The organism is Spirosoma gilvum (assembly GCF_054776815.1).
This window is the reverse complement of the sequence record NZ_BAAHBH010000012.1, coordinates 1-57,671: the sequence shown is the minus strand read 5'-3', so window position 1 is coordinate 57,671 and position 57,671 is coordinate 1. Positions and strand designations below refer to the sequence as shown.

The 57,671-nt window shown below is 46.3% G+C and carries 54 protein-coding genes, 1 tRNA gene and 2 rRNA genes (1 of these 57 running past the window's edge); 28 read left to right on the top strand and 29 right to left on the bottom strand.

Annotated elements, in window-relative coordinates; all coding sequences use genetic code 11:
• On the top strand, positions 1-382 hold the 3' portion of the coding sequence (locus tag ACYVFD_RS27475; protein WP_461093731.1) for a TonB-dependent receptor. 2,171 nt of this gene lie to the left of the window's left edge; 382 of the gene's 2,553 nt are visible here — the last part of the coding sequence; the start codon falls outside the window, past its left edge; it ends in the stop codon at positions 380-382.
• A 71-nt stretch (positions 383-453) separates the two neighbouring features.
• Here the strand turns inward: ACYVFD_RS27475 and ACYVFD_RS27470 are convergent, their stop codons facing one another.
• Entirely contained in the window at positions 454-1,389 is a 936-nt protein-coding gene (locus ACYVFD_RS27470) for a hypothetical protein (RefSeq protein WP_461093730.1), read from the bottom strand.
• A gap of 359 nt (positions 1,390-1,748) precedes the next feature.
• Here ACYVFD_RS27470 and ACYVFD_RS27465 point away from each other — a divergent pair, with 359 nt between their 5' ends.
• Both ACYVFD_RS27465 and ACYVFD_RS27460 read left to right on the top strand, forming a co-directional pair.
• Entirely contained in the window at positions 1,749-2,567 is an 819-nt protein-coding gene (locus tag ACYVFD_RS27465; RefSeq protein ID WP_461093729.1) for an Fpg/Nei family DNA glycosylase, read from the top strand.
• Positions 2,568-2,623: 56 nt separating this feature from the next.
• On the top strand, positions 2,624-3,478 hold the full coding sequence (locus ACYVFD_RS27460) for a pirin family protein (protein ID WP_461093728.1): 855 nt from the start codon (positions 2,624-2,626) through the stop codon (positions 3,476-3,478).
• Positions 3,479-3,600: 122 nt separating this feature from the next.
• Here the strand turns inward: ACYVFD_RS27460 and ACYVFD_RS27455 are convergent, their stop codons facing one another.
• On the bottom strand, positions 3,601-4,866 hold the full coding sequence (locus ACYVFD_RS27455; protein ID WP_461093727.1) for a DNA polymerase Y family protein: 1,266 nt from the start codon (positions 4,864-4,866) through the stop codon (positions 3,601-3,603).
• 156 nt (positions 4,867-5,022) lie between these two features.
• Between ACYVFD_RS27455 and ACYVFD_RS27450 the strand changes: the two genes are divergently transcribed.
• Complete coding sequence (locus ACYVFD_RS27450) at positions 5,023-5,700, top strand: LexA family transcriptional regulator (RefSeq protein WP_461093726.1); 678 nt, start codon at positions 5,023-5,025, stop codon at positions 5,698-5,700.
• A 95-nt stretch (positions 5,701-5,795) separates the two neighbouring features.
• On the opposite strand, the gene ACYVFD_RS27445 is transcribed toward ACYVFD_RS27450, so the two are convergent.
• Entirely contained in the window at positions 5,796-7,577 is a 1,782-nt protein-coding gene (locus ACYVFD_RS27445; protein ID WP_461093725.1) for an ABC transporter ATP-binding protein, read from the bottom strand.
• 299 nt (positions 7,578-7,876) lie between these two features.
• Here ACYVFD_RS27445 and fusA point away from each other — a divergent pair, with 299 nt between their 5' ends.
• From fusA to ACYVFD_RS27395, 10 genes are all read left to right on the top strand, one after another.
• Positions 7,877-9,994, top strand: a complete 2,118-nt coding sequence (gene fusA, locus ACYVFD_RS27440; RefSeq protein WP_461093724.1) for an elongation factor G — start codon at positions 7,877-7,879, stop codon at positions 9,992-9,994.
• Positions 9,995-10,134: 140 nt separating this feature from the next.
• Positions 10,135-10,386 carry a hypothetical protein gene (locus ACYVFD_RS27435; RefSeq protein WP_461093723.1) on the top strand — a complete coding sequence of 84 codons (252 nt, stop codon included), beginning with the start codon at positions 10,135-10,137 and terminating at the stop codon, positions 10,384-10,386.
• Entirely contained in the window at positions 10,383-10,706 is a 324-nt protein-coding gene (locus ACYVFD_RS27430) for a type II toxin-antitoxin system RelE family toxin (protein WP_461093722.1), read from the top strand. The genes ACYVFD_RS27435 and ACYVFD_RS27430 overlap by 4 nt, the downstream gene beginning before the upstream one ends.
• A 135-nt stretch (positions 10,707-10,841) precedes the next feature.
• Positions 10,842-11,147, top strand: a complete 306-nt coding sequence (rpsJ, locus tag ACYVFD_RS27425; protein ID WP_020596417.1) for a 30S ribosomal protein S10 — start codon at positions 10,842-10,844, stop codon at positions 11,145-11,147.
• A gap of 242 nt (positions 11,148-11,389) precedes the next feature.
• Complete coding sequence (gene mutL, locus ACYVFD_RS27420) at positions 11,390-13,435, top strand: DNA mismatch repair endonuclease MutL (protein ID WP_461093721.1); 2,046 nt, start codon at positions 11,390-11,392, stop codon at positions 13,433-13,435.
• Positions 13,436-13,470: 35 nt separating this feature from the next.
• A complete protein-coding gene (locus ACYVFD_RS27415) occupies positions 13,471-14,250 on the top strand; it encodes a rhomboid family intramembrane serine protease (RefSeq protein WP_461093720.1) in 780 nt (259 codons plus the stop codon).
• Between the two features lie 2 nt (positions 14,251-14,252).
• Entirely contained in the window at positions 14,253-15,173 is a 921-nt protein-coding gene (locus ACYVFD_RS27410) for a rhomboid family intramembrane serine protease (RefSeq protein WP_461093719.1), read from the top strand.
• Between the two features lie 224 nt (positions 15,174-15,397).
• Positions 15,398-17,332 carry a 1-deoxy-D-xylulose-5-phosphate synthase gene (gene dxs, locus ACYVFD_RS27405; RefSeq protein ID WP_461093718.1) on the top strand — a complete coding sequence of 645 codons (1,935 nt, stop codon included), beginning with the start codon at positions 15,398-15,400 and terminating at the stop codon, positions 17,330-17,332.
• Positions 17,333-17,451: 119 nt separating this feature from the next.
• The gene (locus tag ACYVFD_RS27400; protein WP_461093717.1) at positions 17,452-18,693 is read left to right on the top strand and encodes an aspartate kinase; all 1,242 of its coding nucleotides are present in this window, start codon (positions 17,452-17,454) and stop codon (positions 18,691-18,693) included.
• Positions 18,694-18,776: 83 nt separating this feature from the next.
• The gene (locus tag ACYVFD_RS27395; RefSeq protein ID WP_461093716.1) at positions 18,777-19,598 is read left to right on the top strand and encodes an aminotransferase class IV; all 822 of its coding nucleotides are present in this window, start codon (positions 18,777-18,779) and stop codon (positions 19,596-19,598) included.
• Here the strand turns inward: ACYVFD_RS27395 and bioD are convergent.
• The 3 genes from bioD to ACYVFD_RS27380 all read right to left on the bottom strand — a co-directional run bounded on the left by bioD (position 19,563) and on the right by ACYVFD_RS27380 (position 22,669).
• Positions 19,563-20,201 (bottom strand): dethiobiotin synthase, encoded by a 639-nt coding sequence (gene bioD / locus ACYVFD_RS27390; protein ID WP_461093715.1) that lies wholly within the window; start codon positions 20,199-20,201, stop codon positions 19,563-19,565. The two genes, ACYVFD_RS27395 and bioD, sit on opposite strands and share 36 nt — an antisense overlap.
• Before the next feature lie 78 nt (positions 20,202-20,279).
• Positions 20,280-21,452: an aminotransferase class I/II-fold pyridoxal phosphate-dependent enzyme gene (locus tag ACYVFD_RS27385; RefSeq protein ID WP_461093714.1), complete on the bottom strand. Its 1,173-nt coding sequence runs from the start codon at positions 21,450-21,452 to the stop codon at positions 20,280-20,282.
• A 185-nt stretch (positions 21,453-21,637) separates the two neighbouring features.
• Positions 21,638-22,669, bottom strand: coding sequence for a quinone oxidoreductase family protein (locus ACYVFD_RS27380; protein WP_461093713.1), 1,032 nt, complete (start codon positions 22,667-22,669; stop codon positions 21,638-21,640).
• Positions 22,670-22,809: 140 nt separating this feature from the next.
• On the opposite strand from ACYVFD_RS27380, the gene ACYVFD_RS27375 reads away from it, so the two are divergent.
• From ACYVFD_RS27375 to ACYVFD_RS27365, 3 genes are read left to right on the top strand one after another with little or no spacing between them, the layout of a single operon-like run.
• A complete protein-coding gene (locus ACYVFD_RS27375; protein ID WP_461093712.1) occupies positions 22,810-23,349 on the top strand; it encodes a GNAT family N-acetyltransferase in 540 nt (179 codons plus the stop codon).
• Entirely contained in the window at positions 23,346-23,765 is a 420-nt protein-coding gene (gene ybeY, locus ACYVFD_RS27370; protein ID WP_461093711.1) for an rRNA maturation RNase YbeY, read from the top strand. The genes ACYVFD_RS27375 and ybeY overlap by 4 nt, the downstream gene beginning before the upstream one ends.
• 4 nt (positions 23,766-23,769) lie before the next feature.
• A complete protein-coding gene (locus ACYVFD_RS27365; RefSeq protein ID WP_461093710.1) occupies positions 23,770-24,702 on the top strand; it encodes a polysaccharide deacetylase family protein in 933 nt (310 codons plus the stop codon).
• Position 24,703: 1 nt separating this feature from the next.
• On the opposite strand, the gene ACYVFD_RS27360 is transcribed toward ACYVFD_RS27365, so the two are convergent.
• Positions 24,704-25,480 (bottom strand): SDR family NAD(P)-dependent oxidoreductase, encoded by a 777-nt coding sequence (locus ACYVFD_RS27360; RefSeq protein WP_461093709.1) that lies wholly within the window; start codon positions 25,478-25,480, stop codon positions 24,704-24,706.
• Positions 25,481-25,772: 292 nt separating this feature from the next.
• Between ACYVFD_RS27360 and ACYVFD_RS27355 the strand changes: the two genes are divergently transcribed.
• A complete protein-coding gene (locus tag ACYVFD_RS27355; protein WP_461093708.1) occupies positions 25,773-26,507 on the top strand; it encodes a ferritin-like domain-containing protein in 735 nt (244 codons plus the stop codon).
• Between the two features lie 14 nt (positions 26,508-26,521).
• A complete protein-coding gene (locus tag ACYVFD_RS27350; protein WP_461093707.1) occupies positions 26,522-27,331 on the top strand; it encodes a ferritin-like domain-containing protein in 810 nt (269 codons plus the stop codon).
• Positions 27,332-27,463: 132 nt separating this feature from the next.
• Here ACYVFD_RS27350 and ACYVFD_RS27345 read toward each other — a convergent pair whose 3' ends face one another.
• Complete coding sequence (locus tag ACYVFD_RS27345) at positions 27,464-28,381, bottom strand: PfkB family carbohydrate kinase (protein WP_461093706.1); 918 nt, start codon at positions 28,379-28,381, stop codon at positions 27,464-27,466.
• A gap of 98 nt (positions 28,382-28,479) precedes the next feature.
• Positions 28,480-29,676 carry a hypothetical protein gene (locus tag ACYVFD_RS27340; RefSeq protein WP_461093913.1) on the bottom strand — a complete coding sequence of 399 codons (1,197 nt, stop codon included), beginning with the start codon at positions 29,674-29,676 and terminating at the stop codon, positions 28,480-28,482.
• A gap of 256 nt (positions 29,677-29,932) precedes the next feature.
• Between ACYVFD_RS27340 and cysS the strand changes: the two genes are divergently transcribed.
• The 3 genes from cysS to ACYVFD_RS27325 all read left to right on the top strand — a co-directional run bounded on the left by cysS (position 29,933) and on the right by ACYVFD_RS27325 (position 32,991).
• Entirely contained in the window at positions 29,933-31,426 is a 1,494-nt protein-coding gene (cysS, locus tag ACYVFD_RS27335; RefSeq protein ID WP_461093705.1) for a cysteine--tRNA ligase, read from the top strand.
• A 103-nt stretch (positions 31,427-31,529) separates the two neighbouring features.
• On the top strand, positions 31,530-32,558 hold the full coding sequence (locus ACYVFD_RS27330) for a M28 family peptidase (RefSeq protein ID WP_461093704.1): 1,029 nt from the start codon (positions 31,530-31,532) through the stop codon (positions 32,556-32,558).
• Positions 32,559-32,601: 43 nt separating this feature from the next.
• Complete coding sequence (locus ACYVFD_RS27325) at positions 32,602-32,991, top strand: hypothetical protein (RefSeq protein WP_461093703.1); 390 nt, start codon at positions 32,602-32,604, stop codon at positions 32,989-32,991.
• A 57-nt stretch (positions 32,992-33,048) separates the two neighbouring features.
• On the opposite strand, the gene nadD is transcribed toward ACYVFD_RS27325, so the two are convergent.
• The 6 genes from nadD to ACYVFD_RS27295 all read right to left on the bottom strand — a co-directional run bounded on the left by nadD (position 33,049) and on the right by ACYVFD_RS27295 (position 38,571).
• Positions 33,049-33,621, bottom strand: coding sequence for a nicotinate (nicotinamide) nucleotide adenylyltransferase (nadD, locus tag ACYVFD_RS27320; protein ID WP_461093702.1), 573 nt, complete (start codon positions 33,619-33,621; stop codon positions 33,049-33,051).
• Between the two features lie 108 nt (positions 33,622-33,729).
• Positions 33,730-34,329 carry a guanylate kinase gene (gene gmk / locus ACYVFD_RS27315; RefSeq protein ID WP_461093701.1) on the bottom strand — a complete coding sequence of 200 codons (600 nt, stop codon included), beginning with the start codon at positions 34,327-34,329 and terminating at the stop codon, positions 33,730-33,732.
• A 457-nt stretch (positions 34,330-34,786) separates the two neighbouring features.
• Positions 34,787-35,467 carry a sigma-70 family RNA polymerase sigma factor gene (locus ACYVFD_RS27310; RefSeq protein ID WP_461093700.1) on the bottom strand — a complete coding sequence of 227 codons (681 nt, stop codon included), beginning with the start codon at positions 35,465-35,467 and terminating at the stop codon, positions 34,787-34,789.
• Between the two features lie 247 nt (positions 35,468-35,714).
• The gene (locus tag ACYVFD_RS27305; protein WP_461093699.1) at positions 35,715-36,212 is read right to left on the bottom strand and encodes a hypothetical protein; all 498 of its coding nucleotides are present in this window, start codon (positions 36,210-36,212) and stop codon (positions 35,715-35,717) included.
• Positions 36,213-36,297: 85 nt separating this feature from the next.
• Complete coding sequence (locus tag ACYVFD_RS27300) at positions 36,298-37,104, bottom strand: (Fe-S)-binding protein (RefSeq protein ID WP_461093698.1); 807 nt, start codon at positions 37,102-37,104, stop codon at positions 36,298-36,300.
• 96 nt (positions 37,105-37,200) lie between these two features.
• Positions 37,201-38,571 carry a 4Fe-4S dicluster domain-containing protein gene (locus tag ACYVFD_RS27295; protein ID WP_461093696.1) on the bottom strand — a complete coding sequence of 457 codons (1,371 nt, stop codon included), beginning with the start codon at positions 38,569-38,571 and terminating at the stop codon, positions 37,201-37,203.
• A gap of 126 nt (positions 38,572-38,697) precedes the next feature.
• On the opposite strand from ACYVFD_RS27295, the gene ACYVFD_RS27290 reads away from it, so the two are divergent.
• Positions 38,698-38,770, top strand: a tRNA-Phe gene (locus tag ACYVFD_RS27290).
• Positions 38,771-39,004: 234 nt separating this feature from the next.
• Here the strand turns inward: ACYVFD_RS27290 and ACYVFD_RS27285 are convergent.
• The 4 genes from ACYVFD_RS27285 to gldB all read right to left on the bottom strand — a co-directional run bounded on the left by ACYVFD_RS27285 (position 39,005) and on the right by gldB (position 44,266).
• Positions 39,005-40,813: a MutS family DNA mismatch repair protein gene (locus ACYVFD_RS27285; protein WP_461093695.1), complete on the bottom strand. Its 1,809-nt coding sequence runs from the start codon at positions 40,811-40,813 to the stop codon at positions 39,005-39,007.
• 87 nt (positions 40,814-40,900) lie between these two features.
• Positions 40,901-41,317, bottom strand: a complete 417-nt coding sequence (locus ACYVFD_RS27280; protein ID WP_461093694.1) for a Fur family transcriptional regulator — start codon at positions 41,315-41,317, stop codon at positions 40,901-40,903.
• An 85-nt stretch (positions 41,318-41,402) separates the two neighbouring features.
• The gene (locus tag ACYVFD_RS27275; protein WP_461093693.1) at positions 41,403-43,208 is read right to left on the bottom strand and encodes an ABC transporter ATP-binding protein; all 1,806 of its coding nucleotides are present in this window, start codon (positions 43,206-43,208) and stop codon (positions 41,403-41,405) included.
• An 83-nt stretch (positions 43,209-43,291) separates the two neighbouring features.
• Positions 43,292-44,266, bottom strand: coding sequence for a gliding motility lipoprotein GldB (gldB, locus tag ACYVFD_RS27270; protein WP_461093692.1), 975 nt, complete (start codon positions 44,264-44,266; stop codon positions 43,292-43,294).
• Positions 44,267-44,305: 39 nt separating this feature from the next.
• On the opposite strand from gldB, the gene ACYVFD_RS27265 reads away from it, so the two are divergent.
• Positions 44,306-45,196, top strand: coding sequence for a porin family protein (locus ACYVFD_RS27265; protein WP_461093691.1), 891 nt, complete (start codon positions 44,306-44,308; stop codon positions 45,194-45,196).
• Positions 45,197-45,278: 82 nt separating this feature from the next.
• Here the strand turns inward: ACYVFD_RS27265 and hisF are convergent, their stop codons facing one another.
• From hisF to ACYVFD_RS27230, 7 genes are all read right to left on the bottom strand, one after another.
• Positions 45,279-46,049, bottom strand: coding sequence for an imidazole glycerol phosphate synthase subunit HisF (gene hisF, locus ACYVFD_RS27260; protein WP_461093690.1), 771 nt, complete (start codon positions 46,047-46,049; stop codon positions 45,279-45,281).
• Positions 46,049-46,471, bottom strand: a complete 423-nt coding sequence (locus ACYVFD_RS27255; protein WP_461093689.1) for a GNAT family N-acetyltransferase — start codon at positions 46,469-46,471, stop codon at positions 46,049-46,051. The genes hisF and ACYVFD_RS27255 overlap by 1 nt, the downstream gene beginning before the upstream one ends.
• Before the next feature lie 6 nt (positions 46,472-46,477).
• Positions 46,478-47,197, bottom strand: a complete 720-nt coding sequence (gene hisA / locus ACYVFD_RS27250) for a 1-(5-phosphoribosyl)-5-[(5-phosphoribosylamino)methylideneamino]imidazole-4-carboxamide isomerase (RefSeq protein ID WP_461093687.1) — start codon at positions 47,195-47,197, stop codon at positions 46,478-46,480.
• Positions 47,198-47,276: 79 nt separating this feature from the next.
• Positions 47,277-47,879: an imidazole glycerol phosphate synthase subunit HisH gene (gene hisH, locus ACYVFD_RS27245; protein ID WP_461093686.1), complete on the bottom strand. Its 603-nt coding sequence runs from the start codon at positions 47,877-47,879 to the stop codon at positions 47,277-47,279.
• Between the two features lie 299 nt (positions 47,880-48,178).
• Complete coding sequence (locus ACYVFD_RS27240) at positions 48,179-48,433, bottom strand: DUF5615 family PIN-like protein (protein WP_461093912.1); 255 nt, start codon at positions 48,431-48,433, stop codon at positions 48,179-48,181.
• Positions 48,434-48,525: 92 nt separating this feature from the next.
• Complete coding sequence (locus ACYVFD_RS27235; RefSeq protein WP_461093685.1) at positions 48,526-48,759, bottom strand: DUF433 domain-containing protein; 234 nt, start codon at positions 48,757-48,759, stop codon at positions 48,526-48,528.
• Between the two features lie 15 nt (positions 48,760-48,774).
• Positions 48,775-49,701 carry a DUF72 domain-containing protein gene (locus ACYVFD_RS27230; protein ID WP_461093684.1) on the bottom strand — a complete coding sequence of 309 codons (927 nt, stop codon included), beginning with the start codon at positions 49,699-49,701 and terminating at the stop codon, positions 48,775-48,777.
• 163 nt (positions 49,702-49,864) lie between these two features.
• On the opposite strand from ACYVFD_RS27230, the gene ACYVFD_RS27225 reads away from it, so the two are divergent.
• Both ACYVFD_RS27225 and ACYVFD_RS27220 read left to right on the top strand, forming a co-directional pair.
• Positions 49,865-52,534: a valine--tRNA ligase gene (locus ACYVFD_RS27225; protein ID WP_461093683.1), complete on the top strand. Its 2,670-nt coding sequence runs from the start codon at positions 49,865-49,867 to the stop codon at positions 52,532-52,534.
• Between the two features lie 150 nt (positions 52,535-52,684).
• Entirely contained in the window at positions 52,685-53,206 is a 522-nt protein-coding gene (locus tag ACYVFD_RS27220; protein WP_461093682.1) for a D-glycero-alpha-D-manno-heptose-1,7-bisphosphate 7-phosphatase, read from the top strand.
• Between the two features lie 279 nt (positions 53,207-53,485).
• Here the strand turns inward: ACYVFD_RS27220 and ACYVFD_RS27215 are convergent, their stop codons facing one another.
• Positions 53,486-54,970, bottom strand: coding sequence for a type III PLP-dependent enzyme domain-containing protein (locus tag ACYVFD_RS27215; protein WP_461093681.1), 1,485 nt, complete (start codon positions 54,968-54,970; stop codon positions 53,486-53,488).
• 290 nt (positions 54,971-55,260) lie between these two features.
• Between ACYVFD_RS27215 and ACYVFD_RS27210 the strand changes: the two genes are divergently transcribed.
• Positions 55,261-56,622, top strand: a complete 1,362-nt coding sequence (locus tag ACYVFD_RS27210; protein ID WP_461093680.1) for a UDP-N-acetylmuramate--L-alanine ligase — start codon at positions 55,261-55,263, stop codon at positions 56,620-56,622.
• Between the two features lie 43 nt (positions 56,623-56,665).
• Positions 56,666-57,217: an LOG family protein gene (locus ACYVFD_RS27205; RefSeq protein WP_461093679.1), complete on the top strand. Its 552-nt coding sequence runs from the start codon at positions 56,666-56,668 to the stop codon at positions 57,215-57,217.
• 81 nt (positions 57,218-57,298) lie between these two features.
• Here the strand turns inward: ACYVFD_RS27205 and rrf are convergent.
• Positions 57,299-57,410, bottom strand: a 5S ribosomal RNA gene (gene rrf, locus ACYVFD_RS27200).
• A 123-nt stretch (positions 57,411-57,533) separates the two neighbouring features.
• Positions 57,534-57,671, bottom strand: a 23S ribosomal RNA gene (locus ACYVFD_RS27195); the annotation flags it as partial.

Below are 57,671 nucleotides of genomic sequence, written 5' to 3'. Positions count from 1 at the left end.
GAACTGGTCGATCGGTGGAAATGCTTCGTATGCTAAGCTTGATCGCGCCGAAAAGGGCGATGGATTAGAAAGCTCATTTAATACTCCCCAATGGATTACCAACCTGAACGTTTCAAATAGCAATTTGTGGAATGGCATCGGCTTTTCAATCAACTACAAATACCAAAGTTCGTTTTTGTGGCAATCGGAACTAGCCACAGGTACGGTTCCAACCATCAATACCGTTGACGCACAGATTAGTTATCAACTGAACAAGGTAGGCGTGTTAATCAAAGTAGGTGGTACCAACTTACTGAACCATCCGTATTACACCTTTATCGGCGGCCCAGCCGTTGGTGGATTCTATTACACAAACCTGGTTTGGGAAATTGCCAGGAAGTAAGGTATTGGCTACTTCATAAAAAATCGCGCTACCGTTGGGCAGCGCGATTTTTTAGATACTATACGAGCGAATTAGCGAACCGCAAATTCACCAGAACCGATACGGAATCCTTCTGAATACAACTCTACGGTGTACTTACCAGGTTTGTAAGGAATGCCACGGCTATACAACAGCTCAACATTTTGGTTGTTGTTCGTGTAATTCACGGTTTGTTTGGTTGTATAGATGGTTTCATTGCCGTCAACACTAAATGTGCCTGAGCCATTAGCCATATCCGATACAACAGCCCCATCGGGGTCAAGCACCCGAACATATACATCCTTCGCTTCTTCTCTGGTCAGCGGGTTATCCAGCAAGGTATACACTACTTTGATTTTGTCCAGCTTCTTCGCTTTATAGGAATCGTCTTCCTTCACTTTACCCTTTGCGTTAACAGCAAATACTTTTACATTCTGTGCTTTTAGCGCAGCAGCCCGAGTTACTTTGCTGGTCAGCTCCGTATTCTGGGCAACGAACGTATTCACTGAATCCCGAAGTTGCTGACGGTTTGTTTTCAGGCCTGTATTCTCTTCATCCAGCGTTTTTACATTGGTTGCCAGCGTTACGTTTTCACGTTGCAGGTTGGCAATAAGCGTATCCTTTTCCGTCAGGTAAGCCTCATACTGTTTGATTTTGGCTTCATATTTGGCAATTGAAACACGATTACCCCGTTTCAGCGAGGCTTTATCCTGTTCTAATTGCGCTTTCATCTTTTCAAGGTCCGAAACATCACCACCTAATTTTTGAACTTCGGCAATTTTTGCATCCAACGCCGTTGAGATCGAATCCAGCTTAACGCGAGTGGTCGATAATTCTTCAACGCGTTCAGAAATAGTTACTTCCTGATTTTCAGAAACTTTTTTCTGATCAAAATACAGATAACTCGATACACCAGCTAAACCTGTCATGATGATCAGGGCCGCCAGAAGAGCACCATTTGTTTTAGACTTGGGCGCATTATTTTCCATTGCAAATTTTCAGTTTAACGATTAAACATGCACAAACTTAAAAAAGCCGCTTTCGCGGTTGTGTAGAGGTTATTACATTCAATCTTTTGTTTGAATGAAAAAATTAAATTCGATTCGCTAGTAACATTACCGGAACGCCAGCCTGCGGCAACCTATTGTAACGAACAACTCGCGGAGTTAAAAAAAGGTTTAAATAATACCCACAAAACACCGCAAATTTATATAATGAATATCAAGCAGATAAGCCATTAGATAAATATTTGTTTTTCTGTATAGTAAGCATATTCGCTTAGTAGTCTAAACCTTACCATCCAAAACAACGCTGATGTACAGCGGGTTTACGATCAAAATAGAATCGAATGCCAGAGCTACCAGAGGTGGAAATCAGACGCCAATACCTCGAAACATCGTCGCTTTATCAGCCTATCAGCCACATTGAGGTGGAAGACAAAAAGCTGCTCACTACAGATTATCAGATACTTCAGGAGAGGCTGGCTGGGCGGCAATTTATCGGAACGCAGCGAGTGGGAAAGAACCTGTTTGTACGCACGGATCGCCCGGACATCATCGTGCATATGCACTTTGGGATGACGGGTGATCTGGAATATTATCATGCATCACTCAACCGCCCCCGGTTTGCCCGAATCGTATTTGAATTTACCAATGGCTTCAATTTAGGCTTCCTCTGCCCCCGAAAATTTGAGCGAGTGGGCCTAATCGATAACATAGATGATTTTCTGGCCCGAAAGAAAATTGGCTCGGATGGACTCGCTATTTCTGTTGAAGAGCTGACCAAACAGGTGCGACGTAAGAAAGCCTTCATTAAACCTGTTTTGCTTGATCAAAGCGTCGTGGCCGGTCTGGGCAACTGGATTGTCGATGAAGTCCTGTTTCAGGCGCGGATTCATCCTGAGCAACGCGCCGACACCCTCAGCGATATTCAGATTAGCCAACTGCATGATGCCATCCGGCTTGTTCTCGAAACAGCTATCCGCTACGAAGCGACCTACCGCGACTTCCCCATCGATTTTCTAATTCATGTTCGCGAGTGGGACAATTCACCGTACGATGATGTAGAAGCGCATAAATTCTGCCCTCGCTGTCGAACCCGGATCGAGCGTTCGGTGGTTGGCGGACGTACAACCTTCTTTTGTCCTCGTGAACAATTTATCCATTGAACTTACGAGCCACAAATCATGTTTATGTATTAAATGTATATACATTTAATATGACAATGCAACGAACAATTTCTGACATATTAACAGCTACACCCAATAACGTTGGGGATGGGTTCATCGGTTTGAATGCCTTTCATCCGCAGGGTTCACGGCCATTCAGTCCGTTTTTACTTCTGGATCATCATGGACCCATGCAGGTAAAACCTTCCGAACGACCAAAAGGAGTTGATCAACATCCACACCGAGGTTTCGAAACGGTGACCATTGTGTACGAAGGTGCTCTGGAACATCGCGATTCGGCTGGAAACTACGGAAAACTCTTCGCCGGTGATGTACAGTGGATGACGGCGGCTGCGGGCATTATTCACGAAGAAAAACACGAGCGTACGTTTTCGCGGCAGGGCGGTCGGCTGGATTTTGTGCAGCTATGGGTCAACTTACCAGCGAAGTATAAAATGAATCCACCAAAATATCAGGACATTGCAGCCTCGAAAATTCCAACGGTTGCCTTGCATGGCGGTGGGCAGTTGCGCATTATTGCTGGCGAATTAGCGGATATACAAGGCCCAGCCAGTACATTCAGTCCCGTTGTTGTAGCCGATCTATCGATGATACAGGGGCAAACTGAAACTTTAATGATTACCGAATCGTATGCGTTAATGGCCTATGTGTTAAGTGGTTCAGCAACGCTCAATGCCACAACCATTGATCGGGGGCAGCTTGCCCTTCTGAATCAGGATGGCGATACTATTTCGCTTTCAGCGACTGCTACGACAAAGTTGCTTATTCTGGCCGGAGAACCAATTCTGGAGCCATTAGCCGTGTATGGTCCGTTTGTGATGAACACCCGTGAAGAGATTCTGGAAGCCTTTGAAGACTTTCAGGCCGGGCGTATGGGTGTGTTACAATAGCTCAGGAATGGTCAGAAGTAGTCAAGCATTGTCAGGAATTGTCAAGTATGGTCAAAAATTGAAACAACTATTTGACCATACTTGACAACTCTTGACCACTTCTGACTATCATTGACCAACTTTTACAAATCCTTGATATTTCCGAAGCCGATAACATCCCGATATACAGGATCATCACGAAGTTCAGTAGCCCGAACAAGCTTATCGGCCCCGAACTTCGTTTTCAAGTCATAGAGCGTTTTACGAAGCTTATTTTTCCGCGTATCGGTCTCGAATAGGCTTAGGGGAACAACATCGGCGGGTATGAACCGAAAAACAACCACATTCATACTTCGTAGATGCTCATTGAGAACGGGCTCGCAGCGATGAGTAGCCTGAAACTTATCTAACCGTTCGCGGATAATTCGATATAGCTCGGGACCATCTTGCTTAGGTTCGGGGAAATGTACTTCATAGTTGTACGTTTTGCCAGAATGGTATCGACAGGAGAAGGACAAATCTTGGCAGAAAATCCCTTTACGAACCATTCGCCGTTCGAGTGTCAGGCACAGCGATTGAAGAAGTTCATCCAACCGTTCGGGAGAGCAACGCTGATCGGCAGAAATAGTACGCATAGCCGACATGCTCTTATTTTCTTCGTTTGTGTCAAAGTCGACTTCTCCGCCAAAATTCAGCCGCAAATGCCAGTGCCACCCCACAATACTCTGGCAAACCGCCCGCAAATGTTCGGGTTTTGCATAGCGTAGGTCGAGGGGAGTATGTACACCGCCTGCCTGTAATCGTTCAGCCATCCGATGGCCAATTCCCGGCAAATCTGTTAGAATTAATGACTGGAGTACATCATCAATGGTTTCAGGCGTAATAACAGTCAGACCATCAGGCTTTTGAATATCCGATGCTAGTTTTGCCAGAAACACGTTTGGGGCGATTCCGATAGAGCACCGGAGCCAATCTCCCACTTTTTCCCGAATAGCTTGTTTAATAGCTAAAGCCGTTTGCCGCATATCTTTATAAACCAACTGGTAGTTTGTCAAATCCACTACGGCTTCGTCAATACTTTTAGGCACTACATCGTCTGAAAACTGGCGAAGCACGTCGATGATCTTGACGTGGAATTCACGGTACCGATTAGGATGGGTTTCAATAGGCACTAACTCTGGACAAAGCACAATGGCTTCATCCAGCCGCATTCCAGTTTTCACTCCGAGCAATTTGGCTTCAACCGATGGGGCAATCACACAGCCGTGCCGCCCTGTGTAGACACAAACGCCCACTGGTCGACCCCGCAACCAGTAATTCACCTGTTGCTCGCATGAAGCAAAAAAGCTGTTCATGTCGACAAAAAGTACTGTTGGCAGCGTGTGTGTGCCCAATCGGTTCCGTTTCATTAATTTTTGGATAGAAAAGTGGCTTTTAGTAATCGCATACGTCTATATTTGTAGTATGTTCTTTATGATACAAGCGCAATATATTTTACTTATATTATAAAGTCCAACTATCCAGACTACAATACCCAAAAAATTGTTCAAAAAATTAGCAGTACTGTGACGATTCAGGACCGACTAAAACAGGTTTTCGACTCCTTAGGCATAACAATCTATCAGATTTCCAAGGAGTTAGGCGAAAACCCTTCTAAATTTTATAATATTCTGAACGGTCGGGCCAAACCGTCGTATGATACGATCATGAGTTTGCTGACCTGCTACCCGCAAATCAGCGCCGACTTTTTGATCCGGGGAAAATTACCCGTGCTAAACACCCCAGAGACGAATGTTCGATTAATCACCTCCGACGAGGACACTATCGAGGTTCCTTTCATCCCCGTAAAGTTTTACGCCAGTTTTGTGGAGAGCTATGCCGATGGGATCACCGGGACCGATATGGAGACATTCCGTGTCCGAAAAGCCGTCATGAAAGGCCAGAAACAGGCCGTAGTACTCGAAATTTCAGGAAATAGCATGAGTCCTCAACTGATCCATGGGGCTAAGGTACTGGCTGTTCCGGTCAGCGATAGCAACTGGGAATATCAGTCGGGTGGCGTTTATGCAGTCATGTACCGGGATTATTTCGTCGTTAAACGCATTCGCGACAACGAACTCTTAACCCGTAAGTACCTCACCCTCCACTCCGACAATCCGAACGGTGGAAACGTAACCGTTCCTTTACAGGATATTCGGGGCATCTGGAAAATTGTATCGATTGTGGAAGCCCCTGTTGAGTAAAAAAGGCAGCTAATAGTCAGGGTTGGTCAAGTATAGTCAAACAATTGATTTTCGATGTTTGACTATACTTGACCAACCCTGATCATTTCTGACGACTACTGAGTAGTCACTTCTTCCATCACCTCTTTCTGATGGGCCCACATTTCCCGAAAAATTGGGCTCCGTTGCTGTAACTCTGTAAATCGTCCTTCCTCCACAATTCGCCCTTCCTGCATAATATAGATGTAGTCGAAAAGCGGTAGCAGATGGAGCCGATGCAGAGTCGACACAACAGCTTTATCGGAAAACGTCCGCAACATTTCCTGATAAATCGCCAACTCCGTTTTCGGATCAACACTACTGGTCGGCTCATCGAGCAAAACTATGCTGCTGGCACGTGCAGCCAGTACACCCCGAGCCAATGCCAATCGCTGTCGCTGCCCTCCCGACAGATTCAAACCTTTCTCCTGAATGCTCGTCTGAAGTTCATTGGGTAATTGCTTCACGACCTCATCGAAGCGAGCCACACGGCAAGCATGCTGGACATCCTCATCCTCAAAAGGCAAGCCTAGTGTAATGTTGTAGGCAATCGTATTCTCAAAAATCTCTGGCTCCTGGGGGAACAGGGTAACCGTATTCGCAACAGCGTTCAGACTTGACCCTGACTTTCCATCTACCCATACCGACAAACCCTGTTCAGCAGGGTATAATCCTCGCAATAATGTGAGTAATGTACTCTTACCTGAGCCACTTTCGCCAATAAAGGCGATCCGTTTTCCTCGTGTCAAATTCAGTTGCAGATCGGTCAGCCGGGCGGCTTTTCGCGTGCCTGACAGGCTCTGACTATGTGAAAAATTAAGGCCCCGAATGTCAACCGTTCGCCAGCGTTCAGGCAGCGTTTCCTGCTCAGGCCGTTCATACTGGGCGTATGCTTCGCCGATACCACGAGCCGTTTGCACATCCGTATTGTACTGTACAATTTGTGTGTATTGAAACGCTACATCGTTGAACACGCTCGTAAACTGATTCACATACCCTAATAGGGTGACCAGTCCACCAATCAGAAAGACCTGTCCGGGTATATAATGCTGGTATACGTAGCCTGAAGCTACCACTATATAAATCAGAGACACCAACATACTGGCTACAAACCACTTCCATTCGTTAATGCGTACCTGACGCATAAATGGCGGAAAAATGGCGGCTACTTTCTGGGCAAAACTTTTCTCGATACGCTCTTCCAGGCGGAGCGTAATAACAGTCATGATATTCGACAGGTTATCAAACAGCGTGGAAGCCGCTTCATGCTCGCGTTCGTTAGTTTCATCCAATGCCTTGATAAACGGTCGGTCGAAGCGCAGAATCACATAGATAGTCAGCATGCCCAGTAACACCCCAATACAACCGAACAATGGGGAAAAATACAGCATGGCTCCAAATGAAAACAGAAACTTAAACTGGACATGCAGATAAATAAACCCACTTTGAAAAAATGACCGGAGCGCTTCATACGCCTTCCGAATCCGGTTGATGGTAGCTCCACTATGGTGATCTTTATGCCAGCTTACGGGCAGGTGCAGCGTCTGATGGTACAGTTCATCCAGAAAGTTACGTCCCAGGTTAAACGCCAGTCGTCGTTCGAGAACACGAGCCGGGCCGTGAAAAACCCACTCAACAATTTTCAGCGTCATAAAGCCTCCTGCGTACCAGAATGCCATTTGCAAGGCTTCCGAGCCCTTGCGCTGAAGGCTCTCGATAAACCAGCCGAAAAGAAGCGGATGAAGTGCGGCTACACTATTTGCCAGCACGAATAAGACATAAACCAGTACGTACTGACGCTTCTCGTGCCGTGCATACTGCCAGGCTGTGCGCAGCAAGGCCAGGTAAGGACTGTTCATAATTAAGTTACGGTTACTATTCCCTAACGGAATAGGTAACAAATTTCATAAAAAGACCTGAACAAATAATAGACCTACTCTATCTATTTAGCCTTTTATAGACTGTTTTGCACGTTGAAGTGTCTATTTGGCCACTAGACTATCCAACTAATAATAGCCTACTATTTCTAACAGATTACTTTGATTTCTAATTGAAATTCAGTAATTTTGCGTCCTGATTTGTAAAAGGGTTGTCCGATTTGTCGGGAAAGGCCCTTCCTTCGATTTTAGAAAAACATAACTTTCAGTATAACAAGCTAATGGCTCGCGATTTAAATTTCACGAGAAACATCGGTATCGCTGCCCACATTGATGCGGGTAAGACAACCACCACCGAGCGTATTCTGTATTATGCCGGGGTAAGTCACAAAATTGGTGAGGTACACGATGGCGCTGCTACCATGGACTGGATGGAGCAGGAACAGGAGCGGGGTATCACAATTACCTCTGCTGCTACCACTGTCGACTGGACCTACCGCGACCAAAAGTACCACATCAACATCATCGATACACCGGGTCACGTTGACTTCACTGTAGAAGTGAACCGTTCCCTGCGTGTTCTTGATGGTCTGGTGTTTCTTTTCAGCGCCGTTGACGGCGTAGAACCCCAGTCAGAAACCAACTGGCGTCTGGCTAACAACTATAACGTAGCTCGTCTGGGCTTCGTGAACAAAATGGACCGGTCGGGCGCCGACTTCCTGAATGTCTGCAAGCAGGTAAAAGAAATGCTGGGCAGCTATGCTGTTCCACTTCAATTACCAATTGGCGAAGAAGACAACTTTAAAGGAGTTGTTGACCTGGTTAACTTCCGGGGTATCGTTTGGAATGAATCCGACAAAGGCATGACCTTCCAGGTTGTTCCTATCCCGGATGATATGATCGACGAAGCTACCGAATGGCGTGAGAAACTCCTGGAAGCGGTTGCCGAATTCGATGACCATCTGATGGAAAAGTATTTCGAAGATCCAGAGTCGATCACAGAAGCTGAGATGCTGGCTGCTCTTCGGAAAGCGACTATATCCATGAAGATCGTTCCGATGCTTTGCGGTTCGTCGTTCAAAAACAAAGGGGTACAAACCATGCTCGACTACGTGATGGCACTGTTGCCTTCACCACTAGACAAAGAGAGCATCAAAGGTACCAATCCTGACACGGGCGAAGAAATTTCACGCAAGCCATCGACAACAGAGCCCTTCTCGGCGCTGGCGTTTAAGATTGCTACTGACCCTTATGTAGGTCGTCTGTGTTTCGTACGTTCGTATTCGGGTGTACTGGAGTCTGGCTCATACATCCTGAACAACCGTTCGGGTAACAAAGAGCGGATTTCGCGGATTTTCCAGATGCACGCTAATAAGCAAAACCAGATTGAACGTCTGGAAGCTGGTGACATCGGTGCCGTAGTTGGTTTCAAAGACATCAAAACCGGCGATACGTTGTCGGACGAGAAGAACCCAATCGTACTGGAATCAATGGTATTCCCAGATCCGGTTATTGGTTATGCTATCGAGCCGAAGAAAACGGCCGATCAGGACAACTTCTCGAAAGCTATCGGTAAACTGATCGAAGAAGACCCGACGTTAAAAGTTGAGTCGAACGAAGAAACCGGCCAGACTATTATCCGGGGTATGGGTGAGCTTCACCTCGAAATCATCATCGACCGTATGCGTCGGGAGTTCAAGGTTGAAGTGAACCAGGGCGCCCCACAGGTAGCTTACAAAGAAAAGCTGACCAAAAACGTTGAGCACCGTGAAGTGTATAAGAAACAAACGGGTGGTCGCGGTAAGTTTGCTGACATCGTCTTTGAACTCGGACCTCGTGATGCCGAAGAAGATGGATCGATCAAGCCAGGTCTGCAATTTGAAAATGGGATTGTAGGTGGTGTAATTCCTCGCGAATTCATCCAGCCAGTTCAAAAAGGCTTTGAAGAGTCGCTAAAGAATGGCCCGTTGGCTGGCTTTCCGCTCGAAAGCATGAAAGTTCGGTTGTTCCACGGTTCGTACCACGACGTTGACTCCGATTCGCTGTCGTTCGAAATGGCTGCTCGTCTGGGCTTCCGTGAAGCAGCTCGTCAGGCTGGTCCGAAACTGCTCGAACCAATCATGGCCGTTGAGGTGCTGACGCCAGAAGAATATACCGGTCCAATCACGGGTGACCTAAACCGTCGTCGTGGTGTGATGAAAGGAATGGACTCGAAAGCTGGATCGCAAGTGATCAAAGCCGACGTTCCTCTGTCGGAGTTGTTTGGTTACGTAACGGACCTGCGGACAATGTCGTCGGGTCGTGCTACGGCTAACCTAACCTTCTCGCACTATGAAGTTGTACCGCAGAACATCTCGGACACTGTAGTCGCTAAAGAAAAAGGTACCGTGAAGGCGTAAGTGCCCGATCAGAATAATACATTAGTTTAGCAATAGACACCTGCTGGTCAGGTGTCTATTGCTGTTTATAGGAATTGAACTTTCGGGGCGTTTTTTGTAGTTTGGCTTAACTAATCGAATCACGACAAATCGAGCAAACCATGCATGTGCAATATATTTCAGATCATAGAGGTAAAACAACTGGGGTGTTTATACCAATCAAGGAATGGGAAAAGTTGAAAAAACAATACGACTTACCACAGGAAGATGCGGATGAAGAGCCTGAATTGACGAAAGAGCAGTTATTAGCCGACGTAAAGGAAGCGCTAGAGGAAGTGAAGTTATATAAGCAAGGAAAAGTAAAATTACAGTCGGCCCGTGATTTTCTGAAAGAGCTAAACTCAGAAGAATGAATTACGAAGTTATTCTCTCTGCTCGCTTCAAACGAATTTTTAAGCGACTTTCTAAAAAGTATACTTCTTTACCAATAGAACTGGAAAAACTTATCGATTCTCTTGAAGTAAGTCCTATACAAGGTACTCCACTTGGCCAAAATTGCTATAAAATTCGGCTTGCGATTCGCAGTAAAGGAGCTGGTAAGCGTGGTGGTGCACGAATTATTACCTATGTTGTAACGTCTGACGAACAGGTCATTTTACTTACAATATATGACAAGAAAGACAAAGCTGATTTGGAGCCTGGCGATCTAGATGATTTACTAGCTGATTTATAAAGCAATCCTCACAAAATCACAACAATAACTTTTTTACTGAGTTACTTTTCCGTACCTTTGCACCCGCATTTTACCGCCCGACTGGAGTAAATGGTTCTTTCGGCGGGCGTATACCATCTAACGAACCACAATATAATGAGCCAAAAAATTCGCATTAAGCTGAAGTCGTTCGACCACATGCTGGTTGACAAGTCGGCAGAAAAAATCGTGAAAGCGGTTAAATCGACGGGGGCTGTTGTCAGCGGCCCTATCCCTCTGCCAACCAACAAAGAAATCTACACCGTACTTCGGTCGCCCCACGTTAACAAAAAGGCCCGTGAGCAATTCCAACTTTGCACCTACAAGCGGTTGGTAGACATCTACAGCAGCAGCGCTAAAACCGTTGATGCCCTGATGAAGCTCGAACTCCCTAGTGGTGTTGACGTAGAGATCAAAGTCTAACGGATTTCAGTATAAGGCTTTCTTGCCGCAAGTTCGACCCATTCGGGTTTCGGGCTTGCGGCTTTTTGTTGATTAACGTATCAGGTATTAACCGTCTAGTGACTAGCCTTATGCCAGAAAAAGCCTAAGCAAGAAACTTCACTGTCATTCACCATTTATCCGAATTTTAAGACTCATCTGCCTGTTATTTTTGTATCTTGTATGAATACAGTGAACAACAGAACAGGAAGAATTCATTCGTTATGGTAAATGTCATACAGCTACTGCCCGACTCGATTGCCAACCAGATTGCGGCTGGAGAAGTTGTACAGCGGCCCGCTTCGGTGGTTAAAGAGCTGCTCGAAAACTCGGTTGATGCCAAAGCGAAATCGGTACAGGTGATTATCCGCGAAGCCGGTCGGAATCTGATTCAGATCGTCGATGATGGGGTAGGGATGACTGAAACGGATGCCCGAATGAGTTTTGAACGTCATGCTACGTCTAAAATACGGTCGTCGGATGATCTGTTTCGGATTCGGACGATGGGTTTCCGGGGCGAAGCGCTGGCATCGATTGCAGCCGTTGCCCAGGTCGAAATGCGGACCCGCCGGGCAGAGGATGAACTGGGAACACTGGTTCGGATTGAAGGCTCGGATATAAAAGCGCAGGAGCCGATTACCTGTTTGCCCGGAACAAATCTGCTCATTAAAAATTTATTCTTCAACGTACCTGCCCGACGCAACTTCCTCAAATCAAACTCGGTGGAAATGCGTCATATCATCGACGAGTTTCAGCACGTAGCCCTGGCGAATCCGGAAGTAGGCTTCTCGTTGTTTCATAACGATCAGGAAATCTATAATCTGCCCGCTGGCAAACTGAGTCGTCGAATTGTCGATATGTTTGGTAAGAGTTATCGTGAGCAGTTAAATCATTGTGAAGAAAAAACGCCTTACGTAACCGTTCATGGGTTTATTGGTAAGCCAGAATCGGCCAAAAAGGCCCGGAATGAACAGTTCTTCTTTGTCAACAACCGATACATTAAGCACAACTACCTGCATCATGCCGTCATCGGCGCTTATGAAGGTACACTGCCCGAAGGTAGCCATCCTTTTTACGTCTTGTTTATTGAAATCGATCCCTCCCATATCGACATCAATATTCACCCGACCAAAACAGAAATTAAATTCGATGACGAACGGTCGGTATATGCCATCATGATGGCTGCGGTCCGAAAAGCTGTAGGTTTGTATAACCTGGCCCCCTCACTCGACTTTGACTCTGACGTCAATTTTCTGGCAGGGGTTACCACAAGTTTCTCAAAACCAGCAGTTAAATCTGGCAGCGACCCTATTTTACCAGTATCAAAGGCAACACCTTCGGAAACGGGGTATCCTAAGCCGATTAATCCGTCGTGGGCATCAGGTACTAGCCAACCAGTAAAAGAGCGAATTTCACTACGAAACGATGCATTGGATAAGGCCGCCGGAAGCAGTTTCCCAATGCCTTCCAAAGCAACAGCCCCCCCATCGGTCAACAATTGGCAAACGTTACAAGACGGAGTAGCAGACCCTGACAAACCGACTCCTCCCTCCGATCCATCGGGCGACTGGTTAGGTCCTGTACGTCCTACCAACTCCCCTACTGAGCAACCTACCTCCGAAAGCGAACCAATTACCCTTGGGAGTCGGGCTAACCAGTTACAGGTTAGTCTAAAATCATCGGAGCAGGACAATCCTGTGTTGGTCGAAGATGAAAACATCGTTCAACTGCAAAACCGTTACCTTTTAGCACCCATCAAGTCAGGAGTAATGCTAATTGATCAACGTAGAGCTTATGAGCGAATTCTTTATGACCAGTTTCATACCGCGCTAACCAAACAAAACGGATCTTCGCAGCAGTTGTTATTTCCAAAGACAATTTCGCTGACTCCGGTTGATTTTCAACTAGCGCTTGATCTAAGGCAGGACCTTATAAATCTTGGTTTCGAATTTGATGAACTAGGCGCTAACACGTTTGTGATTCGGGGAATTCCGGCGTTGACGATGGGTGAGAATGAAGAAGAGCTATTCGCTAATTTACTGGCTCAGCTTCGGGTCGATACGGGTCGGTTGAAGTTAGATAAAGTAGAATCGATGGCGAGGTCACTGGCCCGGCGGTCGGCGATGCACCGCGCAACGCGCCTAAGTGCAACCGAATGCCGTGCTTTGGTAAACCAATTATTCGCGTCAACGAACCCAAGTTATACGCCTACAGGCGAACCAATAATGGTTGTCCTTACGTTGGATAAAATTGCTGGCCTCTTGCGCTGATTATTAAGTTAATCAGCATAAATTAGTTGATATAAATGTTTAATCTTACTCCGGTAGTTCGTGCCCTGTTGATATTAAATGTATTGGTCTTTCTAGTGACGAATAATGCTATAATTGAGCAATTTGGCCTTCATTCGTTTCTGTCGGATCGATTCAACCCAATTCAGTTGCTGACACATATGTTTTTACATAGTGGCTTTGGACATATTTTCAGCAACATGCTTTGGTTATTTTTTTTCGGGCCGATGCTGGAGCATTTTTGGGGACCACGCCGATTTACATTCTTTTACTTTTTTTGCGGTCTGGGTTCGGCGTTGTTGTTTTCGGCAGTAAACTATTTTGAGATGCATGACGTATATATGTCAGTTCAGGCATATCAGGCAGCTCCAAGGTTTGATAATTTTTCGGCTTTTATTGATCAGCATGCCGTTTCGTATTATGATCAACTGGAGCCGTTTATTGAGAAATTTAAAAGCTTACCTAACGACAGTAAACTTCTACAGATGAGCGTTTCATACGTGAATCAGATTTTTACAAGTCAGGTTGACGAGCCCATGGTAGGGGCATCAGGTGCAGTTTTTGGCGTATTGATGGGTGTCGGTTTATTATTTCCAAACACTCAGCTTTTTTTATTGTTTCCACCTATACCGGTCAAAGTAAAGTACATCGTTATATTTTCCGGAGCGATGGAGCTATATTCAGGTATCTATCAGTCGCAGGCCGACAACGTTGCTCACTTTGCCCACATTGGCGGCATGCTGTTTGCATTTATTCTGGTAAAATACTGGGGGTCCCAGCGAAAAACGTTTTATTAGTGATGAGCGGGTTGTTCGACGATTTTCGAAGCGAATTCAATAAGCCCAACAATACGTTGGTGCAATTGATCTTGATTAACACGGTTGTGTTTCTGGTACTCTTGTTGTCCAGAATTGGCCTACAGGTTGCCGAACACGGGGCCGTCTATGACTTTATACGGGATCAACTCACGATGCCCGGCCAGGTTGGTGCGTTTCTGCACAAGCCCTGGACACTGTTCACCTACTTCTTTACCCATGAGGATATTTTTCATATTCTCTACAACATGCTCTTTTTATACTGGTTCGGCCGGTTGATTGACGAATACCTGGGCAATCGACGGTTGATCGGTTTGTATATCATGGGGGGACTGGCGGGCGGATTGCTTTTTCTGGCTATGTTCAACCTGGTCCCTTATTTTCAGATACGCGCGGGTTTACCGCTACTGGGTGCCTCGGCGGCAGCTTTTTCTGTAGCCGTAGGTGCTGCTACTTTACTGCCTAACTATACATTTCATCTGCTATTTTTCGGCCCCGTTCGAATCAAATACATCGTTTTCTTCTTCATAGTGTTGTCCATAGCTCAGTCAGCAGGTGAAAATGCGGGTGGAAATCTGGCTCATTTGGGCGGAGCAATGATGGGCTTTGTCTATGTAAAACTGTTGCAAAACGGCACGGACCTGGGTCGCCCTATTTATTGGGTAGCCGATGGCTGGAGTAATCTGTTCAAGCCCAAACCAGCCGTTAAGGTATCGTACCGGCAACGCAGCAGCACTAGCGCACAGACGAGTGCATACATGTCATCGGGTAGCACCGCATCGACCATGTCAGCACCCGACCAGGATGAAGTCGATACGATTCTGGATAAGATTTCCCGGTCGGGCTATGAAAGTTTAACCCGGGAAGAGAAACAAAAGCTCTTCCGGGCCAGCCAGCGGAATTAGTCATTATTGATTCTTTTTGGGAAACCTGTTTATTCACAATCCCTTCTATAAAAAATATAAGCCTCTGCTGTCTTCGTATATATACAGAGATACAGAGGCTTAGATTTTTTATAGTTGGCGAAAAATGTATTAGCTTCGTTGTCAGAATGCAAATGGCAAACCACCGACAGAACATTATTTTCTGTATAAGTGTTGTGTAAGACAGACGTTTATCTGCTACTATCATGTTGATTACCCCCGGCAGTCTTCTGGCCACGATCAATACCCCCGACGATCTTCGTAAACTCGATAAATCCCGCTTACCACAGGTTGCCGACGAACTCCGCCAGTTTATTATTGATGATGTTTCCGTTTATGGTGGCCATTTTGGCGCTAGCTTGGGCGTGGTAGAGCTTACGGTTGCTCTCCACTATGTGTTCAATACACCCGACGATCAACTGATTTGGGATGTAGGCCACCAGGCGTATGGTCATAAGATTCTGACTGACAGACGGGATGTATTTCATACCAATCGATTTTACAAAGGTATTTCAGGCTTCCCCAAGCGGAAAGAAAGCCCTTACGATTCGTTTGGTGTAGGCCACTCATCCACTTCCATTTCAGCAGCGTTGGGTATGGCCGTTGCTTCGCAGCTTCAGGGGAATACCAAGCGCAACCATATTGCTGTAATTGGCGACGGAGCCATGACGGCTGGCGAAGCATTCGAAGGTATGAACCATGCGGGTGCTACCGACAGTAATCTGCTGATTGTGCTGAACGACAACTGCATGAGCATAGACCCCAACGTGGGTGCTTTGCGGGAGTACCTGACCGACATTACCACGTCACACACCTATAACAAGGTTAAGGACGAGATCTGGAACTTGCTCGGCAAGATGGACAAGCTTGGTAAAACAGCCCAGGAGTTGGTATCACAGGTTCAGTCGGGTATCAAAAGCTCATTGCTGGAACAGAGTAACCTCTTTGAGTCATTGCATCTGCGTTATTTTGGCCCTATCGATGGGCACGACATTGACCACCTGGTTAGCGTTTTGAGTGATCTGAAGCATATCCCGGGCCCTAAACTGCTGCATATTCTGACCGTAAAAGGTAAAGGCTACGGCCCTGCCGAGAAAGATCAGACGAAATGGCACGCGCCGGGACTGTTCGATAAGGTAACAGGGGTCATCCAAAAGAAAGTATACGATGCTCCGCAACCGCCAAAATATCAGGATGTTTTCGGAAATACGCTGGTTGAACTAGCCGAGCAAAACCCACGAATTGTGGGCGTAACGCCCGCCATGCCTTCCGGCTCTTCGATGAATATTATGATGAAGGCCATGCCGAAGCGAGCGTTCGACGTGGGTATTGCCGAACAACATGCCGTGACATTCTCGGCCGGTATGGCTACGCAGGGCGAAGTAGTGTTCTGTAACATCTATTCTACCTTCATGCAACGGGCCTACGATCAGGTCATTCATGATGTTTGTATTCAGGAGCTTCCCGTTATTTTCTGCCTCGACCGGGCCGGATTTGCAGGCGCTGATGGGCCTACCCATCATGGTGCTTATGATCTTGCCTATATGCGTTGTATCCCAAATATGATTGTAGCGGCTCCAATGAACGAACAGGAGCTCCGCAACATGATGTACACAGCTCAGTCGGATGAGGTACAGCAGGGCAAGCGAGCCTTCACGATCCGTTACCCTCGTGGAGAAGGTGTTATGCCCAACTGGCGCACACCCCTCGAAAAACAAGTAATTGGCAAAGGGCGCATGATTGCCGATGGGGAAGATGTTGCTATTCTGACGATTGGCCACATTGGCAACTATGCCGTTCAGGCATCGCAACTGTTGGCAAAAGAAGGCATCCGCCCTGCTCACTTCGACATGCGCTATGTAAAACCGCTTGACGAGGAATTGTTGCATCAAATTTTTAGCCGTTTCGACCGGGTCCTAACGGTTGAAGATGGCTGCCTGATGGGTGGCTTTGGGAGCGCAGTGCTGGAGTTTATGGCCAATAATGACTATTCGGCCCGTGTCAAGCGTCTGGGAATTCCTGACGAGGTCATTGAACACGGTGAACAAATCGAACTTCACCGCGAATGTGGCTTTGATCCACAAGGTATTGCCAAAGCTGTTCGCGAGTTACTTTTTACCGGCCGTACTGTAACGGTTTAGTTTTCAAAGAGCGAAAGAGTGAATGAATGAAAGAGTGAAATCCATCCGGCAGAAGAATCGTCCGGTAGGCAGTTCGCTCTTTCATTCATTCACTCTTTCGCTCTTTATCTTTAGACATTATGAAAGTTTTCAAATTCGGTGGCGCATCGGTCAAAGACGCAGCCGGTGTTCGTAATCTGGCCGAAATTATACGAATGCAGGCGGATGATGTAGTTGTTGTCGTGTCGGCGATGGGGAAAACGACAAATGCGCTGGAAACACTTGTACGAGCCTATGTCAATTCTGATATAGCGACAATCCAATCCACCTTCGAAACCATCCAGACGTATCACCAACAGATCATGCATGAACTTGGGGGTGATTTTCCAATGGCTAACCAGACATTGGTGGATCTGAAATTGATGTTAAAGAAACCACCTGTCGATACTTACGATGAAATCTATGATCAAATCGTTTCACTAGGGGAAATTGTATCTACTCAAATCGTAGCTGCGTATGTACAGCAGCGTATTCCCACAGCCCGCTGGCTCGACGCCCGACAACTGGTTCGAACAGACAATACGTTTCGGGAAGGGCGGATCGACTGGGTGAAAACGGGCCAGTTGATCGAACAGACAATCGGTCATAAGGGCGTGAATATAGTTCAGGGGTTTGTGGGTCAATCGACCGACGGACATACGGTTACGCTCGGACGAGATGGCTCCGATTACTCAGCCGCCATTTTTGCGTATTGCCTCAATGCGGAAAGCGTAACGATCTGGAAAGATGTGCCGGGCGTACTGAACGCCGATCCGAAGTGGTTCGATGAAACCGTCCTGCTCAACAAACTAACTTACCAGGATGCCATTGAGCTGGCGTATTATGGCGCTACGGTTATCCACCCAAAAACCATTAAACCGCTGCAAAACAAGGCGATTCCGCTCTACGTCCGATCCTTTTTGGAACCTTCGGCACACGGTACAGTGATTGGCAACTACAAACAATCGTTATCAACGCCTTCCTTTATCTTTAAAGTCAACCAGGTGCTGATTTCGCTTCACCCGAATGATTTTTCATTTATTGCCGAAGATAACCTGAGTCGAATTTTTGGGCGATTTGCCCAGGCAGGAGTCAAAATAAACCTGATGCAAAATACAGCTATTAGCTTTTCGGTCGTGGTCGATAACAATCCAGATCGTGTACCCGCCTTACTGGAATTGTTAAAGCAAGACTTCCGGGTTAATTACAACGATGGTATAGAATTAATTACGATCCGATATTACGACCAGAATACGATTGATCGCGTACTAGTCAATAAAAAACTACTTCTAGAACAGAAAAGTCGCTATACTGCTCAGTTAGTCGTTAAGGATATTAGCTGAACTGACTTGGTCGCGAAATCAAAGAGTCCATAGAATCCGACCTGTTTACTATCTTTGACATCAGGAAACTCATCGTCTATTTTATGTATTTCGGCTATTTCAACGGAACTATCGCTCCTACCGACCAACTTGCCGTCGGTGTTACTGATCTGAGTTTGTTACGTGGCTACGGCCTGTTCGATTATTTCCTGACGTATAACGGACGCCCATTTCAATGGGATTGGTACTGGGAGCGCTTTCAGAATTCAGCGTCGCGGATGCATCTGCCATTGCAGCTAGGCAAAGAAGAAACCTACAGCATTCTGATGAAGCTAATCGAGCGTAGTGGCGGACAAGACGTTGCGTTTCGGTTTGTCATGACCGGCGGTTATTCGCCTGACAGCATCACCATCGATAAGCCCAATTTGCTCATTCTAACTGAGCCAATCCATCCGGTTCCGCCTATTCAATATGAACAGGGGATAAAAGTGATTCTGGATGAATATGTTCGGGAAATGGCCGAAGTCAAAAGCACCGATTACAAACGGGTTATCCTGATGGCGCAAGCTATTAAGTCGGCAGGAGCATCGGATCTGCTCTATCAGAAAGGTGGCCAGATTAGCGAACTCAGCCGAAGTAATTTTTTCATAGTCAAAGGCGAACGACTGATTACGCCCAATCAACATATTCTGCACGGCATTACCCGCCGAACCATCATTCAACTAGCCCAAACTGATTTTCGGGTTGAAGAGCGGCCATTGCTTCTTTCCGAGCTTTACGATGCCGACGAAGCCTTTACGACCAGTTCGACCAAAAAAGTGTTGCCCATCGTTCAAATCAGTGATTTAACCATTGCTGATGGCCATGTTGGTCCTAAATCCAAATTTCTGCTAGAGCGCTTCAACGATCTGGTTAAGGCCTGGTAATAGAGCCGTCGCATATCGGCTAATAACGTCTTTTGTAATAACTGACTCCTCCCCAATTCGGCCAAGGCACGGCAAGCCGGTATAATTCAATATAAATGTTTCGGTTGCCGGAACGGTCGGTCCATTGAATAGAATAGCGGCCAATTGGATGCCCCGTCGCTGACAGGCTTCGACCGACAAAAGTGTATGATTAATGCTGCCCAAATAATTTCGGGATACGAGTATCACTGGCAAGCCTAATTCTTCGACCAGATCAATGTTCAACGTCTGATTATTAAGCGGTACCATTAGGCCTCCCGCCAGTTCAACAATCAAATCGTTTGCGGTTTGAGGGAAGCGAATCTGGTCCAACTCAATGGTTACACCATCCAGTTCGGCAGCAGCATGTGGTGATAATGGTTGCGTGAGTCGATAGGCTTCTGGATGGAAAACCGATTTTGAATTACTGATCAATTGACGTACGGTATTCGTATCAGAGTCCTCTAGAGCACCTGATTGAATCGGTTTCCAGTAATCGGCCTGTAAAGCCTCAACCAGCACAGCCGAAGCAACTGTCTTACCGATTTCGGTTCCGATACCGGCCACAAAACATTGAAAAGGCATAACAATAGATAATGAACAGTGTAAAGTGGATAATGTAAAAACTAAATCTACTTCTCAGCAGAGTACTAACATTGTACATTATTCACTTTTCATTATACATTTAGTCAAAACAGTGATAAGTCGGTCTATTTCGTACGTTGTATTGAACGCGTGCAGGCATAACCGTAGTCGCTCCTGCCCTACCGGAACTGTCGGACTGAGAATGGCACGCACATCCAGTCCAGCCTGTTGGGCTTCACTGGCGACTTTCCGGGCCTGTTCGTTGCCGGGAATCAGCAAACATTGAATGGGCGACTGGCTATCAGTCCAGATACTACCGGGCAATTTCTCGTTAATCTGTTGACGGAAATAGCTAAGCCGCTCATACAGTTGGCTCCGAATCTGGCTGTCATTCCGTAACTGTTCATGGGCACATTGGATAGCAAGCAGGCTATGGGGCGGCAAAGCCGTTGTATAAACAAACGAGCGAGCAAAGTTGATCAGGTAATGGCGCAGGATAGCCGGACCGACAATAGCTGCGCCATGCACACCCAACGCTTTTCCAAACGTATGCACCCGAGCCAAAACCCGCTCCTGTAAGCCTAAAGCAACCACCAATCCTTCACCACTTGGCCCGTATAAACCCGTAGCATGTGCTTCATCGACCAGTAGAGCAGCCCCGTATTCGTCACACAGATCGACTAGTTTTGCCAGTGGGGCTACATCGCCATCCATTGAATAGACCGACTCAACGGCAACAAACACCTGTCCGTTTTGACGGGTTACATTGGCCTGCCTGAGCTTTTCTTCCAGATCAACCAGATCGTTGTGTCGGAACCGATGACGCGTAGCGTAACTAAGCCGCGCTCCATCGATCATACTGGCATGGATTAACTCATCGGTCAATAGTATATCACCAGCTTTGGGTAGGCAGGCCAGTAAACCCAGATTAGCATCGTAGCCGGAATTAAAAACCAGCGCGGCTTCGGTCTGATAAAACAGGGCCAAACTTCGCTCAACGTCATCGGCCAGAGCGGTCTGACCAGCCAGTAACCTAGAACCTGTTGCCCCAGTGCGAGCTTCGGCATGATTCGTATCGGCCTGCTGAATGGCAGCTTTAAGTGCAGTAGACCGGGCAAAGCCTAAATAATCGTTTGAGCAGAAGTCAACAAGTCCATCAGCCGTTTTGAGCTGCCGAAGTAATCCACTTTGTTGGTAAGTGGCTAACCGACTGGCTAATGTCTGGACAATTGAAGGTGTCAACGTGAGCATGGCAACAAAGGTAAAACGACCTTTGGAAAGGTTAGTCACTACCTACGCTTAAACGGTAAAAATGTGTGCAACGTTAAAGTTATCCACATACTGTATGTGGATAACTTTTCTGGTGAAGCAATAAACCGGCGAAATAAGCCAACTGGCGGTAAAACTTATCCACAATCCTTTCTGATCAGGAGCGCTTAGCCACTAATCGACAAGACTAATTTGCCAAACTGTTTACCACTATCCATTTTATTCATTGCCTGCTGGGCCTCCGCCAGAGGTAATACTTCATCCACAATGGGCACAATCTGTTTATCGTTCACCAAGGCTATCATATCGGCAAATTCGCGCTCTGTGCCCATGGTTGTACCGAAAATCGACAATTGTTTAAAGAACACTTTCGGCGGAACAACATCGGTGATGTTACCCGTTGTGCCTCCGAAAAAGGCAATTCGTCCACCCGGAGCCGCTACATCGATTAACTTGGCAAAACTGGGGCCACCAGCACTATCGATTATAACGTCGAAGTAACCTCTTCGGCCTCCGCCAGTTTGGGCCATAAGGGCTTTGTGCCAATCAGATTGTCGGTAATTGATGCTACCGGCTATACCCATGGTTTGTACCCTGGCCAGTTTTTCGTCGGAACCGGAAGTTACCCACACTTCGGCACCAGCCGCTACAGCAAACTGCATAGCCGCCAACGCAGCCCCTCCGCCAACACCTGTCACCAGGACTTTTTCGGCGGCACTGGCTTGATTTGTATGTAGGCCAGCCCGCGTCATAAGCGCCCGCCAGGCAGTCAGCCCAACCAGCGGAAGCGCAGCAGCCTGTTCAAACGAAAGGTGATCTGGTTTATGGTGGATGTATTTAGCATCTACAGCAACGTATTCGGCAAAGGTTCCGTTTTCGGGCATACCCAGAATCCGAAAGTCATCGCCATAAAACCGGGGGTTGTCGCCCCAACGCATGGCCGGGTTGATGACAACCGACTGTTCTCGCCAAACCCGATCGACACCTTCGCCCACCTCTTCAACGACACCAGCGCCATCGGAGCCCAGAATCACCGGCAATTTTATACCCGGATACAATGCCTGTTGAATATATACATCCCGGTGGTTTAAAGCAGCAGCCTTTACCTTAATCAAAACCTGCCCTGGACCCGCTACCGGAACCGGCGCATCGATCAACTGAACAGGTTGGTGTGTTGCGGCAAGCAGAATGGCTTTCATGGGCTTAGTTGTCTTGAAGTTGTGACACAATAATTGACCGTTTACTTTTGCCTGATATTATTCATGGTCATTGGTTGTCATTATGTGGTCATGCATTGTTTTAGACCTACTGACTAGTTAATGACAATCAATGACTGCAGATGACAATCTGGTATACCATGCTAACCTATCGACTGGCAACTGCTGACGATGCCGAGGCTATTGCACAATTACATAGCCTTAGCTGGCAGCAAAACTACAGAGGTATTTTGACAGATAGCTTTCTGGATGGCCCTGTTTTAGAAAACAGACGATCCCTTTGGCAATCGCGCCTGGCTAGGCCTACGCCCAATCAGCACGTTATCGTTGCCGAAGATGGCGCAGGAATTTGCGGCCTTGCCTGTGCCTATGCCAATGAAGATCCAGTTTGGGGAACATTACTTGATAACCTGCATGTACATCGGGACTGGCAGGGAAAAGGCATTGGTGCTGTTCTTATGCAAACAACGGCTCGCTGGGCCAGCCAGCAAACCCCAGAGGCTGGGCTTTATTTATGGGTACTGGTTGACAATACAAACGCTCAAAAATTTTACAATCGAATGGGCGGAGTCAACGCGGAACAGGTGTCAATGCCTAATCCAGACGGAAGTGTTTCGGATTGTTTTCGATATGTGTGGACCGATCTAACCAACTTACTATGATTCGTTTTTTTAATGAGGATGTTCCTTACAAACTCCCTCAAAAACAAACTGTTCGTCAATGGCTAAAGCAGCAGGCCGAACGGGAAGGCTTTGCCGTTGGCGACTTAAATTATATTTTCTGCTCGGATGAATACGTATTACAAGTTAATCGGGACTACCTTCAGCACGATTATTACACCGACATCATCACCTTCGACCAAAGCGAAGAAGAGGACAAACTAGAGGGCGACATTTTTATCAGCGTCGATCGGGTAGCCGATAATGCGGCTCAATTAGGTATAGCGGCCGAGCAGGAGATGCGCCGGGTGCTGGCTCATGGCTTACTTCATCTGTGTGGATACGGTGATAAAGGCACAGAGGAAGAAGCTCAAATGCGACAGAAAGAGGAAGAATGGCTCAACCAATACAAAGCATAATCCAATGCGACTACTTATCTGCTTGCTGCTCTTGCTGACCTCGACCGCAGAAGCCCAGAAACGAATGGTCATCACCATCGACGACCTGCCGACAGTATCTTCGTTCTATAAAACGCCACAGCAGAAACAGCAACTGACCCAAAAACTGCTTGCGCATGTTACATACGCTCACGTACCGGCCATTGGGTTTGTCATTGGCGGTTTACTACAGTCGGCCAGTCGACCCGATTCGGCACAGATTGCGCTCCTCCAACAGTGGCTCGAAGCGGGTCTGGAGTTGGGCAATCATACGTTTGCTCATAAAGATTATAACCTAATCCCTTTTGAGGAATCGAAAGCAGATGTGATTCAGGGAGAGATGATTGTGAAAAACTTCGTTGAAAAGCAGGGTAAACCATTTCGTTATTTCCGCCATCCGTACCTCCGAAAAGGCGACACACCAGCCAAAAAGGATTCGCTGGAGAACTTTCTTCGGCAACGCGGCTACCGCGAAGCTCCCGTCACGATCGATAATTCCGACTGGCTATTCGCCCGCGCCTACGACCATGCGCTGATGCTAAATGATGCAGCACTCATGGCTCAAGTTGGCCAAAACTATGTTGACTACATGCTCGATTGCGTTGCGTATTATGAAGCGCAAAGTCAGGCTTTATTTAATCGGCCAATCTCCCAAATATTACTTATTCACGCCAATTCCATCAATGCCGATTTTCTGGGCAAACTGCTTAGCGAGCTAAAAAATCGAGGGTATTCGTTTATCACATTGGATGAAGCCCTGAAAGACGACGCCTATCAGTCTGCTGACACGTATACTGGCAAAGGAGGTATCTCCTGGCTGCATCGATGGGCACTTACCAGAGGGAAAAAGGGTGAATTTTTCAAAGGTGAACCGGAAGTTCCGGCAGCCATCGACGAACTGGCCAATCGAAAATTATAAGCTATCCTGCGGTTAATCCCCCATCCATTTGAATAGCTTGTCCGGTAAAGAAGGCATTTTCATCCGAACAAAGCCAGAGAATAGCCTGTGCAATCTCTTCAGGGTACCCAAGCCGGCCGATGGGTATTCGTTTCCGCATTTTTTCTTCCATACCCGGAGCCGCCAGAAAAAGCTCATCGACCATGGCGGAGTGTGTATATACGGGGCAAATGGCGTTAATGCGAATATGTTGCCGGGCATACTCCAACGCGGCTGTTTTAGTCAGACCAATAACGGCATGTTTAGAAGCACTATAGGGCGCACCCATAGGCATACCACGTACACCGGCTATACTCGATACATTCACGATTTTACCCGCAGCTGGCTGACCAACCTCTCGTTGCTTCAGCATCTGTCGAATCTGGGCCTGCATGCCATAAAATACACTCCCAACATTGACAGCCATCATCTGGTCGAAATCTTCTCGTGTATGGTCCAGCAGTTTGCCATATTTTCCGCCGATACCTGCGTTGTTAATCCCTATATCCAATCGACCATAATGGTCAACGGTGTCTTGAACAGCGAACTCTATTTGCTGAGGATCGGCAACATCGCAGGTGATGAACCGGGCATCGCCACCTAATTGTTTAATCTGCTCTACAGTGTCCAGACCATTCGGCTGATTAATTTCGGCCACGACAACCTGTGCACCTGCTTTGGCAAACGCTAATGCCGTAGCGCGTCCTATACCTGAGCCAGCCCCCGTGATAAATGCAACTTGATTTGTGAAGGATGTCATAGAAATTATAAGCATCACATTGTACACGACAAAATAGTGGTATTTTTTATCTTATTTATCGACACAAGAGTTTTAAGTATATAATTCCATCAATACACGATTTGTATCTTTTTCATAATTTATAAAAAATTTCTATTACTATTTTGCTCATTATTAGCCACTTCAGTAAATATAACTTTTGGATTTATAGACTTTTATTAAAATCTATAAATCTATCCTCGAAAAGTGGGCGTAGGTATAGCCATCCTGGTTGATAAACGACCGGAATCTATCACCTAACATTATTTACTCAATGGAAAACATTACGAATCGACCCGAAACAACAGCTTCGGAGACAGCGTCGAGCCGTCGGTCGTTTTTGCGGGTAGCGGGTGCAGCCGCCGTAACCGGCGGCCTACTGACAGCCTGCTCTAAGGCAGATGATGCTTCAATGGGCCCTGTCGGTAGTGCTCGCGCTGCAGGTACTACGGTTTCTCTCCCTACCGGCGACAATGGTATTCTGGCTTTTGCCTACGTACTGGAACAGCTCGAAGCGGCTTTCTATGAAATGGTACTGGCAAAACCTTACCCCAATATGTCCTCGGCCGACATGGCTTTGTGGTCTGACATCCGTGGTCATGAAATTATTCACCGTGCCCTATTCAAAGCGGCTGTTGGTGGTCTGGTTCCCGATCTGACCTTCAACTTCTCCAGCATCGATTTCAACAACCGGGCCGATGTGCTGATTCATGCCGAAGCGTTTGAAAAAACAGGAGTAGGTGCCTACAACGGCGCTGGCAAATACATTAAAAATGCTGACTACCTGACATTGGCGGGTAAAATTGTTTCTGTCGAAACGCGTCACCATTCTATACTTCGCGAATTGCAATATCCACGCTCCGATGCGTTTGCTGGCCCATCTATTGTTACCAGCGACACCGGTTTACACCTGGCTTACGCGCCAACGTTCGTGTTACCAATTGCTCAGAAATACATTTTAGAAACTCTCGACGCAAGCGCCTTAGTAGCTAGTCTGCCAGCCGTTTAAACCACTTTACTCCAATGAACTTACAGAACTTACTTAGCGATATTGAGAAAGTGGATGGCGAAATCTTTGACCGCCTGGCCCATGTCTCACGTCGGGGGCTATTCAGCTCTCTGACCAAAAAAACCATTGCTGCTGCCGCTCCGGCCATTATGGCTTCGGCGTTGTCCAAATCATATGGCCAGGCTAGTGGATTGCCACAGAACGTAAAAGATGTTCTGAACTATGCACTCACACTGGAGTATCTGGAGTATCGTTTCTACGATACAGCCAATAACCTGTCCATGATTCCGAATGACTATAAAATGGCTTTCGAGACCATCCGTCGTCATGAAGAAGTACACGTTAAATTGCTGAAAACCGTTCTAGGTTCTGATGCGATACCTGAGCCAAAGTTTGACTTCTCGGCGAAAGGTACGTTTAAGGATACATTCAGCAACTTCCAGACGTTTGCAGCTATTGCTCAAACGTTTGAAGATACCGGTGTTCGGGCCTACAAAGGCCAGGCCGCTAATTTGATGAATGCCCCTGCTATTTTACAGGTCGCTTTACAGATTCACGCTACCGAAGCAGCCCACGCAGCTAATGTGCGTTACATCCGGGGCCAGAAAGGCTGGATTACGGGAGGTACAGCCGCTATGCAAGGCTTACCCGACGTGGTGAATGCTAACTACGCTGGTGAAGAAAATGTTACTCAGGCCGGCGTTAACTTAGCTACAGCACTTGCTGGTGATAGCCGGATTACACCAGCTATGGTTCAACAGGCCTTCGACGAGCCTCTGGATAAAGCTACGGTGGTGAGTATTGTAACACCGTTCTTTGCATAAGAAGTTACAATCCCATAAGATAAAACGACCCGCCTGTAGCTATCTATGGGCGGGTCGTTTTATAGTAACGTGGGTGAAAGCCCGCGATTTTACAATAAATAGCGCGGGTTTCTCCCCGCGTTACTATAAGCCTTACTCTAAACCAAAAGCCGATAAGGCCACAAACTGACTTACTCTGGCCTGAATTTCCTCCTGGGTCAGGTTCATAATTCGCTCGGTACCGAACTTCTCTACACAGAAAGACGCCATAGCTGATCCGTAGATGATAGCCCGTTTCATGTTATCGAACGAAGCATCGTCGGTTTTGGCGATGTATCCAATGAATCCACCGGCAAAAGTATCACCGGCTCCGGTCGGGTCGAACACCTCTTCGAGAGGCAGCGCTGGCGCAAAGAAAATTTTACCTTCACTAAACAAGAGTGCTCCGTGTTCACCTTTCTTAATGATCACGGTTTGAGGACCCATTCCCTGAATTTTGGCAGCCGCTTTAACCAGCGAATACTCGTGTGTCAGCATACGCGCTTCTTCGTCGTTCAGCACCAGTACATCGACCCGTTTGAGTAGGGACAGCAGATCAGCATTGGCAATTTCGATCCACAGGTTCATGGTGTCCAATACGATCAGCTTTGGACGATTATGTAGCCGGTCAATCACCAGCCCCTGAACGGCCGGTGATGTATTGCCCAGCATCAGATAATCGCAATCCTGATAGGAATCGGGAACGACTGGGTTGAAATCACCCATTACGTTCAACTGTACTTCCACGGTATCGCGGGAGTTCATGTCGTTATGGTACTTACCCGACCAGAAGAAGGTCTTCTCCCCTTTCCGAATTTCCAGTCCTTCGGTGTTAATGCCGTGTTGATGCAGATCATCAATCATAGCCTGTGGAAAATCGTCACCGACTACAGCTACCAGATTGTTTTCTTTTACGAAGTAAGAAGCTGAAAGGGTAATGTATGTAGCAGCACCGCCAATAATCTTATCGGTCTTGCCAAAAGGGGTTTCCAACGCATCGAATGCTACGGAACCAACGGTTAGTAAGCTCATATTTTATAAGTTTTCTGTTTACGGTTTTCTGTTTTCAGTTCATGGAACCGTCAACTGATGTGTCAGCCAACTGAAAACCGTAAACTGAAAACAGAAAACTATTTCTTCCGCCCAATGACCGGGCAGCGTTTAAATGGTTTGGTTTCGTCGAATAATTTCCGGTACGTGATATGGGTTTTGACGATTTTCGACCCCAATTGGCTCACAAAACGCACCATAATTGGATTGAAATCGCCTACCCAGTTCATTTCCAGCTCAGTATACTGAAAGTTCGGGTTATGATCAGCTTCGTGCGGCATCCGCAGGGCAATGGCGGCTTCAACACCTTTTCCCTGATGCTCCGGTGCTACACCAAATACAACGCCAAAGGCTTTGTGATTCGTTTTCATGAGCATATGCCACAAAAATTTCAACTTTCCGATCAGGTCAAGTTTTCCATTCACGTGTTTAAAAACCTGATTGAGCTCGGGCAGGCAAACGAAAAAAGCCACGGGCTCGCCGAGGTAATAAGCAAAGTAGATGATTTTTTCATCGATCACCGGCTTCAGCTTCTTCATCAGCAACTGCGCCTGCTCGGCCGTCATCTCCTTTACGCCACTATGCCCCCCCCAGGCAGCATTGTAAATATGCCGAAACTGCTCTGCCGCTGCCGGAAGGTCTTTCTTATCGATCGTTCGGAAGGTATAGTCTGGATTTTGGTAGATACGCTGCGCCCGGTCTTTTACCGCCTGCGACATATCGACCAGCTTCGACCAGGTAGTTGGAATCCCAAACGTAAACTGTTTGAAATAGTCCTGGAAGCCGTAGTTCTCGAAGAAAGGAATATAATACGGCTTTGTATACGGCATGCAATAGTTCGGTTCCCGGTCAAGCCCGTCGACCAATAACCCCCACCAGCGGTCGCGATCACCGAAGTTGATTGGGCCATCCATGGCTTCCATTCCCTTGCTTTGCAACCATGCTTTACCCGCATTAAACAAGGCAAAGGCCGCTGACTGGTCATCGATGCACTCAAAAAAGCCAACACCACCCGTAGGTTGGTCGTTGTCCAGATTGGCCAGTTCGTAATCCACGAAAGCCGCTATCCGCCCAATGGTTTCGCCTTTTTCATTGAGGAGCAGGTACCGAATACACTCACCCCGCTCGAACCGCTTGTTTCGGGCAGGGTCAAATACCTCTTCGACATCGGCATCCAGCGGACGAATCCAGCAGGAATCATTTCGATAAAGCCGTACGGGAAATTGAATAAACTCTTTCTGGTATTGGGCATTGGTGCCCACCTCAACTACCTGCATTCCTGACTGTAAGCGGGTCGAATCACCCATTAAAAATGCGAATATAACCAAAAGCTTTGGGCCGTCGTGGTGAGTTGTCGTTTTCCGCCGAACAATCCGTAACTTCGCCAGCGTAAACCGTTTGATTCCTGCCATGCAGACTAAGGGAAACTTCTTCTTACCAACGCACTGTTGTTGTTGCGCCTAGTAGCCACTCTTATTGAACCAGTTGGCCAAAATTCCTTTATTCTGTATTCCCGAAACAGTCGATCCAGCAATGCAACCGCTTCACCTGTACAATACACTTTCACGTAAAAAAGAATTATTCGAGCCTCTTAATGCGCCTTACGTGGGCATGTACGTCTGCGGCCCAACGGTGTATAATTATGTTCACCTAGGCAACGTACGCACATTCCTGACCTTCGATACGCTCTACCGCTACCTGACCTTCATTGGCTATAAAGTTCGCTACGTCCGTAACCTGACCGACGTAGGACACCTGGTTGGCGATGGCGATGAAGGTGAAGACAAGATTGGCCGAATGGCGAAGCTCGAAAAAGTAGAGCCGATGGAAATCGTGCAACGCTTTACCAACGATTTTCATACCGTGATGGCGCAGTTCAATACCATTCCGCCCAGTATCGAGCCTACGGCAACGGGACATATGGTCGAACAGATTGAAGCCGTTCAGACGCTATTAGACAAAGGATTGGCGTATGAATCGAGTGGTTCCGTCTATTTCGACATTGATGCCTACAACCAGCGAGGGGGCAATTATGGTAAGCTATCGGGCCGTATTCTGGACGATCTGCTCAACGAAACCCGCGAGCTGGATGGACAATCGGAAAAACGAAGCCCGCTGGATTTTGCCATCTGGAAAAATGCTTCGCCCGAACACATCATGCGCTGGAACTCACCCTGGGGCGAAGGCTTTCCAGGCTGGCACCTCGAATGCTCGTGCATGAGTATGAAATACCTGGGCAAGCAATTCGACATTCATGGCGGGGGTATGGATTTAAAATTCCCGCACCACGAATGCGAAATTGCTCAAGGCGACGGCCTAACCGGTATTGAACCGGTCCGCTACTGGATGCACTCCAACATGTTGACCGTGAATGGGCAGAAAATGTCGAAGTCATTGGGTAACTCGTTCCTTCCTGCTGAGTTGTTTGCTGGAAACCATAAGCTGCTCGACCAGCCTTACAGCCCGATGACGGTTCGGTTCTTTATGCTTCAGTCGCATTACCGCAGCACCCTCGATTTCTCGAATGATGCGCTGAAGGCGGCTCAGAAAGGCTATCGTCGACTGGCCAATGGCTTACGGATTGCGAAGGCGTTAACCTACCGACCAGCTATCGATGAATCGATAACGGCTAGCGAAGACAAACAGCAGGATATTCGGCAGGCGGTTCAGCAGTTTTACGAAGCCCTGAACGATGATCTTAATACGGCCGTTGGTATTGCCCAACTGTTTACGCTGTTGAAATACATCAACATGCTGTATCTGAATCAGCTTCAGCCAGCCGTATTGGGCGAAGAGGTCTTCAACCTGCTGAAAGAATCGTTTGTCGCGTTTATGCAGGACGTACTCGGCCTGACCGAAGAGGGTTCTTATAACCAGTCTATTCTGGAGGGCTTATTAACCCTTTACCGTGAGTACAAAGAACAGCGCCAATACGACAAAGTGGATCAAATTCGCTCGTACTTTAAAGCACAGGGACTGGCTATCAAGGATATGAAGCACCAGATTGATTGGGCGTATGAAGAGTAAAAATCATTTTTAGTCAGTGATCGTCATTAGGTCAGTAATCGTTACCAACGAACTAGCAACTTATGACAAACAATGACTTCAAATGACCATTAATGACAATAAAATGACCAATTCCATCCTTATTTACTCGATAGCCCTTCTGCTATTGACAACCAGCGCCTGTAAAACAAAACAGTCGCAGAGTGATACTACCCAGACAACAGATCAAAAAAAAACTGTATCAGCGCCCGCTTTTAACGCTGATTCGGCTTATACCTATATTGAAAAACAGGTAGCCTTCGGGCCACGCGTACCTAACACGCCTTCTCATACGCAAACCGGTAATTACCTGGTGACTAAGTTGAAGCAGTTTGGTTGTGAGGTTACCCAGCAATCCTTTGTAGCTACTACCTGGGATGGTAAAAAGCTGAATTCGCTCAATATTATCGGCAGCATTAACCCAAAAGCGACTAAGCGAATTGTACTGGCATCGCACTGGGATTCGCGCCCACATGCCGATAATGATCCCGACAAAGCTGACCAAAACAAACCGGTTACAGCTGCAAATGATGGAGCTAGTGGCGTTGGTGTATTACTCGAACTGGCGCGTACCATTCAGCAAAGCAATCAGAAACCAACGGTTGGTATCGACATTATTTTCTTCGATGCCGAAGACTGGGGAAATGGCGAAAAAGCCAGCAACGATTTTGAACAGGCCAGTGGCAATCAATTCGACTATATCGGTTTCTGCTTAGGCTCCCGTTACTGGGCCAAAAATCTGCATAAACCTGGCTATTCAGCTTATTACGGCATTCTGCTGGACATGGTCGGTGCTAAAGGAGCTACTTTCGCCAAAGAAGGACTGTCGATGCAGTTTGCGCCAACAGTGGTGAACAATGTCTGGCAAACCGCCAGTAATGCTGGTTATAGTCAGTATTTCGTCGACACGCCGGGGGGGCAAATTACCGACGACCATGTGGCACCCAATACAATTGCCAAAATTCCAATGATCGATATTATTCACACCAACATTGGTACGGGTGGTTTCTTTTCGGGCTGGCATACTGCTGAAGATGATATGAGTAACATCGATAAGGGAACGCTTAAGGCTGTTGGTCAAACACTGCTGCAAGTGCTTTATAACGAAGAATAGCCACTAAAAGAGCGAAAGCGTGAAAGAGCGAAAGAGCGGCTACTTGAGAGTAAGCCTAGTCTGGGTATTTAGCATTACTTTAGCCGGAATACCAAGCTGTAGTACAGCACCGGATCAATTTGGGAAGTTAGATATAAAGAAATGGCGGGGAGATCGAGGGGGCTGCAATGGGGTTCGGGACAGACTACTTCTCGATTTTAAGGCCGAAATACAGCATCTGAAAGGTAAATCGGCCAACGAAATCGGTGAATTGCTTGGCCGACCTGATATTAATCAGATTGCCGACCGTAATCAGAAATTCTACATTTATTTCCTGGAAAAAGGTCCACAATGTGATCAGGCCGGAGCTAAATCGACTAGCCGTTCGGTAGCAATTCGTATGAGTGCCATCGGCCTGGCTACCGAAGTAACGTTTCAGAATGGGATACCATAACGCGGCTGTAACGCGGACTTCTAGTCCGCAGGTAACAGTGCGGACTAGAAGTCCGCGTTACAGATAAAACTTCTTTCGCTCGATCATTTCTTCGACAACATCCGGGACCATATAGCGAATGGATCGGTTAGCCCGTACACAATCCCGAATAAACGTGGCTGAAATATCCAGCAGTGGCGCATCGATTACTTTCACGTTTTCATGCGTTTTGAAGGGACTTTCCACAGCACGCGGCCGCTGGTATACATACAAGCCGTAATACTCCAGAATCTTATCGTAGTTCTTCCAGTTGGCAAACTGCTCCAGATTGTCCTCACCCATAATGAGTCGGAACGTATGCTGCGGGTATTTTTCGCTTAGCCGAACCAGCGTATCAATGGTATAGCTGGGCCGGGGCATCGAAAATTCAATGTTTGTCGCCTTCAATCGGCTGTTATCGGCAATGGCCCGTTCGACCATGTCGAGCCGGTCAAATTCGTGAAGCAGGCTCTTCGTTTTTTTAAACGGATTCTGGGGCGATACAACAAACCAAACCTGATCCAGATCCGTCGTCGTTGCCATTGTATTGGCAATAATCAAGTGCCCAATATGAATCGGATTGAACGAGCCAAAGAATAAGCCAATTGTCATTGCTTCTCAGGAGCGAGGAGCAAGGAGCGAGGAGTGAGAATAGCTGACGCAGGATTTTTGTTGTTGCGTCAGCCATTCTCGCTCCTAACTCCTCGCTCCTAGTACTTATTAAATCATCGTCCCTTTTGGAGGAACCTGGTTCTTTTGGATAAAATCATCGACGAGCTTCTGGGCTTTTTGGAGGGACGTTTCCAGCTCATCATTCATCAGGATCACATCGAATCGGTCCTGGAAGCTCATTTCAAAATGTACTTTAAACAACCGTCGGGATAAGCTTTCTTCGGTTTCTGAACCCCGGCCGATCAGCCGTTGACGTAATGTTGCCTCATCAGGTACTTTTACAAACACCGCCAAGGCTTTATCGCCATAATAGTTTTTTAGCTTCAATCCACCCTGAACATCCACGTCGAACAGTACATGCTTGCCACTGGCCCAAACGCGTTCAATTTCTGACTTAAGCGTTCCGTAAAAGGCCCCAGTGTAGACTTCTTCCCATTCGACAAACTCATCGTTATCGATTCGCTGCTTAAAATCCTCCGGTGTTAGAAAATAATAATCCTTGCCGTTTTCTTCACTACGACCCCGACGGTCGCGCGTGCATGCCGAAATGGAAAAGCCGAGATTGTTGTTCTCGGCCAGCAAGTGCTTCACAATGGTAGTTTTTCCCGAGCCCGACGGGGCCGAAAAAATAATCAGTTTACCTTCCAAGTGTTGATTGGTTTACGGTATTAAATTAATTAGGGTAATTAAGGCTGCTACTGAAGCGTCACCCTAATTACCCTAACTGGTACGGTTGCTACTAACTAAAACTTAGAATCCGGGATTTAATGGTTGCTACCAATTGCTCAGGGCAACATCTTTTTTCTATACGCTTAGTCAGCAACTCTTTCACTTCCTTTTCGAGTTGATACATCTCAATACAGGGCTTGCACGACTCGAGATTCGCTTTCACTCTGACAAGCTGTTGTTCGGTGGCTTCTCCATCCAAAATCAACTGAATTAACTTCAGGCAGTCAGCCCGGTGACTGCAATGTTCTTTCATCTCTGGCTTAGTACCTGACGAGGATGGTAACGGCGTTTGCATTGGAAAAATTTTATTAATTCCAAGAATAATAATAACTATGAGTTATCAGCAGAACCAATTTAAGCTTAGAAAAAGTTCGGTTTATTCGTCATTTTCTTCTTTATATCCCATCGAAGAAGCGTAATCACGCAATTTTTCTTTCAATAGGTTTCGGGCACGGTGCAAGCGGGACCGAACAGTACCAATTGGAATATCCAGAATCTTGGCCATTTCCTCGTACGTGAATCCTTCGATGTCACAGAGAATAATAACCGTACGGAAATCAACTGGCAACGAGTTCAGGGCCGTTGCAACTTCATCGCCAATTAAATCAGAAACGGACTCGGCCCGCAGGTCGACCGTATGTTCGGATTCAGCATCTTCGGAGTTATAGGTCGTTTCAACGTCCTGATAATCTACCTTAGCCGGCTCCTTACTTTTTTTCCGATAATCGTTGATGAAACTGTTCTTCAAGATTCGAAACAGCCATGCTTTAGCGTTAGTTCCTTGCTCAAATGATGAAATGAACCGAAACGCTTTCAGATAAGTATCCTGCACCAGATCATTCGCATCGTCTTCGTCGGTTGTCAGCCGAAACGCGAAGTTGTACATGGAGTCGATGTGAGGCATAAACTCCTTGTTAAAAATCTGGTACTTCTGCTCTTCAGAATAGCCACGAGCGGGCGCATTAGCCAGTGGCTGCTCGGCAGAATCGCTGTCGGGTAACAATTGATCGTCGTTGCGGGTTGGCGTATCTGACATAACTTCGGGAATAGTCGCCATAAAAGTAAGAGTTAATTGCCGTTTCCTAATCGGCAATACTCAACGAATTCGATAATTACCCGATCCAAATCGCTGAGTTTACTAAAATTGACTGCAAAAATTAATCCTTTGTTCAAAAACAGCGGATAAAAATGAGTATTTATGACGATTTGGCAGGAACAATTAAGAACCTGACAATGTTAAAGCCGGTTTGCCGATACATTCACATGCATCAGCAAACCGGCTGAGATTTGTTCTGAAGAGAGAATTAGGCTATAGCTGGCTTAAAATAGCGCTTGAGCCATGAGTTGGCCGCCGAAATCTGCCAATCTGCCAAAAACTCTGCCTTTGTTTTTACCAAAGTATTAAAAACAACGGTGTCAGTAGTCAGCAAGCCATCGGCAACAGCCACTTTAATAGTAGGCAAAGCAAATGTCTGTACAGAACCATCGGCAGAACGAATAGCAGCCGATCTATCAAAGAAATCAACCCCAGACTGACGGCCAATTTCCTGTATGGTTCGTACGGAAGAATCAATAGAGCAACCACTGGGTAAGGTATATCCTTCATCAACAGCCACAACGATGAATCGATTTTCGATTACTTTGGCGGATGACAATAATGGTTCGCCATGTGCTGCCCATTGGTTCAAGGCTGTTTGCAACGATGCGTCAATGGCATTCACTTCCTCGTCCGTCAGCGAACGATTGGCCTGATAGACCCATACACGGGCGTGGTCAGGCAATTTATCGAAGTCGATATACATAAGTTAATGGATAATGTAAAATGAATAATGTAGAATAAACCGGCCATCAGTCGATCATTATCCATCATACATTATTCATTATCAATTAATTTGACAACCCTTCTTTTTGGGCGATGAGTTCCGCAATGTCGTAAACACGAACCGAATCTTCGCGGTTCTTATTCTTTACACCATCCGACATCATGGTCATGCAAAATGGACAGGCTACCGCAATGGTATCGGCCCCTGTTCCCAGCGCTTCTTCGGTCCGTTCCACGTTAACGTCTTTTTTACCAGGCTCTGGCTCTTTAAAATATTGGCCTCCACCAGCTCCGCAGCATAGCCCATTAGCTTTCACACGCTTCATCTCGACCAGATCGGCATCCAGGGCGGCCAGGACTTCACGAGGTGCTTCATAGACTTTATTAGCCCGACCCAGATAGCATGAATCGTGGAAGGTTATTTTACGCCCTTTAAACGACTGTCCGTCCTTTACCTTGATCCGTCCTTCATTGATTAATCCTTGCAGGAACTGTGAATGGTGAATGACCTCATATGTACCACCCAGTTCGGGATATTCATTCTTAAGCGTATTAAAGCAATGCGGACAGGCTGTTACGATTTTTTTAACGTTGTAGCCATTCAGAACCTGAATATTGGAAACGGCCTGCATTTGGAATAAAAACTCATTCCCCGCCCGCCGTGCCGGGTCGCCCGTGCAGGATTCTTCCATACCCAGCACAGCGAATTTGATACCGACATGGTTCAGGATTCGAACGAATGCGATCGTAACACGCTTGTACCGATCATCAAATGAACCTGCACAGCCCACCCAGAATAAAATCTCTGGCTCTTCTCCAGAAGCGGCCATATCGGCCATGGTAGGTACTTTATAATTGGTTTCGGTTGACATTTTTATCTGTTTCAGGTTCCAGGTTTCAAGTTTCAGGTTGGCTGACGCGAGAAGAATTGTTGCGTCAGCCAACCTGAAACTTGAAACCTGGAACAATTAACTATTTACCTGTTCAGCCCAGTTAAAACGGTCACTTGGTGAAAACTTCCAGGGAGCCATATTATTTTCAATGTTGCTGAACATGGCATTCCAGGAAGCGGGTGCCTGCGACTCTTCCATAACCCGATACCGGCGTAATTGAAGGATAATATCTAGTGGATTGATGTTTACTGGGCAGGCCATTACACAGGCCTGGCAGGTCGTACAGGCATTCAGTTCTTCGGCCGTTATATAATCGTTCAGCAACGACTTTTCGTCTTTGTAATCATATCCATTCGCTTTCCACCCCTGCTGAATCTCTTCGAGTCGATCGCGCGTATCCATCATGATTTTACGGGGAGACAACTTTTTGCCCGTAATGTTGGCTGGACAAGCGGCTGTACAACGCCCACATTCGGTGCAACTGTAGGCGTTCATCAGGTTAATCCATTTCAGGTCCTGTACGTCTTTCGCGCCGAATCGGCCAACTTCTGCCGGTTGCTCACCATTATCGTTAGCCTGCGAGCCATCGGGTTCGGTCGTTACGGGTAAGCCAAGCGACAATTGCACTTCTTTGGTGATTTCAGGCATATTCTGCATCTCACCTTTGGGTTGCAGATCCGAAAAATAGACGTTCGGGAAACCCAATGCAATGTGCAGGTGCTTTGAGTAGGTCACATAAACAGCGAAGGCCATAATACCCAAAATATGGAACCACCAGGCTATGCGTTCGTAAGCGGTTAAAGCTGTATCGCCGAAATTGGCAAAAAGCGGTTTGAGGTATTGACTAATTAGAAAGTCAGGAACGATACCCTGTAAGGTAGCATAATGCCCAACACCCCGATCCCGGAGCACGCTGTCGGATGCATTCCAGGTCAGAAACGCAATCATAAGCAGAATTTCGGCTATTAGAATAATAGCGGCATCGGTTCGTGGCCAGCGAGTCATTTCGCGATGGCGCTCCGGCTGGAATCGATCCACCTTAACGACAAATCGGCGGCATAAAAAGACAACACAAACCGTCAGAACCCCAACTGCCAGAATTTCAAAAATACCGATCAGAAAGGGATAAATGGGCGTGATGTACGGCGCAAAGAGCCGGTGCGTTCCCAGGATACCATCCAGCATGATTTCCAGCACTTCGATATTTACGATCAGAAACCCGGCGTAAATTATAAAATGCATAAAACCGACCAACGGGTTAGTAAACATCTTTTTCTGACCGAATGCGACTAGCAACATCGTTCGGAGTCGCTCATCAGCATGGTCAGATCGGTTTTCGGGACGCCCTAACCGGATAGCACGACTGATGAGCTGCACTCGCTTTGTTATATACCAAGCTGTTACAGCCAGCACCGCGACAAACAAAATTTGCTGAACAATTTCCATCTATTTATAAAATTATTTCTCACTGGTTATCAGAAGTATAGATTAAAAATACCTCTCTAAACCAAAAAAAATATAAGTAATGTATTGTATAAACAATATCAAAACGTACTTTTGCACCCACGTTTAGGTGATGTAGCTCAGTTGGTAGAGCAAAGGACTGAAAATCCTTGTGTCGGCGGTTCGATTCCGTCCATCACCACCTCAACGCAAGCCTTCTCAACTGAGAAGGCTTTTTTTGTTGTTCTTAATTCGGTTTGCCCATTCATTATCAAACATGCAGATTATTATGCCTATGAAATAGTATGCACGCATACTATTTCATAGGCGCAAATATAGTGCTTTCACTATATCTGACAAGTGTATGAGCTGTAGTAAAGAAAATCTACTCGTCTATTAAACTAATAATAGGGAAGATTGGCTTAGAAACTGATTTTTACTTCTGGAGGGCGTCAATTTCAATACCGATGGCCTGCATAAGCTGGCTGGCATTGAAACTCTGGCAGATACCATCGCGTAGCTTATAATCGAAAATAAGCTCGCTATTATGCAGGTCTGACTGAAAATGGTAATTACGGACAAAATCGTCTGCATCGGTCAGCTGCCCCAATTCCAGGTCATGGGTCGATACGAAACCGGAAGCCGTCGTATGATGTAACTGGCGAATCAGCGCTTCGGCTCCCCGATGCCGATCAGCGGAGTTTGTTCCTTTCAGGATCTCGTCCAGAAAATAAAGAACCGGAATTTTAGCCGATTGCTTCGTCAGTTGAATCAACGTCTGTAATCGCTTCAGTTCGGCGTAAAACGAGGATGTGCTTTCTTCCAGAGAATCCTGCGTACGCATACTGGTAAATACACGAACAGGCGAACACCAGAAGCGTTCAGCACTGACCACAGCGCCTGCTAAGGCCAATACGACATTGGCGCCAACAGTTCGCAGGAATGTACTTTTCCCCGACATATTGGAGCCTGTAATTAATATCGTTTGCCCCGAACCTGACATTTTTAACGAATTGGCAACACATCGGTCAGGCGGTAATAAAGGATGAGCAGCTAAGGTAAAATCCAGCAGAAATTCATCGTCGACAATATCTGGGGTCGTATAACCAGGATGAGCAAACGCAAAACCAGCCAGACTATTCAATGCCTCCAGCTCACCCAGTGCTTCAAACCAACGGCTGAGTTCTGGCCCATGGGTTTGTCGCCAGCGTTCAAGTCGATAGAGGTACTGAATATCCCAGAGTGTGGCAATACCGAACAGCAGATAAAAATAGGGATTACGACGATAGTTCAGGCCTTCTGTTAGTTTCGCCAGTGAGCCGATGGCTTCCGATGCCAGTTGTTTGTCGGACGTTAAGGCCTGCCGAATAGCCCGTAGTCGTACCGCATCGCCTTTAAGCTCTTCGGCTTGCTGAAACAAGCGTCGAAAAGCTCGTAGTGCGGCTGAAATTTCGAAGGTTTGTTCGCTTACCTCTTTTGTACGCGCTGCTGTTTGACTAAGCACGAATCCGTGTGCTGCTAAAGCAGCCAACACAACCACTCCCGGCAAATAGCCAGCAAACCAGGCAACTACCAGGCTTAACGTAATGGCGGGAAATAAAAAGCGAACTATAGCCAAATACCCTGGCAGAGAAATACCTTCAGCAGTGGCCCATTTAATTAACTCAGCAGGTGAATGGCCCACTGTTTCCTCTATGTAGGCTACTCCTTCAAACTGTTGCCGCCAGTCGAGCTGTGGTTTCAGTTCATCAACAACCTGATGGCGCAATCGAATGGCATCGGGAGACGATGGGGTTTTAAGCCAGGTGGCTAGTCGGGTTTGACCTTCGTACGTATGGGTACGGTTAACCAGGCGAAAGAGCGAGTGTTTGCCAAAAACATCCAAATCGCCGGCATAGTAGTGGGTTGCGCTGGCAAACTGTTCACCGGTTTCTGGGCGAAGGTATTGACGCTTAAGCCTCGCAGACTCATCCTGATTGATGAACGTAAGCTTCTGATTCAGGTCTCGTTTAAGACGAACTTCCTGGTGTTTTTTTAGGAGTATTAAAAAAACGATAATCCCAATTACCAATGTTGCTGTAGCCGCTAATTGCTGATCTAGCTGTATAAATAGCCAGACAGTAGCAATGCTGCCAATAAACCACACAAGCCGCCAGAACGCCAATTGATTAAACTGACGCTGGGCGGCTTGTGTAGCTTTACTAAATTGCTGCTGACGTTCGGAAAATAACGTTTCGGGAGTCATTAGGTGGTGCAGGTCGAAACCCGCGATTTTGTTAACGGCACGGGTTAGTAGTGACTGGAAATCCCGCCTGAAGGCAATTTCGCTGCACTACTTATTACAATCCTGGCATACGCCCTGTATCAGCAAATTCATTTCTTTACGGCTGTAACCTTCGGGCAATGCGATCGTTGGAATCCTGACCTTATCCAAACAGGTAGTTTGCCCACAGGTTTCACATTTGAAGTGGACATGATCGTGGTGATGGTGACCATCGGCGCAGGTTTCGCGACAAAGTGCATATTTCGTTCCACCCTCATCGTCCAGAACTTTATGGAGCAACCCTTTGTCCAGGAATGTGCGAAGTGTTCGGTAGATCGTCACCCGGTCGTGGTCGGGGCCAAGACCATTCTCCACGTCATTATGCGCTAGCGCATGACCGGCGCTCAGGAACAAGTCAAGCACTTCCTCCCGGCCATTGGTATGCCGGAGATTGAAGTCTTTCAGGGTTTTAGAAGCCAAAGTCATTTTTTATGAATGAATAATGGACAATGAATAATGGATAATGTTTGTATCATGAGCACATTGTACATTATCCATCATACATTGGTATTTACTCTATTGGTTCGAACTGCAATTTAACCAGGTTTGCGTAGATGCCATCCTCCTGGAGAGCCAGCTCATCGTGTGTACCCGATTCAGCGATCTGGCCTTCACGCAGAACATAAATCCGATCTACTTTGCGGATGGTTGCCAGTCGGTGAGCAATAATGATGGTCGTCCGGTTCTGCATGAGTTCATCCAGAGCTTCCTGCACCAGTTTTTCAGACTCCGCATCCAGCGAACTAGTCGCTTCATCCAGAATCAGAATGGCTGGGTCTTTCAGGATAGCGCGTGCAATGGCAATTCGTTGCCGTTGCCCTCCTGATAGCTTAATGCCCCGCTCACCGACAACCGTTTGAAAACCTTCCGGGAAGGATTCAATAAACTGTAGGGCGTTGGCTTTTCGAGCGGCTTCACGTACTTCAGCTTCCGTAGCGCCGGGTTTACCGTATTGAATATTTTCAAGAATGGTGCCCCCAAACAAAATGACTTCTTGAGGAACGACGGCAATATTTTTCCGTAGTTCGGTCACGTTGAACGTGGTCAAATCGCGTCCATCGACCGTTATCTGACCACCACTGATCGGATAATATCGCATCAGCAACTGAACAATAGTAGACTTCCCGGCTCCACTTTGGCCAACCAATGCAATTTTTCGTCCTGCGTCTACGGTTAACGAAATTCCTTTCAAAACGGGTAGTTCAGGTCGGGATGGATACGAGAAGCGAACATCGCTGAACTGTACTTTTCCCTGAACTGGCACAAACAGAGGCAGTTCATTGGTAGCATCAACTTCTGAGGGCTCTTCCAGAATTTCCAGAATCCGTTCCGATGCACCTACCGTTTTCTGAACCTGAGCGTACAGATCGCCCATGCCCGCTACTGATCCACCGATGAAGGCAGTATAGAAAATAAAGGTAAGTAAGTCAGCAAATGGAATTTCGCCCGTCTGCACCAGTCTGCCACCGTACCAGACGATGCCCATAATGCCACCAAACATGGCAAAGATGATAAACGAGACAAATATGCCCCGAAAACGAGCCGTTTTGAGAGCTATGTTGACCATCTTTTGGAGCGCACTACCATACCGTCCAATCTCTAACCGCTCATTGGTGAAGGCTTTCACGACATTGATTGACTGCAATGTCTCTTCTACGATCACACTGGCCGCAGCGAGCTGGTCCTGTGCCTGCTTTGATAGCCGGCGGATAAATCGACCGAAAAACATGGCAGCCACAATAATCACCGGAAACGTCGCCAGCATGAACAGGGTCAGTTTCCAGGATACGTAGAGAATAAACAGTGTTCCCCCTAGCAGAGTAGCTACCTGCCGGAAGAGCTCGGCCAGCGTAATCGACAACACATCCTGTAACTGCGACACATCGGCCGACAGACGGCTTGTCAACTCGCCCACACGGCGCTTTTCGAAAAAGGGAATCGATAAGGTGATGATTTTGCTATATACTTCCCGCCGAACATCGGCCATGGAGCGTTCGCTGACCTGCGCGAAAAAATAGATTCGAAAAAAGGAGAATATTGCCTGCAACACCAGAATTCCCCCGAACATCAGGATTACCTGATTCAGCGTAAAAGGCGATTTGCCCTGAATGACACTGGTCACCTGCCCAATCAGGGCCGGAAAACTCAGTGTGGTCGTTGTCGATAAGATCAGAAAAACAAACCCGATCACAAACTTCGTTCGATACGGCTTTACATACCGAAATACACGCAATGCTTTTTTATAGTCGTCCCGACTGTATCTCTTTTTATCAATCTCGCTGGCTTCCTCGCCAAATGTCCGTCCCCGTTTTGCCATTTTACGATTTCTTGTAGCACTACACTGCGTCTTTATCTAGCTGTTTTTTAGTTACTACTTGGTAGACGCAATACACCGCATTTTTACTCTTTTTGTCCTTTATATCCTGATTGTTCAAAAATCTGTCGAGCGTCGGCCGTATGCATCAGGTCCGCAATGCCCACACCTCCACGTTCGTCATAATAATTACTTACAATTCGCCAACCTAACCAGCGACCAATAGCACCGGGGCAATCTTTGCCGATTTCGGCTGTAAACGGCCGTTCGTTCAAATATCGCTGTTTTATCGCCGGATTTGTTTGGTACAACAACTGATTATCAATAAAATGTCCCCAAACAACATCCTGCGCATTAAACGTTTGGGTCAATTGTTTGTCTGTATAACCGATGACCAGGCTGTCGGCTATGTCGGGCATCATGGTTTTGGTAAATACATACCCTTTGCCATAGTACACCATATCGGCCAGCATCGTTTGGTCAGCGCGGTTCGTGGCATTGTATTTGTCAGAGAGTGCGAAGACAATGGCTGGAGCAAGATGGTCTTTATCGTATCGACGCAGGATGTATTGTGGAAATTCGTTTGCCGGCGGTAGAAACTTGGCTTTGGGACCGGCGAAATAATCGAGACCGATCACAATTAAACTATCAGTAACGACCAGATCGGGGCCCATAAAGCCAGTAACGACCGTAGCAATTTTAGGTGCATGAAAGTCCGGGAAGTCTTTTTTTATGTTGGTGAACGCTTCGCCTAATTGCTTACGTAATTCTGTCAAATCGCCAAATTCGGCCTGTATCTGACGGTTAAATTCAGTAAGTGACGTATCTGTAATCCGATTGCTCAATTGATTAACAATGGATGTATCATTTCCGGCCCCATTCGCGTTAAAGTACAATTGAGCGATAGCCAGATTTCGGTTTAGGATGGCTCGAATACTGTCGGGAGATTTGCCAGAAAACAGTTGCTGGTCGAGCCGAATGATTGTAACGTCTTCGTTTTTTGTACACGAAGCTAGTAGAAGTAAACAAAAAAGGCCGACAATGGCCGTTTGTATCCGCATGAAAATCATAGGTTTTCAATATAGAAAACGTGCAAAATTATGAAAAAAGTTGCAGGGTTCGGGCTGATTTTGGTAATGCTGATGACTGATGTTGGTTGGGCCCAATCTTCGTCACCCGCTCTTTATCAGATGCGCACCAGAGAATCAAACGTAACTGAAAAGCGGTTTCGTAAAATTCTGGGCGATAATTATGACGGTCAGGACCAAAACCGACGTGACTACGATGATGATCGAAAACGCCGTAGGAAGAAGCAAAGTCAGTCTTCTGAAAATAATGGGTATGGTGCCGGACCTGATTACCAATGGACAACGCACCTGATTGAAATGAGCATCCGATTTGCCCCTTCGCTGGATCTCAATACGGCCGAAGGGACAGGCAATTATGCAGGCTTTCGGCCCAATGGAGCCGGTGTTCGGATGAGCGTGGGACCCTCACTCGACTATTTTTTCTTCAAAGACCGTTACGCGTTTAGTTCAGGCCTTTGGTACACGATCAAGCGATCTGGCTTTCAAATGCCAGGCTCCTTTGGCGAAACTCGCTGGAACCCCAGTGCTCCTCAAAAAGAGTCGGTTTATAATCTTCAGTACCTGCAAATTCCCGTCACGGTAAAAATGTTTGCCAATAACATTGCACCCGACTTGCGTCTGTATGTACAAACGGGAGGTTTACTAAGCATAAAGCTAGCTGAACGGGCGCTGGATCAGGCTCGTAATGGACTCTATACGGCTGAAACGGGGGGTGACCGTCGTCAATATGGCTTTGGTGATGTCGAACTCCTGCTCGGTACCGGAGTTCAGTATAAAATCAATCAGAACAATGCATTTAATCTGGGGATGACCTATCAGCGTGGGCTGCTTAATATTGCTCGCAGTAGTGACTTAACCTCAAAAAGCCGAGTTGTCAGTCTGGAGCTAGGCTTTAAGTTTTAACTAGTAGTGTGGACGGTTAGTCCGCATAGTTTCAAACTAGAACAGCAGTATTATTCTAAACTATGCGGACTAGAAGTCCGCGTTACAATCGCATTTCGATACCCTTTTCCCGTAGATACCCTTTTAGGGCTGGAATTTCGATTTCTTTAAAGTGAAAGATGCTGGCGGCTAAGCCGGCGTCGGCTTTTCCGGTTGTGAATACATCGACAAAATGATCCATTGAACCAGCTCCCCCCGACGCGATGACGGGGATATTAGCAACACCTGAAATTTGGGCTGTTAAATCAAGCGCAAAACCGGCTTTGGTGCCGTCAGTATCCATTGACGTTAACAGGATTTCGCCCGCACCCCGATCTTCTACTTCTTTCGCCCAGGCAATGGTTCTTAACTCAGTAGGTTTACGTCCGCCATGCGTATGAACGATGTGTTCATTTCCTCCGCCTTCAACTGAAATCCACCGCGTATCAATAGCAACGACAACACATTGGCTGCCAAATTCCAGCGCAAGCTGATTGACTAAATCAGGATTTCGAACGGCCGATGAGTTAATCGAAATTTTATCGGCTCCGGCATTTAACAGGGCCGAAACGTCTGCCACCGATGAAATACCTCCACCTACTGTAAATGGAATGTTGATCGTATGCGCCACATTCCGCACAAGTTCGATCAGGGTTTTGCGTTCGTCGACAGTGGCGGTAATATCCAGGAAAACCAGTTCATCGGCTCCCTGTTCGGCATAGATGGCAGCCAGTGCAACAGGGTCGCCTGCGTCGCGCAGGTTGACAAAATTGGTCCCTTTGACGGTACGGCCATCTTTTATATCAAGACACGGAATAATTCGTTTGGTGAGCATTAGTAAGCGGTAAATGCTTTGATAAACATGGTATTTTCTGGGTTCTCGATGGGTTGAAAACCAAATTGTGAATAGAGTCCGTGGGCATCGCGCGTGACCAGCATCATACGTCGCAAACCCTGCAAGGGTGGGTAAGCCATAATGAATGACACTAACTGTTTTGACAATCCTTTCCCTCGGTGTTCGGGCAAAATGAATACATCGGCCAGATAGCCAAAGGTAGCCATATCTGTTACGACACGGGCAAACCCAACCTGATGATCGCCCTGATACACACCAAAACACAATGAGTTGTCGATGGATCGCTGAACAATTTCGCGCGGAATATTCAGGCACCAGTACGCTTCTTCACTCAAAAACTGGTGAATAATAGTAATGTCCAGTTTAGTCTTGTCCGTGCTAATAGTATATTCTTCATTCATAGTTTTTTATTCTACAAATCGACTCAACTCTTTCAGAGATACGCGACCTTCGTAAATAGCTTTCCCCACAATGACGCCGAAAACGTTCATATCGGCCAGCGTTTCAATATCGGCCATATTGCTGACTCCGCCACTGGCAATGACGTTTAGTTTTGGAAACTGGTCCTGTAAATTTCGATAGAGTTCAAACGACGGACCTTGCAACAGACCATCTTTGGCCACATCGGTACTAATGACGTAGCTGATCCCTTTCTCGACCCATTTCTCCACAAAATCATACACCCAAACCTCGGTAGCCTCTTCCCAGCCACTGACCGCTATTTTTTCATTCTTCGCATCAGCACCCAAAATAATAGCTTCGGCACCGTGACGTGATAGCCATCGCTCCATCACATCGGGTTGCTTCACCGCAATGCTTCCACCCGTAACCTGTTTGGCACCACACTCGAATACCACGCGCAGATCTTCATCCGATTGCACGCCACCACCAAAATCAATATGCAACTTGGTTTTAGAAGCAATTAACTCCAACACTTTCCAGTTGATAACCCGTTTTTCTTTCGCCCCATCGAGATCAACCAAATGCAGTCGGGTTAAACCGGCGTCTTCAAACTGCTGGGCTACCTCCAGCGGACGGGCATTGTATTCTTTCTTCTGGCTATAATCGCCCTGCGTTAGGCGAACAGCTTTTCCTTCAATAAGGTCTATTGCGGGTATAATGTGCATACGTAACGCGGACATCTTGTCCGCATTTTACTTCATGAATTACTAGCGGACAAGATGCTGGTGCGCCAGCCCGGCCGCGTTACAGTTTTAAAAAATTCTCCAAAATACGCTGACCTACATCACCACTGATTTCAGCATGGAATTGAGCTGCATAGAAATTATCGCGGTGAAGCATGGCACTGAAGGGTCGTACGTAGTCGCAGATAGCGGTTGTATCGGAGCATACATCGGCCGCGTAACTATGGACAAAATACACGTATGCATTTTCGGAAATTCCTTCGGTTAGTGGTCCCTGTAGCTGATGAATACTATTCCAGCCAGTATGCGGTACTTTAAAGCTGGGCTGCCCGTCTCCACGGCGGGTCGGAAACCGCCGAACGTCAATGTCAAAAATACCCATGCACATAGTGTCATTCTCTTCCGAATATCGACACATCAACTGCATACCGACACAGGTTCCTAAAACCGGCTGTTTCAGTGAAGGGATCAGCTTGTCTAATCCACGTTCCCGCAGATAGGCCATTGCTGTACTCGCTTCGCCGACGCCTGGAAAAATCACCTTATCGGCTGATCGAATTTCTGTTTCATCATCCGTTAGCAGGTAATTAGCCCCTAATCGCTCCAGCGCGTACATGACCGACTGGACGTTACCCGCGTTGTATTTTATAATGACCGTTTTCATAGACTAATGCATAATGGAAAATGTATAATGAATAATGGTATACCAGGCCGATACTTTGCATTATCCATTGCACATTATTCATTAAAAAAGCCCGGTTCGTTAGCAGAACCGGGCTTTGTATATGTGGTTATCCGAATTTACGCTCCGAACTCACAAACAAATGCATCTTGTTCTGCCGCGTTACCGCTCAGAATGATGATGCCGATGATGTGTTGCCTGTGAAATCATACAACAAAGGTATGAGCTTGTAGCTGTAATTCAAAACAAACTCCCCTGTACAAATAAAGGACTTGAATCGGCTAGTCGATTCGACGAATTCTGATTTTTTGAACGGTAACTGTACTAAAACAACCAACTAAGTCTGGTAGTCGTTCGGTTAGTAATTTTATCAATACAGCACGCATAGCCTCTGTTTCCTTAAAATGATAGTGAAGAAACAAAACGCTAATACCCGTTACATTATGGGCAAACACCCATTCACCAAAATCCTTATCTTCTGTTAGAATAATACGGGGCGGGTTACGCGCTGACTCAATAATTGCTTCGTCACGAATACCTCTTTATGATTCGTAAACTGAGTAAACTTCGATACCCAGCTCACGAATCGTCAGAATTAAACTATGATCTATATTCTCATCTGCGATAATCATGCTGCATTCAACATAATTACCTCTTCATTCGCTAATACATCAGAGGCATACATCAAGGCAGACATAACATCAACTTCCTGTAAATGAGGATACATCTTTAATATATCTTGGGTAGTCGCCCCTTCCGACAGCTTACGTAAAATTAGCTCAACTGTAATACGCGTACCCTTTATTGTTGGTTTACCCAGCATAAGCTGATAATCTGAAACTATTCTCTCTCTGTAATTCATAGTGTGCAATATATTTCAAAACAAACTCCCCTGTACAACTTTAGGCTGGAGTACTGGCTCGCGCAAGTTCAGTCCACAATGCTTGTTCAATTCGCGAATCCAGTACAGAATCAATTCGGGAGCGGTATCATTGTCGCCACCACCATGAATAAATAGGTAAGCGGTTTGTAAGCCTTTATCGAACCAGGTCTTCAGCCGTTGTATCCAGGCGTCCGAACGTATATAATCGGTGGAATGGCCTTCGTTGGCAATAAACCGAAGCGTTAATACCGGACTGCTTAAACCCATATGCAGTACATCCCGTCGACCTGCCACATCCGTTATCACAACATGGCGTCGAAGTAAATAGAGTCGTTCGAGGGTTTGCTGCCAGACGGTGGCTTTACTGAACCAATCTGGATGCCGAAACTCCACTGCAACGTCTAATTCATCGGGTAGGCTTTTCAGATACGCTTCCAGAACAGGCCATCTATCAGGACCAAATTGAGGAGGGAGTTGCAAAAATGTCATGCCGAGAAATTCTTCCAGACTTAGAACTGCATTCACAAATTCTTCGGTCAGTGCTTCGGTCGCCACCAACTGTCGCTCGTGACTAATAATCTGCGGAAATTTCGGGCAATACGTAAACCCAGGACGATCAGGGGAACCAGCGGCTTCGGCTTTCCATTTTTCTATCATACCCGCCGTTGGAATCTGGTAATGAGTCAGGTTTAATTCGATGGTGTTGAATTGCCGGACATAGTAATGCAAAAAATCACGCTCTTTGGCCGTAGACGGATACACTTTCCCAACATAATCTTTGTTCGCCCAAACAGGACCACCTATGAATACGTTCGGATGTTGTGTAGGTTCAACGCTCGCCCAAATCTTAGCGTTGAAAGCCGCACCCGGCGGTAACGCAAGATTAATGGCATCGAGATTATGTATTTTTCCAAATTCCATAGGCTTCTGGCTGACATATTGCAGTAAAACTGTCAAAGACAGGCTTTCGTTTTTTCCCCCTATCCAATTTAGCTAATTTTGTATTTTATCCATAATCCCAGCGCTGGTTTTTACCGTACAGTCACAAACGTATCGGGAAACTAGCCTGAGTTTCATTGATTTTATGATTTCGAAGACATACGCCCCCCAGGAAATTGAAGAAAAATGGTATCAATACTGGCTTGATAACCAATTTTTCAAGTCGACACCCGATGATCGTGAGCCTTATACGGTCGTGATTCCGCCACCCAACGTAACGGGTGTGCTGCATATGGGCCATATGCTCAATAATACGATCCAGGATGTATTGATTCGCAAAGCGCGTATGGAGGGGAAAAATGCTTGCTGGGTACCGGGTACCGACCACGCCAGTATTGCTACCGAAGCCAAAGTGGTAGCCATGTTGAAAGAAAAAGGCATTAGCAAACAGGATATTACGCGCGAAGAATTTTTAGGATATGCCTGGGAATGGACGCATAAATACGGCGGCATCATTCTCCAGCAGCTTCGTAAACTCGGTGCGTCCTGCGATTGGGATCGGACTCGTTTTACGATGGAACCAGCCCTGTACGATTCGGTTATCGATGTCTTTGTTGATCTCTACAACAAAGGGCAAATCTACCGGGGTATCCGTATGGTGAACTGGGACCCACAAGGCCGTACGGCTGTATCAGACGAAGAAGTTATCACGAAGGAAATCCAGCAAAAACTGGTGTATATCCGTTACGAGATAGCAGGGAGCAGGGAGCAGGGAGCAGGGGATTCATTATCACCCGGCTCCGAGCACCCTGCCCCGAGCTATATCACTATTGCCACGGTTCGGCCGGAGACGATTATGGCTGATACGGCCATTGCGGTTAACCCCAACGATGAGCGGTATAAACATCTTCATGGGAAAAAAGCGATTATCCCACTGATCAACCGTGAAATCCCGATCATCACCGACGAGTATGTAACAATGGATTTCGGAACCGGTGGCTTAAAAGTGACACCTGCGCACGATCCGAACGACTATGCCTTAGGCGTTAAGCACAATCTGCCGGTTATCGATATTCTGAACGATGATGGTTCGCTGAACGAAAAAGCGCAGATTCTGGTCGGTACAGACCGCTTTGCTGCCCGGAAGGCAATCATCAAAATGCTGGAAGAATCAGGCAACCTGGTTAAAACGGAAGAGTATAAGTCGAACGTTGGTACGTCGGAGCGAACGGGTGCTGTTATAGAGCCTAAGCTTTCCATGCAATGGTTCCTGAAAATGGACGAGTTGTCGAAACCCGCTTTTGAGAACGTTATGAATGACACTGTCCAGCTTCATCCATCAAAGTTCAAGAATATGTATCGCTCGTGGATGGAAAATCCACACGACTGGTGCATTAGTCGGCAGCTTTGGTGGGGACAGCGAATTCCTGCCTTCTACATGCAGGATGGAACGGTTATCGTAGCGAAGAACAAGCATGAAGCGTTGGAGAAAGTACAGCACGAAATGCAGCTTTTTGCGATGACCGAAGCCGATCTGACGCAGGATGAAGACGTGTTGGATACCTGGTTTTCGTCGTGGCTGTGGCCTATTTCGGTATTCGACGGGCTAAAAGACCCCAACAATGCCGATATCAACTACTATTATCCGACGAATACGCTGGTTACGGGTTTCGATATTATTTTCTTCTGGGTTGCCCGGATGATCATTGCAGGGTATGAATACCGAGGTGAGCGCCCTTTCAAGGATGTTTATTTCACCGGCATGGTTCGCGACAAGATCGGTCGCAAAATGTCGAAACAGCTCGGCAACTCCCCTGATCCACTCAACCTTATCGAGCAATACGGTGCTGATGGCGTAAGAACGGGAATGCTGTTCAGTTCGGCAGCAGGCAATGATTTACTGTTCGATGAAAAATTGGTTGAGCAAGGACGTAATTTCAGCAACAAAATCTGGAATGCGTTCCGATTGGTAAAAGGCTGGACAATTCATGACGAAAATGTAGAGGCAACGAATTCATTACCGATTCAATGGTTCGAATCGAAACTAAATGCGACGCTCCTCCAGATTGAAGATGATTTCAGCAAATTCCGTATCTCTGATGCCTTACAGGCCATTTACAAGCTGATCTGGGACGATTTCTGTTCGCAATACCTCGAACTAATCAAACCTGGATTTGAGCAACCCATTGATCGCAGTACATACGAGGCTACGATCAATTTCTTCGAACAGCTAATGAGTTTGGCTCATCCCTTCATGCCGTTTATTACCGAAGAAATCTGGCAGGATATACGTGAACGGGAAGTAGGATCAAGCATTTGCGTGGCACCTTTCCCCAAAGTAGGAACAGTTGATCAGCAGGTTCTGGTTGATTTCGAAACCTTGTTCGAGGTAATTTCAAACGTTCGGAACATTCGGAATGCGAAGCAAATTTCACCCAAAGTCGCGCTGCCCTTATCGATCAAAACGGCTTCGGCTGACCGATTTAAGCCGCTGGAGTCGTTGATGCGTAAAATGGCAAATGTCTCTGAGATTAATTATATTCAGGACAAAACGCAGGGAATTGCCTTCCTGATCAAGAGCGATGAGTTTTTTGTGAATGTTGTCGGCGAAATTGATCTGGAACAGGAAATTGCCAATACGCGTAAGGAACTGGAATATAATATTGGTTTCCGTGACTCGATTCTGAAGAAGCTCTCGAACGAGAAGTTTGTCGCCAACGCTAAACCCGAAGTTGTTGATCGCGAACGTCAGAAACTCGCTGATGCTGAGGCTAAAATACAGGCACTGGAACAACGGTTACAGGATTTAAACTAGCAGCTTGTTACTAAATCTTTGCCTCAATAAACACCTGATTTGAATGTAGAAATGACGTAAAATAAATTCAATAGTAAATCTTAAAGCAATAATACAATTATTTGACCGAATAATTGTATTATTGCCACCGAACACGACAACCTTTTTTCAATGAATAAGTGCATCTTTTTGGATCGGGATGGAGTTTTGAATGAGGATAGAACCGATTACGTCTATCGGGTCGAAGATTTTATTATTCCCGATGGCGTACCAGAAGCCTTGCGCTTACTGAAGGAAGCAGGCTACCTGCTTATCGTAATCACCAATCAGGCAGGTATTGCAAAAGGGCTTTACACACGTGATGACGTGATGACTTGTTATAACTACCTACAGGATCAATGTGGCAAGCTTATCGACGATATCTATTATTGCCCACACCATCCCAAATACGATACTGAATCACTTACTCGTAAACCGGGCTCGTTGCTTCTGGAGAAAGCCATTGCAAAATATAATATTAAACCAGATGATTCGTGGATGATCGGTGATGCCCCCCGCGATATGCAGGCTGGGAAACGAGTAGGCGTTCGTACCATCCGCATAGCGACCGAAGCGCAACCCTCTGCAGATGCCGACGGCTACGCAACCAATTTGCTGGAAGCTTCCAGGTTTGTACTGGAATACGCAGCTTAAATACACGACATAGAAAAGCGGCCAATCTCCCTTGGGAATTGGCCGCTTTTCTATAAAATCGTCTAGTTACGCTCGTACCTGTGAAGAAACAGGTTTCTGCACACTACCATACGCTGGGCAATTTGCCTTCCGTGCACACGACCCCAATGACAATACTGCCAGAACAGAACCCAAGATTAGTAGTTTTTTCATGAAATTGCTCGTCCAGATGTGTTGGTACTCCTGCAGATAGTAAAACGAAAATAATGCCAAAAACTTTTAAATTGCTGCCTACCTACACTAATTTTCTTCCCTAATCAGTTCGGCCTCTTCCTGGCGTATTTCTGCTGCTTCTGTAGCCTCCAGCTCAGTCATACCTGGTTCAGCACCACCAAAGCCCAGAATCTTCAGCATGGTCTCACTATTTTGCTCAGGAGCGAACAATCGGGAGCGTAAGTTACCTTGCTCATCTTTATCGACAATAACATGCTGGGGAGCCGGAATCAGGCAGTGTTGAATACCACCATAGCCACCCAACGACTCCTGATACGCGCCCGTATGAAATAAGCCTATATACTGATCTTCGGTATCCTGATCGAAGATCGGTAAGTACAAATCGGCACTATGCGCTTCGGTGTTATAAAAATCATGCGAATCGCAGGTCAGGCCGCCGAGGTTTACTTTCTGATACGGATTATCCCAGTTATTGACCGACAGCATGATGTATTTCTGACCGAGCCCCCACGAATCAGGCAATTGCGTAATAAACGAGCCATCGATCATATACCAAAGCTCCTTATCGTTCTGCAATTTTTGGTCAATGACTTTGTAAATAACTGCCCCACTTTCGCCAACAGTGTACGAGCCAAATTCCGTAAAGATGTGCGGTACAGGAACGTTGTTCTTATTGCAAATCCACTGGATACTCTCCACAATCTGGTCGATCATGGCCTGGTAGTCATAGGTAAACTGAAACGATGTTTGAATCGGCATACCTCCACCAATATCAATCGAATCCAGGTCCGGGCACATTTTTCGCAGTTCGCAGTATTTATACATGAACCGGCTTAGCTCGCTCCAGTAATAGGCGCTGTCCTTGATACCCGTATTAATGAAAAAGTGCAGCATTTTCAGCTTGAACTTTTCATTTGGCTGGATTTTGGCCCGGTACAATTCGTTCACATCGCTATACCGGATGCCTAACCGTGAGGTATAAAACGCAAAGTTTGGCTCTTCATCCGTGGCAATCCGAATACCCAGATTAACACTTTCGGCGGTTACCGAATTTTCGTAAGCTTCAATTTCTTTGAGGTTATCAAGTACCGGAATACAGTTGGAAAACCCATCGTTGATCAGCTCACTGATGTATTGCGTATACAGGGGTCGCTTATATCCATTGCAAACGATATAGGTACTCTTCGAAATCTTACCCATCTTATACAACTCCCGAATAATAGGGATGTCGTAAGCCGATGAGCTTTCAAGATGGATATTGTTTTTTAATGCTTCTTCGAGCACAAACCGAAAATGAGAAGACTTTGTACAATAGCAGTACGTATAGCTACCCTTATAATTATACCGTTTCATCGCATTTTTGAACAGCAATTTGGCATGTTCAATATGTTCCGTGATTTTCGGTAAGTACGTTAATTTTAAGGGTGTACCGTATTGTTTGACAATGTCCATCAGCGGGACATTATTGAACATCAATTCGTTGTTCTCGACATTAAACTCCCGTGTCGGAAATTCAAACGTCTGGTCAATCAGATCATAGTAAGTCTTCATCCTTTGCTTCGGCGCATAAAATAGATGATCCGGTAATCCGGCTTTCCGCTGTGGCGGTTATGGTTATAAAAAACAGGCGCGAATTTAGCTCCGAAAATCGGTGGTCCGGCACTCCGGCTTTTAAGTAAGATATATCCGCAAGCTAGTCAACGAAAAACAAACCGGTTTGATTCGATAATCATAGAAATTTAACAGGATGCAGGCAGGCCTTGTTTATCCACTAGCTAAGTTCATCAGGCAAACCAAAAAGAAACTGTACTTTTGCTTCTCTACACTGACTGATTTTTCCAATGCCCCAGTCTATTCATTTTATTTCCATTGGTGGCAGTGCCATGCATAATCTGGCCCTAGCCCTACATCAACAAGGTTATAGCATTACCGGCTCCGATGAAACCATTTATGAACCTTCGCGGACGCGTTTGCAGAAACAAAACTTATTACCTGCTCAAACGGGATGGTTTCCGGAGAAAATTCATAAAGATCTTGATGCTGTTATTGTTGGCATGCACGCCCGCAAAGACAATCCTGAGCTTACCAAGGCCCTTGAATTAGGTTTACCCATTTACTCCTATCCCGAATTTCTTTACCAGTTAAGTCGGCAAAAGCAGCGGGTAGTCATCGCCGGTAGCCATGGTAAAACCACTATAGTTGCCATGATCCTGCACGTTTTAAAGCATTACGACAGGCAATTTGATTTCTGGATTGGTGATCCAATCGATGAATTTGATACAACCGTTCGGCTCTCGTCGTCGGCTCCATTGATTATCATTGAGGGTGATGAGTACGCTTCATCGCCTATCGACTCACGGCCAAAATTCCTGGCTTTTCAGCCCCATATAGCACTTATTAGTGGGATTGCCTGGGACCATATCAATCTTTATCCAACTTGGGATGAATATGTCGATCAGTTTGAATCCCTGGCCGAAGCGATGCCGAAAGCGGGTATTTTGATTTTTGATGAGTCGGATGATATGCTCGATGTCATTGGCCAGAAAGAGCGGGACGACATCACCAAAATTCCATATCTACCGCACCCAAGCGAAATTGTTAAAGGAGAAACGTTCCTGATCACAAAACAAGGGAAACGGGTTCCGACAAAACTGTTTGGGCAGCATAACATGAAAAATATCTCTGGAGCTATGACCGTCTGTGACCGGATTGGTATTACAGAAGAGATGTTTTATGAAGCCATTCCAACGTTTAAGGGTGTGAGCAAACGTTTGGAAAAAATTGCAGAATCTTCAGACCAAATTGTTTTTAGAGATTTTGCTCATTCACCAGCCAAAGTAGAAGCAACTACCGAAGCCGTAAAACAACAATATCCTGATAAGAAATTATTGGCTATCGTTGAGCTTCAATCTATTGACAACACGAATAAATCGTTTCTGGATAAATATAAAGAAACAACGAACGCTGCCGACCAGGTAGCTGTATTTATCCAACCGGTTTCAGCGATAGACTCAAATGGCCAAATCATGCCATCCGAAATTATAAAGGCGTTTGATAAGCCTTCGCTACAGGTATTTACCGACTCTGCTAATCTTGAGAAATATCTTATACAGGAACGGTCATCAAACCAGGTATTCCTTTTTATGAGTTCAGGAACATTTGATAGATTAGATTTGACTACAGTAGCTCAAAAACTGATTTAATTTACTTTAACCCAATTCTAATTCAGGCATTCAGATTGATCATATGCAAAGTCTTGTTGTTTACTGTGCATCAAGTGTTGGAAATAACCCAGTTTATAATGAAGTGGCGATGGAATTGGGTAGGAAGATGGCGGAGCAAAACATACGCCTTATATATGGTGGAGGAGGGTTTGGACTAATGGGTGATGTGGCCAATGCTGTTTTGCAACATGGCGGTGTCGCCACGGGTGTAATTCCAAACTTCCTTGCTGATCTGGAAGTCGCTCATACAACCCTTACAGATTTGCATTTTGTCGAGACTATGCATGAACGTAAGTTCAAAATGGTTCAATTGGCAAAAGGCATAATTGCTTTACCGGGTGGGTATGGCACACTGGATGAACTGTTCGAGATTTTGACTTGGAAACAATTGAAACTCTATGATGGACCTGTCGCTGTGATTAACATAAATGGCTTTTACGACCTTTTGTTGCAGCAACTGGATCGAATGGTGGCGGATGGCTTTTTAAAAGCAGAGAATCGCCTTTTACCGCTTATAGCTAATTCTGTAGATGAAGCCTTACAACTGATCAATGAGTATTGGCAAACAATTTAACCGTTTTATACAAATAGCTTAAATTAAAAAAGCCACTCTGAGAGTGGCTTTTTTACTACCTATTGGTAGTCAATTTCATTCAGGTGGCACCTACCTACTCTCCCGCTTGTGACAGCAGTACCATCGGCAGTACGGGGCTTAACGGCTCTGTTCGGGATGGAAAGAGGTGTTCACCCGCCTTAACAGCACCAACCTGAGTGACTCGTTTGATTCTAAGAATCAGTTTCTTTAGTCTTTTTCCCCACAAAGAGAGGCTGATGTATTCAGATAAAATTTACCAGAACTTATAGCTTAATTAGGTTAATAAAAAGTCGATTTGAACACGCGTCCGGGGCCATTAGTACGGCTCAGCTCAACAGCTTTCACTGCCTACACCTGCCGCCTATCAACGTCGTCGTCTACAACACCCCTTGCTTGGAACACTCATCTTCAGGCCAGTTTCGCACTTAGATGC

Excerpts from the sequence above, each read along its gene's own strand:
- ACYVFD_RS27225 (WP_461093683.1), top strand. The coding sequence starts at position 49,865 with ATGATTTCGAAGACATACGCCCCCCAGGAAATTGAAGAAAAATGGTAT.
- hisH (WP_461093686.1), bottom strand. The coding sequence starts at position 47,879 with ATGAAAACGGTCATTATAAAATACAACGCGGGTAACGTCCAGTCGGTC.
- nadD (WP_461093702.1), bottom strand. The coding sequence starts at position 33,621 with ATGACAATTGGCTTATTCTTTGGCTCGTTCAATCCGATTCATATTGGG.
- ACYVFD_RS27435 (WP_461093723.1), top strand. The coding sequence starts at position 10,135 with ATGCATGTGCAATATATTTCAGATCATAGAGGTAAAACAACTGGGGTG.
- ACYVFD_RS27205 (WP_461093679.1), top strand. The coding sequence starts at position 56,666 with ATGCAAAGTCTTGTTGTTTACTGTGCATCAAGTGTTGGAAATAACCCA.
- gldB (WP_461093692.1), bottom strand. The coding sequence starts at position 44,266 with ATGCGGATACAAACGGCCATTGTCGGCCTTTTTTGTTTACTTCTACTA.
- ybeY (WP_461093711.1), top strand. The coding sequence starts at position 23,346 with ATGATTCGTTTTTTTAATGAGGATGTTCCTTACAAACTCCCTCAAAAA.
- dxs (WP_461093718.1), top strand. The coding sequence starts at position 15,398 with ATGTTGATTACCCCCGGCAGTCTTCTGGCCACGATCAATACCCCCGAC.
- ACYVFD_RS27280 (WP_461093694.1), bottom strand. The coding sequence starts at position 41,317 with ATGACTTTGGCTTCTAAAACCCTGAAAGACTTCAATCTCCGGCATACC.
- ACYVFD_RS27345 (WP_461093706.1), bottom strand. The coding sequence starts at position 28,381 with ATGAGCTTACTAACCGTTGGTTCCGTAGCATTCGATGCGTTGGAAACC.
- ACYVFD_RS27295 (WP_461093696.1), bottom strand. The coding sequence starts at position 38,571 with ATGGAAATTGTTCAGCAAATTTTGTTTGTCGCGGTGCTGGCTGTAACA.
- ACYVFD_RS27220 (WP_461093682.1), top strand. The coding sequence starts at position 52,685 with ATGAATAAGTGCATCTTTTTGGATCGGGATGGAGTTTTGAATGAGGAT.
- ACYVFD_RS27210 (WP_461093680.1), top strand. The coding sequence starts at position 55,261 with ATGCCCCAGTCTATTCATTTTATTTCCATTGGTGGCAGTGCCATGCAT.
- ACYVFD_RS27415 (WP_461093720.1), top strand. The coding sequence starts at position 13,471 with ATGTTTAATCTTACTCCGGTAGTTCGTGCCCTGTTGATATTAAATGTA.
- ACYVFD_RS27385 (WP_461093714.1), bottom strand. The coding sequence starts at position 21,452 with ATGCTCACGTTGACACCTTCAATTGTCCAGACATTAGCCAGTCGGTTA.
- ACYVFD_RS27330 (WP_461093704.1), top strand. The coding sequence starts at position 31,530 with ATGACCAATTCCATCCTTATTTACTCGATAGCCCTTCTGCTATTGACA.
- ACYVFD_RS27355 (WP_461093708.1), top strand. The coding sequence starts at position 25,773 with ATGGAAAACATTACGAATCGACCCGAAACAACAGCTTCGGAGACAGCG.
- ACYVFD_RS27350 (WP_461093707.1), top strand. The coding sequence starts at position 26,522 with ATGAACTTACAGAACTTACTTAGCGATATTGAGAAAGTGGATGGCGAA.
- ACYVFD_RS27340 (WP_461093913.1), bottom strand. The coding sequence starts at position 29,676 with ATGCAGGTAGTTGAGGTGGGCACCAATGCCCAATACCAGAAAGAGTTT.
- ACYVFD_RS27365 (WP_461093710.1), top strand. The coding sequence starts at position 23,770 with ATGCGACTACTTATCTGCTTGCTGCTCTTGCTGACCTCGACCGCAGAA.
- bioD (WP_461093715.1), bottom strand. The coding sequence starts at position 20,201 with ATGCCTTTTCAATGTTTTGTGGCCGGTATCGGAACCGAAATCGGTAAG.
- ACYVFD_RS27310 (WP_461093700.1), bottom strand. The coding sequence starts at position 35,467 with ATGGCGACTATTCCCGAAGTTATGTCAGATACGCCAACCCGCAACGAC.
- ACYVFD_RS27460 (WP_461093728.1), top strand. The coding sequence starts at position 2,624 with ATGCAACGAACAATTTCTGACATATTAACAGCTACACCCAATAACGTT.
- ACYVFD_RS27215 (WP_461093681.1), bottom strand. The coding sequence starts at position 54,970 with ATGAAGACTTACTATGATCTGATTGACCAGACGTTTGAATTTCCGACA.
- fusA (WP_461093724.1), top strand. The coding sequence starts at position 7,877 with ATGGCTCGCGATTTAAATTTCACGAGAAACATCGGTATCGCTGCCCAC.
- ACYVFD_RS27455 (WP_461093727.1), bottom strand. The coding sequence starts at position 4,866 with ATGAAACGGAACCGATTGGGCACACACACGCTGCCAACAGTACTTTTT.
- ACYVFD_RS27235 (WP_461093685.1), bottom strand. The coding sequence starts at position 48,759 with ATGAATTACAGAGAGAGAATAGTTTCAGATTATCAGCTTATGCTGGGT.
- mutL (WP_461093721.1), top strand. The coding sequence starts at position 11,390 with ATGGTAAATGTCATACAGCTACTGCCCGACTCGATTGCCAACCAGATT.
- ACYVFD_RS27470 (WP_461093730.1), bottom strand. The coding sequence starts at position 1,389 with ATGGAAAATAATGCGCCCAAGTCTAAAACAAATGGTGCTCTTCTGGCG.
- rpsJ (WP_020596417.1), top strand. The coding sequence starts at position 10,842 with ATGAGCCAAAAAATTCGCATTAAGCTGAAGTCGTTCGACCACATGCTG.
- ACYVFD_RS27300 (WP_461093698.1), bottom strand. The coding sequence starts at position 37,104 with ATGTCAACCGAAACCAATTATAAAGTACCTACCATGGCCGATATGGCC.
- cysS (WP_461093705.1), top strand. The coding sequence starts at position 29,933 with ATGCAACCGCTTCACCTGTACAATACACTTTCACGTAAAAAAGAATTA.
- ACYVFD_RS27380 (WP_461093713.1), bottom strand. The coding sequence starts at position 22,669 with ATGAAAGCCATTCTGCTTGCCGCAACACACCAACCTGTTCAGTTGATC.
- ACYVFD_RS27395 (WP_461093716.1), top strand. The coding sequence starts at position 18,777 with ATGTATTTCGGCTATTTCAACGGAACTATCGCTCCTACCGACCAACTT.
- ACYVFD_RS27410 (WP_461093719.1), top strand. The coding sequence starts at position 14,253 with ATGAGCGGGTTGTTCGACGATTTTCGAAGCGAATTCAATAAGCCCAAC.
- ACYVFD_RS27400 (WP_461093717.1), top strand. The coding sequence starts at position 17,452 with ATGAAAGTTTTCAAATTCGGTGGCGCATCGGTCAAAGACGCAGCCGGT.
- ACYVFD_RS27465 (WP_461093729.1), top strand. The coding sequence starts at position 1,749 with ATGCCAGAGCTACCAGAGGTGGAAATCAGACGCCAATACCTCGAAACA.
- ACYVFD_RS27265 (WP_461093691.1), top strand. The coding sequence starts at position 44,306 with ATGAAAAAAGTTGCAGGGTTCGGGCTGATTTTGGTAATGCTGATGACT.
- ACYVFD_RS27445 (WP_461093725.1), bottom strand. The coding sequence starts at position 7,577 with ATGAACAGTCCTTACCTGGCCTTGCTGCGCACAGCCTGGCAGTATGCA.
- hisF (WP_461093690.1), bottom strand. The coding sequence starts at position 46,049 with ATGCTCACCAAACGAATTATTCCGTGTCTTGATATAAAAGATGGCCGT.
- ACYVFD_RS27375 (WP_461093712.1), top strand. The coding sequence starts at position 22,810 with ATGACAATCTGGTATACCATGCTAACCTATCGACTGGCAACTGCTGAC.
- ACYVFD_RS27285 (WP_461093695.1), bottom strand. The coding sequence starts at position 40,813 with ATGACTCCCGAAACGTTATTTTCCGAACGTCAGCAGCAATTTAGTAAA.
- ACYVFD_RS27275 (WP_461093693.1), bottom strand. The coding sequence starts at position 43,208 with ATGGCAAAACGGGGACGGACATTTGGCGAGGAAGCCAGCGAGATTGAT.
- ACYVFD_RS27360 (WP_461093709.1), bottom strand. The coding sequence starts at position 25,480 with ATGACATCCTTCACAAATCAAGTTGCATTTATCACGGGGGCTGGCTCA.
- ACYVFD_RS27230 (WP_461093684.1), bottom strand. The coding sequence starts at position 49,701 with ATGGAATTTGGAAAAATACATAATCTCGATGCCATTAATCTTGCGTTA.
- ACYVFD_RS27305 (WP_461093699.1), bottom strand. The coding sequence starts at position 36,212 with ATGTATATCGACTTCGATAAATTGCCTGACCACGCCCGTGTATGGGTC.
- ACYVFD_RS27430 (WP_461093722.1), top strand. The coding sequence starts at position 10,383 with ATGAATTACGAAGTTATTCTCTCTGCTCGCTTCAAACGAATTTTTAAG.
- hisA (WP_461093687.1), bottom strand. The coding sequence starts at position 47,197 with ATGCACATTATACCCGCAATAGACCTTATTGAAGGAAAAGCTGTTCGC.
- ACYVFD_RS27255 (WP_461093689.1), bottom strand. The coding sequence starts at position 46,471 with ATGAATGAAGAATATACTATTAGCACGGACAAGACTAAACTGGACATT.